Below are 57,671 nucleotides of genomic sequence, written 5' to 3'. Positions count from 1 at the left end.
CCGTCGGACGCGCCATGGTGCGCGAGCCCCGCGCCTTCCTGTTCGACGAGCCGCTCTCCAATCTCGACGCCAAGCTGCGCGTCCATATGCGCGCCGAGCTCGCCGAGCTGCATCGCCGTCTCAAGGCGACCTTCATCTATGTCACGCACGACCAGGCCGAGGCGATGACCATGTCGAGCCGGATCGCGGTCATGATGGGCGGCGAACTGATTCAGGCCGGCACGCCCGCGGAGATCTACAACGACCCCGGCGACATCCGTGTTGCCGAATTCATCGGCAGCCCCAAGATCAACATCCTTCCCGGCCGGATCCGGAGGGACGGCGGCATCGACGTGCTGGGAATCGCTCTGCGGCTTGCCTGCGGCGCCGCCGCGGGCGACTGCCGTGTCGGCGTGCGCCCGGAGCGGATCGAACTGGGCGCGGGGCCATTTTCCGGAAGCGTCGTTCACCTGGAAAACCTCGGCGCGGAGGCCTTCGTCCACCTTGCGATCGAAGGCGCCGGCTTGCGCCTGATCGCGCGGCTTGCCGACGTCAGGCACTTGCCTGCGATGGGCAGTCCCGTCGCGTTCGGTTTCGCTCCCGATGCGGTGCGGCTGTTCGATTCGGCCGGGAAGCGGATCGAGCCGAGAGCGGAGCAGGCCGAGCGCATCCGCGAGGTCGCCCATGTCTGACGGCTCCATGACCCTTGACGCGGCGATCGTCCCGGCCGCCGCCGCGAGGCGGGTGTTACCGGCGCATGGCAGCCGGCGCACATATTCCGCTTACGCCCTGGTGACGCCGGCCGCAGCGCTCATGCTGGTCATGCTGCTTGGTCCGCTCGCCGGCGTGATTGGCCTCTCCTTCACCGATTATCAGCTCGGCGCGCCACAATTCGCCTGGATCGGCCTCGCCAATTACCAGGACCTGTTCGCCGACAAGGTGTTCTGGACCGCGCTGCGCAACACGCTGGCTTACGTCGTGATCGTGGTGCCCGGCGCCGTGATCGCGGGCCTTGCGATCGCGCTGCTGATCCAAAGCGGGACCAGCCTGCGCAGCCTCTACCGGACGATCTATTTCCTGCCTGTCATGGCGACCCTGATCGCCATGGCGGTGGTGTGGGAGTTCATGCTGCATCCGCAATTCGGCCTGGTGAACGGGCTGCTCCGCGGCGCGGGCCTGCCGGCCTTCGCCTGGCTGCAGGACCGCAGCACCGCGCTCTATGCGCTGTGCGCAATCGGCATCTGGCAGGCCGTCGGCTTCAACATGGTGCTGTTCCTCGCCGGCCTCGTCTCCATTCCCAAGCAGCTCTACGAGGCGGCCGAAATCGACGGCGCCTCGAGCGGCTGGGCGCGCTTCCGCCTCGTGACCTGGCCGATGCTGGGGCCGGTGACGACCTTCGTCGTCGTGATCTCCGGCATCCGCTCGTTCCAGGTGTTCGACACCGTGCACGTCTTGACCAAGGGCGGCCCGTCGAAATCCACCGAGGTCCTGATCCACACCATGTACACGGAAGGCTTCGAATTCTTCCGCTCAGGCTACGCCGCGGCGATCACCGTCGTGTTCCTGGTGTTCGTTCTTCTGCTCACCCTGATCAAATCGCGGCTCACCGATCGCGGGGTGCACTACACATGAGCAACGCACATCCGATCCTGTTGCAGGCGATCCTGCGCCACGTGCTGCTGATCGCAGGCGCCGCGGTCATGCTGGCGCCCTTCATCTGGATGATCTCGACCGCGTCCAAGCCGCAGACCGAGATCTTCTCCAGCGAGCTGCACCTGATCCCGCACCAATTCGCGCTGGCGGAGAACCTGCGCGAGGCCTTCGCCAAGGCCAATCTGCTGCGCTTCCTGCTCAACGGCGTCATCGTCACGGTCTCGATCTTCGTGCTGCAGGTCATGGTGGCACTGCCGGCGGCCTACGCGCTGGCAAAGCTCCGCTTCCTCGGTCGCGAGACGCTGTTCGCGCTCGTGCTGTTCGGGATCCTGATCCCGCCGCAGGCGACCGCGGTCCCGGTCTTCCTGCTGCTGCACAAGGCTGGGCTGCTGGACAGCTATGCCGCGCTGGTTCTGCCCTTCACGATCTCGGTGTTCGGCATCTTCCTGATGCGTCAGTTCTTCAAGACGGTGCCGGACGATCTCGTCGATGCCGCGCGCATGGACGGCATCTCCGAATTCGGCATCGTCTGGCGGGTGATGCTGCCGGCCGCGATCCCGGCCGTCACCGCCTTCGGCATCTTCTCCGTGGTCGCGCATTGGAACGATTATTTCTGGCCGCTGATCGTGCTCAACAGCGAGCACTTGCGCACGCCGCCGCTCGCGGTCGCCCATTTCCGCAACAACGAGGCCGGCACCAGCTACGGCCCACTGATGGCCGCGGCGATGGTGATCATCGCGCCGCTCGTCATCGCTTTCCTTTTCGCCCAGCGCCGTTTCATCGAGGGCATCACCCTCACCGGCATCAAGTAACCGAACCACCCCAAACAGGAGTCTATCCATGCTGAAGTCCATCATCGCCGCGGCGGCTCTATCGCTTGCGGCCGGATCTGCGCTCGCGCAGACCCAGACCGAGATCGTGATGCAGTATCCCTATCCGGAGCTGTTCACCGAGACCCACAAGCGCATCGCCGAGGAGTTCGCCAAGGTGCATCCGGAGATCAAGGTCACGATGCGCGCGCCTTACGAGTCCTACGAGGACGCCACCCAGAAGGTGCTGCGCGAAGCCGTCACCAATCAGATGCCCGACGTGTCCTTCCAGGGACTGAACCGCATCCGCGTCCTGGTCGACAAGAACATCCCGGCCCCGCTCGACGGCTATATCGCGGCCGAAAAGGATTTCGACAAGCAGGGCTTCCACCAGGCGATGTACGACATCGGCACCGCCGGCGGCAAGGTCTATGCCCTTCCCTTCGCGATCTCGCTGCCCATCGTCTACGTCAATCTCGACCTCGTGAAGCAGGCCGGCGGCGACGTGAACAATCTGCCGAAGAGCTGGGACGAGCTGATCGCGCTCGCCAAGAAGATCAAGGCGCTCGGCAACGACACCAACGGCGTCACCTATGCCTGGGACATCACCGGCAACTGGCTGTGGCAGGCGCCGGTGTTCGCGCGCGGCGGCACCATGCTCAATGCCGACGAGACCAAGGTCGCGTTCGACGGAGCGGAAGGCAAGTTCGCCATCAACACGATCGCGCGGCTCGTCAACGAGGGCGGCATGCCCAATCTCGACCAGCCGTCGATGCGCGCCGCGTTCGCTTCCGGCAAGACCGGCTTCCACGTCACCTCGACCTCGGACCTCAACAAGGTCACGCAGATGACGGGCGGCAAGTTCGCGTTGAAGACAATTCCGTTCCCGGACGTCGTCTCTCCGAACGGCAGGCTGCCGGCCGGCGGCAACGTGGTGCTGATCCTCGCCAAGGACAAGGCCAAGCGCGACGCTGCCTGGGAAGCGGTGAAGTTCTGGACCGGCCCCAAGGGCGCGGCGATCATGGCGGAGACCACCGGCTACATGCCGCCGAACAAGGTCGCCAACGAGGTCTATCTGAAGGACTTCTACGTCAAGAACCCCAATAACTACACCGCGGTCAGCCAGCTCGCGCTGCTCACCAAGTGGTACGCCTTCCCCGGCGACAACGGCCTCAAGATCACGGACGTGATCAAGGATCATCTCAACGCGATCATCTCGGGCGCCCGCGCCAAGGAGCCGGAAGCCGTCCTCGCCGACATGACCGCGGACGTGCAGAAGCTGCTGCCGAAGACCACCGGCGCTGCGCGCTGAACGTCCCGACATCCGCCGGCACGGGACGCCATCGGCGCCCCGTGCCGCACCAATTACTGGAGATGGCGATGAAACTGCTGCATCTGAGCGACATTCACCTGACGGCGCCCGGTTCGACCATCGGCGGCCGCGATCCGCGCGCCAATTTCGAGCGGGCGCTGGCGCATGCCCTGAAGGATCATCACGACGCCGAGCTGATGGTCATCACCGGCGATCTCTCGGACTGGGGCGATCTCGCCGACTATCAATGGCTCAAGCAGCGCCTCGACGAATATCCGCTGCCGGTCCGGCTCTGCATCGGCAACCACGACCGGCGCGCCGCCTTCCTGAGCCTCTTCCCCGACCTCGCCGACGAGAACGGCTTCGTCCAGGGCGTTCATGATACCGCCGCCGGCCGCTGCCTGTTCCTCGACACAGCCCACCCGGAAACCCACGCCGGACGCTATTGCGAGGATCGTCTTGGCTGGCTCGAGGCCCGGCTTGCCGAGCATGACGGGCCGTTCCTGATCTTCATGCACCATAATCCCATGCCGGTGCATCTCGTCCCGTTCGACCAGATCGGCCTGCTCGACGAGGCTCCATTCCGGCATCTCGTCAGTCGCCATCGGGCCAAGATCCGCCACGTCTTCTTCGGGCATTGTCACCTGCCTCTTGCCGGCTCGATCGCAGGCATCCCGGCCTCGTCGCTGCGCGGCACCAACCATGCGAGCTATCCGCTCTTCTCCGAGAGGAAGCTGCTGAGCGCCTGCGACCTGCCGCAATCCTACGGCGTCGCATTCTTCGGGGAGGACTATGTGACCGTCCACATGGTGGAGTACGGCTATGACGGTCCGATCCGCACCCAGGGTTCGCCTCACTACAAGGCGTGGAATCGCGAGACCATGGTGCGCTGAACGGCGAGCGCCCGCGCCCCAAGCCTCTCCCAGTCTCAGGCCCGGAGACTGGGAAGAGAGTTGCTCGCAACATTCACAGCAAACTAGACTCTGGCCTCAAGGACCATATTGAACGGCCCTTCGGCGGCGCGCCGGATTTGCCGGAAACCACCCTCTTTCAACACCTCCGTGAGTTTCGCCTCTCCGGCCTGCGCGCCGAGAGCCTCGCCGACCTCCTGCGCAAGTGACGTCGGCACACAAATCATCGTCGAAGCGTTGTAGTAGAGACGGCTCACGGGGTTTCCGACGTTATCGGCCGGATGATCCGCGGCGATCGGCTCGACGATCATCCAGGAGCCCCCGGGCTTTAACAGATCCCGAACGTGTCTGGCACATCCCTTTGGGTCGCCCATGTCGTGCAGGCAGTCAAACATAGTGACAAGATCGAACTCCCGCTCAACGATATCCTTGGCCGGCGCCGCTACGAAGCGCACGCGCTCGGCTAACCCGTGGGCCTTGGCATGGGCATTGGCCTGTTCGATCGAAGGAACGTGGAAATCGTAGCCGACGAAAGAACTCTCCGGGAACGCTTTCGCCATCAACAGCGTCGAGAAGCCCACGCCGCAGCCGATGTCCGCAACCCTTATGCCGCTCTTCAGCTTGTCCGTCATGCCCTCCAGCGCAGGAAGCCAGGCCTGAACAATGCTGTTGACATAGCCCGGCCGGAAGAACGAGCCGACCGCACAAAACAGGCATCCAGAGCTTTCTCCCCAGGCGACTCCGTTTCCGGTCTTAAACGCCTCTTCGACCTTTGGCCGGCCTTCCACCATCGCCGCAGCCAAATCAAACGCTCCTTCAAGGTATACTGGACTGTCCTTGACCGCGAACACCATGGCCTGCTCCGGGGTCAAGCTGAACCGCTGGTCTTCTCTGTCGAAGGCGATATATCCATTTGCCGCCTGCGCAAGTGCCCATTCCTGCACGTATCGTTCGGCAAGTCCCGTTCGCTTGGCGAGATCGGATACAGTTGAGGCGCCGTCGCGATGCAGCGCGTCAAACAAGCCAAGCCGGAAACCGATACCGGCCGTTGGAACGCTGAACGCACCCCCGAGATCTCCCAGCATCTTCCCGACGAGCGCACCGAGCTTGTCGTTGTCGATAACGGTCATGACCTAACTCCACTATTTGCGGACCGGAGCCTAATTCGGTCGATCGACCAATTTCGGTCGGTCGGCCGAATTATTGACGTGGACCGAGTTGGAGTCAAGCCCGTTCGGTTCTTTCTGAATGCTGTCGGGTTATGCTAGACTTCGGTCGACCGACCGAATTTATGCATCACGAAACGATCTCGCAGAGGGGTAATGGCGCGGACATTGGCAAAAGTAGATACCAGCACGGTGGTTTTGGAGGCCGCCAAGAAGGTGCTTCGGCAGAAAGGTTACGCCAAGCTATCTACCCGCGATGTGGCCGCTGCCGCGGGCGTTCCGCTTAGCCAGATCCACTATCACTTTGGTTCGAAGCAGGGGATGCTGCTTGCGCTATTCGAGTATTTGAATTCGCAACTCCTCGATCGCCAGAGCGTGCTATTCCACGACAAAACGCTCAAATTATCGGAACAGTGGGACAAGGCCTGCGACTACCTCGATGAAGACATTGGATCGGGATATGTTCGTGTGCTGCAGGAGCTTATCGCGGCGAGCTGGGCCGATGGCGCGGTGGCAAAAGTTATTCAAACCGGCATCATGGGATGGATTACGCTCATTGGCGAACTGGCGCGGCGCGCCGAGCGCGAGTTTGGCGGATTGGGCCCGTTCACCGCGGATGAAGTCGCGATTCTAGTCGGCAACGCCTTCATTGGTGCCGAGAGCCACTATCTTCTCGGCCTGGAGAAGAAAGGCGCCCCCGTTCGGCAAGCGCTTCGCCGCTTCGGCGATCTGATCCGCATTAGGGAATCACTGAAGTGAGGTGACGTCATGCGCGCCAAACTGCCGGTCCAGGAAGGAACCGTCGAGCGCGACGGCGTCAAGCTCCACTACGAGATCTACGGCAATGGCACCGAAACCATCGTTTTCGTGCCCCCATGGAGCATCGTTCACTCCCGCGTGTACAAGGGGCAAGTTCCCTATTTCGCCGAACGGTTTCGCTGTGTGACCTATGACCCTCGCGGGAATGGCAAATCCGATCGGCCAGACGACGTCGCGGCATACTCTCTCAACAACCTTGTTGCGGATTTACTCGCCATCATGGATGCGACAGCAACAGGAGCTGCAGTTTTGGTTGGCCTTTCATTAGGCGGCATGATCATCAGCATAATTGCTGCACACCACGCTGACCGCGTCAGGGCTGCTGTGCTGGTCGGCACGTCGGCCGTCATCGGGCCCAGCCATCCCTATATGACAACGAGCCATTTTCAGCTCAAGCGTACGAATTTTGACGAGTGGGGCAAGTACAACGAGGATTATTGGCTCTCGGATTATCCGGATTTTGCCGCACACTTTGTCGGCAGCATTTTCTGCGAGCCGCACTCAACGAAACAGATTGAAGACGCAGTTGGCTGGGCCAACGAGACGACAGGGCCTATCCTGGCTAAAACGGTCCATGCGAGGTCGATTCCACCAGCCTTCGATGTGAGCGAGGCGATGTACCGGAAGATCAAATGTCCGGTGATGATGATCCATGGAGATGACGATCGCATTCAGCCCTACGCTCGCGGACGACTCGTCGCGGAACTGACGGGTGCCGAGTTCACGACGATCGAGGGTGGAGGCCACAATCCACTCGGGCGTGCTCCGGCAAAGTGCAACAGATTGATCTCCGAGTTTCTTGAGCGCAAGCTCAGCCTGCCGGTCAGAGCGAGGCCGAATCTATCGCGCTCCAAACCGCGGCGAGCGCTCTACTTGTCGTCGCCGATTGGGCTCGGGCATGCCCGCCGCGACATCGCCGTCAGTCGTGAACTGCGCAAGCTCGTTCCGGGTTTACAGATCGACTGGCTGGCGCAGGATCCCGTCACGCGGCTACTGGCCTCCAGCGGCGAGACAATACATCCCTTGAGCGGCCGTCTCGCCAGCGAAACACGTCACATCGAACAAGAATCCGGCGAACACGAGCTTCACGCTTTTCAAGCCATCCGCCGCATGGACGAAATCCTGGTTGCCAATTTCATGACGTTTCAAGACGCTGTCGAAGAAGAGCAATACGACCTCGTGATCGCCGACGAGGCATGGGATATCGACCATTACTGGCACGAGCACCCCGAACTCAAGCGAGCTCCCTTAGTCTGGTTTACGGATTTCGTAGGCTTTATCCCCATGCCCTCAGGTGGCCAGCATGAAGCGTTCCTGACCACCGATTATAACGCCGAGATGATCGAGCATATCGAACGACACCCTGCCGTGCGCGATCTCGCGATATTCGTCGGGGAAACAGCGGACATTGCCCCCATGTCATTTGGAAAGGATCTCCCGTCCATGCGCGAATGGGTGCCGAAGCACTTCGGTTTCGCGGGCTACGTCATGGGCGAGCACCCGCAGAACTTCGGCGGCCGGTCAGAATTGAGAGAGACGCTCGGATACGCTGCGGACGAGAAGGTCTGCATCGTGACGGTCGGCGGATCCGGCGTGGGCGCTCACTTGATCAAGCGAATTCTGCAAGCCTGGCCAACCGCCAAAGCGAAAATCCCAGAACTCCGGATGATTGTCGTTGCAGGCCCCCGCATCGATCCGGTCTCATTGGGAGCGCCAGTCGATGTTGAGGTTGTTGCGTTTGTGCCCGATCTTGATCGCCATCTCGCTGCGTGTGACCTTGCGCTGGTCCAGGGCGGCCTGACGACTTGTATGGAGCTAACGGCGGCTGGTACGCCATTCATCTATTTTCCGCTGCGCAATCACTTCGAACAGAACTTCCACGTTGCCCATCGTCTGGATCGATACCAGGCCGGACATCGCCTGGAATTTGCCAACGTCAGCCCCGAAGAGATCTCGGAAGCAATGGTCACGGCTCTCCGTGAACCAGTTCGATCCAAATCTGTGGAAGCCAACGGCGCCGAACGCGCAGCGCGCATGATTGCACAGCTGCTTCAGGCCTCCTGACTGGCAACAAACGTTTACGTAGCTGCCAGAAGCCTATCAGAGCTACCTGTCCTTGTCTGAACTCGACCGAAACAGCCCCGCACGTCCGATTGGGCCACGAACTGCCGATGAAATTCGGGATTGCAGACTTCCGCTTTGCGTGAGTCAGCCGACGCTTGTTCGCACACGCCCTACTCCACCGGCAGCACGTCGACGGCGACGCCGAGCTTCTGCTTCTGCGAGCCGACGATGATGCCGTCGATCGGCGAGACGTCGGAAAAGTCGCGCCCGACTGCGAGCACGATATGGTCGTTGCCGATCAGGAGATCGTTGGTCGGGTCGAAATCCACCCAGCCGAGCTCGGCCCCGCACCACAGCGAGACCCAGGCATGGGTGGCATCGGCGCCCTGCAGGCGCGGCTGGCCCGGTGCTGGAATGGTGCGCAAATAGCCGCTGACATAGGCCGCCGGCAGACCGAGCCCGCGCAGCCCCGCGATCATCACATGGGCAAAATCCTGACAGACGCCGTGGCGCTTGTCGAAGACCTCGCCGAGCGGGGTCGAGATCACCGTGGCCTTGGGATCGTAGCGGAAGTCGGCGCGGATACGGTGCATGAGGTCGACCGCGCCTTGGAGGATGCCCGCGCCGGGCGCAAAGCTCGCACTCGCATAGGCGCTGACCGGGCGCAGCACCGGCACCAGCGGGCTGGCAAAGACATAACCGATCGGCGAGGACGGCCCGAGGCTGGTCGCTTCGAAGGCGAGGTCACGGATGCTTTCCCAGGGCGGACTGACGGCGTCGCGCGGCGGCGGCTGACGTGATACGGCGACGCGCGAACGCGAGTCGATCCGCAGATTGCGATGCGCGGCCTGGATCACGATGCTCTCGGTCAGCGTGCCGAAGAAATCGTGCCGCGCATTGCGCTCGGCAGGGCGCGGACGGATCTCGACATTGTGCGAGATCAGCTCCTGGCCGCCACCGCCTCTCGGCTCCAGCCGCAGCGTGCAGCGGGCGAAGCTGACGGGACTCTCGTATTCGTAAGTGGTGACGTGACGGATGTCGTAGATCACGCCAGCCCCGTCAGCTTTTCCGGCCGGGCAGCATTGGGGCCATGCGGGAAGTAGTGCTGCCCGATCGCATCCGCGAGGCCGAGCAGGTCCTGCTCCAGCGCAAACAGCATCTTGACCTCGAGCTTCTCGGCCTCCGCCGTTGCCAGCATCGCCTGCATCGCCACCGCGAGCCGCTGCGGCTTCTCGATCAGGCCGTGCTCCTTCAGGCTCGGCAGCGCTTCAATATGCTCGTTCAGCGTCGCCACCTGGAACGCCACCGAGCGCGGATTGTAGGGATCGAGCACGGCGAGGTCGCGCACCGGCGCCAGCAGCGGCGCCAGCAGATAGCGCGAGCGGTAGGTGATCTGGCAATCCACCAGCGTCAGCAGGATGTCGAGGTCTTCGTCGCCGGCCTCGTCATAAGCGAATTGCCGCGTGAAGCGCGTGGTGTTGATGGCGCGCTCGATGCGGCGGCCGATGTCGAGGAAGCGCCAGCCGGCGGCGCGGTTCATGTTCTCTTGCGCGAGGCCAGCGAAGCTCGCCAGCTCCTGCAAGGTCAGCTCGGCCGCGCTCAGCACGCTGTCGTCGTCCTCGACCTCATAGGCAAGGCGCTCGGCCATCTCGGTGATGACCTGCCAGGCATCCGGCGACAGCCGCTCGCGCAAGGAGGTCGCCGTGCGCTGTGCCGCGCGCACCAGCGACAGCGCCGAACCGAAACGCGCCTCGCTCTGCAGCGCTTCGGCGACGATGCGCCCCGCGGCCGTGCGCGCGGATTGCGAGACCGCGCCCCAGGCCACCAACAGGCGCTGGATGCGTTCGGCCGATTGCACCGAGGCCGCCGTGCCCTTGTTGGGCCCGCTCGGCGAGCCCAAAGCGCGCACGAGGCGCAGCGTCGCCTCGGCGCGTTCGAGATAGCGGCCGAGCCAGAACAGATTGTCGGCGGCGCGGCTCGGCAGCACGCCGGCGATGCGGCGGATGCGGACCTTGTCGGTCGCCGGCAGCAGCGTCGCGGTCGGGACCTGCTTGTCGGAGACGACCCAGACGTCGGCGGCACGGGCACCGTCGCCCATCGACACCGCGCGCGCGTCCGGCTGCTCGGCGATGCGGCAGAAGCCGCCGGGCATGATGGCCCAGCCGTCCGGCGTCGCCGCCGCGAACACGCGCAGCACGAAGGGACGCGGCGTGATCTGGCCCTGCTCCCACACCGGCATGGTCGAGAGCCGCACCACCTCCTGGCCGACATAATCCATACCGCGCGCGGCGATGGCTTCGACCAGGCGCTGGCGGTCGGTCGCATCGAGCTCGCTCGCGAGCACCGGACCGCTCTGGTCGAAGCCGGGCACGCCGCGCCCATAGGCGCCTTCGATCGCGACCTCGTCGAGCCGCGCCAGCACCTCCTCGCGCGCGACGCGCTGGCCGCACCACCAGGTCGCGATATGCGGCATTTTCAGCTCCTCGCCGAGCAGGCGGCGGCTGAGCGCCGGCAGGAAGCCGAGCAGCGCCCGCGCCTCCAGGACGCCGGAGCCCGGCATGTTGGCGACGACGACGCCGTCCTTGCGCAGCACGTCGATCAGGCCGGGCACGCCCAGATGCGAGGACGCATCGAGCTCGAGCGGATCGAGCGAATTGGAATCCACGCGCCGCAAGAGCACATCGAGCCGCTTGAGGCCGGCGACGGTGCGGATGTGGATGCGGTTGTCGCTGACGGCGAGATCGTCGCCCTCGACCAGCAGGAAGCCGAGATAGCGCGCCAGCGTCGCATGCTCGAAATAGGTCTCGCTGAAGCTGCCCGGCGTCAGCACGCCGATGCGCGGCTCGTCACGGTCGGCGCGCGCGCGAAGACTGTCGCGAAAGGCTTCGAAGAACGGTGCGACGCGCGGCACGTTCATCGACTTGTAGAGATCGGAGAAGGCGCGCGAGAGCACCAGGCGGTTCTCCAGCGCGTAGCCCGCGCCCGACGGCGCCTGGGTGCGGTCGCCGAGCACCCACCAGCGGCCGTCGGGCCCGCGGCCGACATCGGCGGCATAGAGCGACAGATAGCGCCCGCCCGGCGGCGGCACTCCGCAGACGGGACGGAGATATTCGGGGCTGCCGGCGATCGCGGCCGCGGGCAGCGCGCCCTCGGCGACCAGACGTCCCTCGCCATAGAGGTCGCGCAGCACGCGCTCCAGCAGCTCGGCGCGCTGGGTGATGCCGGCGCAGAGCTGCTGCCAGTCGGCCTCGTCGATCAAAAGCGGCAGATGACTGATCGACCAGGGCCGGTCGGCGCTGTCGCCGGGAGCCCGGTAGGTGACGCCGGCCTCGCGGAGGTGGCGGTCGGCCATGCCGAATCGCCGCTCGATCTCGTCGGGCGCGAGCGCGCCGAAGGCCTCGAAGAAGCGGCTCCAGACCGCGCGCGGGGCGCCGTCGGGCCCTAAGAACTCGTCCGGAATGCCGGGCAGGCGGCGATAATCGCGGACCCATTGCGCGAAGCGGCGCTGGCCGTCACGCTGGCTCTCACGTTGTGCTGGCGCCCTACCCGCCTTGTCGTCCTGTTCGGCTGCGCCCTCGGCCATGCGCCTCTCCCTGCCCCACCATCATACTCATTGCAGGAGCGGGGTCCGCAAGTCGAGGGTCAGGGGGAACTCATTTGTGCGTTCCTCCGGCGGAGGCTGGATGGGCCCCGGCGTATGGCCGTGGTCCTGAAAACGCGCCAGACGCCGCGCCTCGGCTTCATAGGTGTTGACCGGCTTGGTGTCGTAGCTGCGCCCGCCCGGATGGGCGACATGATAGACGCAGCCGCCGAGCGAGCGGCCGTTCCAGCTGTCGATCAGGTCGAAGGTCAGCGGCGCGTGGACCGGGATGGTCGGATGCAGGCCGGAAGCCGGCTGCCAGGCCTTGAAGCGGACGCCGGCCACGGCCTCGGCCGAGCGGCCGGTCGAGGTCATCGGCAGGCGGCGGCCGTTGCAGGTGACGATGTGGCGGCCCTCGACGAACCCTTCCGCCTTGACCTGGAGCCGCTCGACCGAGCTATCGACATAGCGCACGGTGCCGCCAGCCGAGCCCTCCTCGCCCAGCACGTGCCAGGGCTCCAGCGCCTGGCGTAGCTCCAGCGTCACGCCGCCATGATGGACGCGTCCGAAGGCGGGAAAGCGGAATTCGAGCTGCGCCAGATACCATTCCGGCTCGAAGGGGTAGCCGAACTGCTTGAGCTCGGAGAGCACGTCCAGAAAATCGTCCCAGATGAAATGCGGCAGCATGAAGCGGTCATGCAGCGCGGTGCCCCAGCGCACGAACTTCCCGTGTTGCGGCTCGCGCCAGAATTTTGCGATCAGCGCGCGGATCAACAGCTGCTGCGCCAGCGACATGCGCGGATCCGGCGGCATTTCGAGCGCGCGGAACTCGACGAGGCCGAGCCGGCCGGTCGGTCCCTCCGGCGAATAGAGCTTGTCGATGCAGATCTCGGCGCGGTGGGTATTGCCGGTGATGTCGACGAGCAGATGTCGAAACAGGCGGTCGACCAGCCACAGCGGCGCCTGAGTGCCCGGCGGCGGCACGTGCGAGAGCGCAACCTCGAGCTCGTAGATGCTGTCGTGCCGGGCTTCGTCGATGCGCGGCGCCTGGCTGGTCGGGCCGATGAACAGGCCGGAGAAGAAGTAGGACAGCGACGGATGCCGCTGCCAATACAGCACGAGGCTCCTGAGCAGATCCGGCCGGCGCAGGAATGGCGAGTCCTGCGGGCTGGAGCCGCCGACCACGACGTGATTGCCGCCGCCGGTGCCGGTGTGGCGGCCGTCGACCAGGAAGCGGTTGGCGCCGAGACGCACTTTGCCGGCATCCTCATAGAGGCCGGTGGTGATCTCGACCGCCTCGCGCCAGTTCTTCGCCGGCTGGATGTTGATCTCGATGACACCGGGATCGGGCGTCACCTTGATCACCTCGATGCGCGGATCAAACGGCGGCGGATAGCCTTCGACGTGGACGGGGAGCTGCATCTCCTCGGCGGTGGCTTCGAGCACGGCGACCAGCTCGAGATAATCCTCGATGCGCTCGACCGGCGGCATGAAGGCGCAGATGACGCCGTCGCGGACTTCCACCGACAGCGCGGTGCGCACCGGAACGGAGGTGTTGAGATTTTCAGGGGCGGCCCGCGGCGGGGTTTCCGGGCGCGCGGGATGCGTGAACACCGGCAGCTTGTCCCGCGCTTCCATCGGGTCCTGTTCGACGATGTAGGGATATTGGTTGGGCGGCACGTATCCGAGCGAGCCGAGCGGCAAGCGCAGGCCGAGCGGCGAATCGCCGGGCATCAGGAACAGATGGTTGCGCCGGAGAGCCCAGCGCTCGCTGCGCCAGCGCGGCGGCGCGTTCCAGCGCTGCACCGGCAGCACGAAGCCGCGCGGCGTATTCAGCCCCTCGTCGAACACGCGCGCCATGCGCGCGCGCGCCTCCGGATCGGACAGTCTGGAGTCGGTGGGATCGACGTTGACGGGAAGCTCGGCTTCCTTCTGGAGCCAGTAGGCCGTGTCCTCGTAAGCCGGGATGATGTAGCCGGGATCGAGCCCGAGCCGTGCTGCGGTGGCCTCCATGAAGGTCTCGGCTTGCCTCACTTCGGCGCGCCGCGGATTTTCGATGCTGGCGATCAGGTCGGCGTTGTTCCAGATCGGCACGCCGTCCTTGCGCCAGTACAAGCCAAAGGCCCAGCGCGGCAGGCTCTCGCCCGGATACCATTTGCCCTGGCCGTAATGCAAAAGACCGCCCGAGCCGAAGCGCGCGCGCAGGCGGCGGATCAGATCGTCGCCAAGCGCGCGCTTGGTCGGGCCGACGGCTTCCGTGTTCCACTCCGCCGCTTCGAGATCGTCGACCGAGACGAAGGTCGGCTCGCCGCCCATGGTGAGCCGTACGTCCGCGCTCGCAAGATCGCCGTCGACCTGCTCGCCGAGATCGTCGAGCCGCGCCCAGGATTCGTCGGAGAAAGGCTTCGTGATGCGCGGCGCCTCGCGGATGCGCTTCACGCTCATGTCGAAGGCGAACTCGACCTCGGCAAAGCCGGCGCCCCCGGAGATCGGCGCGGCCGAGCGATAATGCGGCGTGGCGGCGACCGGGATGTGGCCCTCGCCTGCGAGCATGCCGGAGGTCGCGTCGAAGCCGATCCAGCCGGCGCCGGGCAGATAGACCTCGGCCCAGGCGTGCAGGTCGGTGAAGTCGTTCTCCACTTCCGGCGGCCCTTCGATCGGATCGATGTCGGGGCGGATCTGGACGAGATAGCCGGAGACGAAGCGCGCGGCGAGCCCGAGATGACGAAAGGTCTGGATCAGCAGCCAGGCGGAATCGCGGCATGACCCGGCGGACGAGGCGAGCGTCTCCTCCGGCGTCTGCACGCCCGGCTCCATCCGGATGATGTAGCGGATCTTCTTCTGCAGCTCGCGATTGAGCTCGACCAGGAAGTTGACGGTGTTCGGTGCCTCCTGCGGGATCGAGTCCAGATATTTCGCAAACAGGCGATCGGGCTTGACCGTCTCGAGATACGGCGCGAGCTCGGTCTTGAGATCCTTCGGGTACTCGAACGGAAAGCTGTCGGCGTACGGCTCGACGAAGAAGTCGAACGGATTGACCACCGTCATCTGCGCGGTGAAGTCGACCTCGATCTTCAATTCTGTGGTCTTCTCGGGGAAGACGTAGCGGGCGAGCCAGTTGCCTTGCGGATCCTGCTGCCAGTTCACGAAATGATTGGAAGGCGTGACCTTGAGCGAATAGCTCAGGACCGGCGTGCGCGTATGCGGCGCCGGGCGCAGGCGGATGGTCTGCGGACCGAGGTCGATCGGACGGTCGTATTTGTAGTGCGTGACGTGATGCAATGCGACGTAGATCGACACGGGGTGCGGTGCTCCAGCAGCTTTTTTGAGCAGAACACCTGATGTGGGTGCGATCAAGCACTAACAACGGGCAGCGCGTGCCTAGGAAGTATCCGCCGGACCGTTCGCTTAAGACATGAGAGTTTGGCGCGCTAAAGCATCCACAGCGTCATGGCCGGGCTCGTCCCGGCCATCCACGGCCTTCGATTGCCGCACCAAAGAACGTGGATGCCCGGGACAAGCCCGGGCATGACGACCTTCTTTGGGAAATGCTACGCTGCCGAGGTCAGCCGCTGCAGGAACTGCGTCACCTCGCGGCGGAGCGTCTCGACTTCGCCGTGGACGCGATCGGAGGCACTGTTGACGCGGGCAGCGACGCGGCCCGTATCGGCGGCGGCTTCGCTGATGCCCGACACGTTGGAGGAGACCTGCGAGGTGCCGGCGGAGGCCTCGTGGACGCTGCGGGCGATCTCGCGGGTCGCGGAGCCCTGCTGCTGGATGGAGGCCGCAATGCTCGCGGTGATGCCGTCGATCTCGGCGATGGTCTGGGCGATCGCCTCGACGGCCGCGACCGAATTGGTCGTCGATTGCTGCATCTCGCCGACCTTGGCGCTGATCTCCTCGGTCGCCTTCGCGGTCTGGTTGGCGAGACTCTTGACCTCGGAGGCGACGACCGCGAAGCCACGGCCGGCCTCGCCTGCCCGCGCCGCCTCGATCGTGGCGTTGAGCGCCAGAAGGTTGGTCTGCGAGGCGATCTCGCTGATCAGCTTGACGACGTCGCCGATCCGCAGCGCGGCCTCCGCGAGGGAGCGAATTTCGTTGCCGGCACGATTGGCTTCCTCGACGGCGCGACCGGTGCTTGCAGTCGAGCCGGCCACCTGGCGGCTGATCTCGGCGATCGAAGATGCGAGCTGTTCCGCGGCGCTCGCCACCGTCGCAACGTTACTCGAGGCCTGCTCGGAAGCGCTGCGCATGCCGGAGGTCTGGCGGTTGGTCACCTCCGCCGCGGCCGCCATCTGGCCGGCGTCGGATTCCAGATCGGTCGCGGCGCTCATGAGGCTGCCGGCAACCTCGTCGAGATGCGTGCCGAACTGATTGGCGAGGCGGGCGATCTCGACGACCCGGCGGCCCAGGCTGTCGGTGCCGGCATTGATCACGGTGGCCGAGCGGCGGAACGAGCCGGGCAATCCGCGCGCGAGGATCTTGCGGAAATACTTGCCGCGGCTGGCATAGTCCATCGATGCCGAAGCCTCGCGGACAAAGGCGTCGGTGATGTCGAGCATGTCGTTGACCGACTTCTGGATGGCGCCGATCCGCCCGGCCTGCCGCTCGCTCAGGATCCGCGCTTCGAGATCGCCGCGCGCCGCCTTGCGGCAAACGTCTGCGACCTCATCGACGGCCACCGCGGCGCGTTGCTGGCACCAGGCGGAATAGCCGAGCAGCAGGATCGCCGCGCCCAGCGGCGCGGCACCGATGGCTCCCCTCCAGCCGAGCAGCAAGCCGACGAAAGCGACGCCGGCGAGAAGGCACGCGACCGCAGTCGCGCCCTGCGCCTTAGAGAGAGAGCACAAATTCATCGTAGGCGACACCGTTTTGCTTGAGCAGACCGACCATCATGTCGAAGCTCGCACGCATGCCGTCCTTGGCATTGGCGTGGCGAGCCTCTTCCGCGCAGAGCGCCTTGTAGATCGGTTTGATTTTCTCGACCGGCGCCGGATCGGGCCTGCGTCGGTTGGAATGGTATCCGATGATGTCACCGCGATCATCGAACGTCGGGGTGACATGCGCGAACACCCAATAATGGCTGCCGTCCCCGGCGAGATTGACAACGTAGGCGAAGATTTCCTGCTTGGCCTGGAGCGTGTCCCACAGCAGCTTGAAGACGCAGCGCGGCATGTCCGGATGGCGGATCAGACTGTGGGGCGCGCCCATCAGCTCCTTCCAGGGGTATTTCGCCATGCGGAGAAAGACGTCATTGGCGTAGGTGATGCGGCCTTTGAGATCGGTCTTCGATACGATCAGCTCCTCCTCACCGAGGAGATGTTCCACCCCAGTAGGACGTATCGCCTGCATCACTTCGATCCTCGACAAACGGCGGGTCCCACCACGTTGTGGAACCGCATCGTCTCCTGTCTAGGCCAACAATGTTAATCAGATGTAAGCCGGGAAAGTCCTGAATGAGGCGCCTGCCTCCGTATCATTACTTAGCGTCATTACGTTACCGACAACCACACGCGTTGCTGAAGCCGTCGCGAACGTCCGCTTGCGTCTTGTGATTGCGTCGGCGCGACACCGCGCGCCCGGCGCGACTACATCGTCGCGCCAAGCACCCAGGGCGCGAACTCGGCGCCGCCGAAATCGAAGCTCTCGCTCTTGGTCCGCCGTCCCGAAGCCGTCTCGAGGATGAGATCGAAGATGCGCTGACCGCATTGCTCGACGCTCTCCTCGCCTTCGAGGATGGTGCCGCAATTGACGTCCATGTCCTCTTCCATGCGCTTGTACATGGGCGTGTTGGTGGCGAGCTTGATTGAGGGCGCCGGCTTGCAGCCGAACACGCTGCCGCGGCCAGTAGTGAAGCAGACCAGATTTGCGCCGCCTGCGACCTGGCCGGTGGCGGCGACCGGATCGTAGCCAGGCGTGTCCATGAACACGAAGCCCTTCTTGGTAATGGGCTCGGCGTAGCGCAGCACCTCGACGAGGTTGGTGGTGCCGGCCTTGGCCATCGCGCCGAGCGACTTCTCCAGAATGGTGGTGAGGCCACCGGCCTTGTTGCCAGGGCTCGGATTGGCGTTCATCTCGGCGCCTTCGCGCGTCGTGTATTCGTCCCACCAGCGCATGAGGTCTACCAGCTTCTCGCCGACCTCGCGGCTGACGGCGCGGCGCGTCAAGAGATGCTCGGCGCCGTAGGTCTCCGGCGTCTCCGACAGGATCACGGTGCCGCCATGGCGGACGATGAGATCGCTGGCGGCGCCGAGCGCCGGATTGGCCGACACGCCGGAATAGCCGTCCGAGCCGCCGCATTGCAGGGCCACGGTGAGCTCGCTCGCCGGCACGGTTTCGCGCTTGACCTTGTTGGCGTCGGCCAGCGCCTCGCGCACGAAGGCGATGCCGGCTTCGACAGTCTTGCGGGTGCCGCCGACCTCCTGGATGTCCATCGCGCGCAGGCGGCCGGCGAGCTTCTGCTCCTCCATCAGGCCGCCGATCTGGTTCACCTCGCAGCCGAGGCCGAGCACGATGACGTGAGAGAAATTGACGTGCCGCGCATAGCCGCCGAGCGTGCGGCGGAGCAGCGCCAGCGGCTCGTTCTGCGTCATGCCGCAACCGGTCTTGTGGGTCAGCGCGACCACGCCGTCGACATTGAGGAAATCGGCGAGCGGGTTGTCGCCGGTGAAGGGATTCTTCTTGAAGACGTCGGCGACGAGGCTTGCGACATGCGCGCTGCAATTCACCGAGGTGAGGATACCAATGTAATTGCGCGTGGCGACACGGCCATCCGGGCGGCGGATGCCTTCGAACGTCGCCGGCAGATCGAAATTCGGCGTCGGCTTGACGTCGACGCAATAGGCGTAGTCCTTGGAGAAATCGCCCATGCCGCAATTCTGCACGTGCACGTGCTGGCCCGGCGCGATGGCCTGCGTGGCAAAGCCGATGATCTGACCGTAGCGCTTGACCGGCTCGCCCGTTGCGATCGGCTTGATCGCGACCTTGTGGCCGGAGGGAATGCGCTCGACCGTGGTCACGCCGTCGGCCACCATCGTTCCCGGCGGCAGGCTGGCGCGCGCGATCACCACGCCATCATCGGGATGCAGGCGGATGACGGGGCTGATGGTCATGGCGGGTCTCCTTCGGAGGCGAGTAGCGAATGGTGAGTGGAGAATGGAAAATGGGGAGCAGCCATTCGCCACTCCCCATTCGCTATTCGCGGGCTTTTACGCCTTGCCGCCCGCATCCTTGCGGGTCGCGTTGACCTGCATCTTGGCGTAGGTCGTCATCAGGCCGACCTCGTTCGAGAGCGTCACCAGCTTGAAGCCCATGTTGATGGCGCGCGCTGCGCCTTCGGCGCCGCTGCAATGGATGCCGGGGTTGAGGCCGCGCTTGCCGCATTCCTTGATGATCTTCTCGTAGATCGCGAGGATCTCGGGCTCGCTGCGGTCGAGCTTGGGCTCGAGGCCATAGGAGAAGCCGAGATCGGACGGGCCGATATAGACGCCGTCAATGCCCTCGACATCGAGGATCGCTTCCATGTTCTCGACCGCGGTCCGCGTCTCCATCATCGGCAGCAGCACGATCTCGTCGTTGGCCGTCTTCTGGTAGGAGCCCGCGGTGCCGTACATGCCGGCGCGGATCGGACCGTTGGAGCGCACGCCCTTCGGCGGATATTTGGCATAGGAAACGAGGTTTCTGGCTTCCTGCGGCGTATTGACCATCGGGCAGATCACGCCATAGGCGCCGCCGTCGAGCACCTTGCCGATGATGCCGGGCTCGTTCCAGGGCACGCGGACCATCGGCGTGATCGGATGCTTGTCCATCGCCTGGAAGCACTGCACCATCGACAGATAATCCTGCACGCCATGCTGCATGTCGACGGTGACGCTGTCGAAGCCGCATTGCGCGATCATCTCGGCGGAGAAGCCGGAGGGAATCGCAAGCCATGCGTTGACCACGGCCTTGCCCGACTTCCAGATCTCTTTGACTTTGTTCGCCACGTTGCCTTTCCTTCCCTGTTGCGCCCGATCGGGTTGGGCCGCACTTTGAGCGAAAAAAAGCGTGAATGTCCATGGCTCTCGCCGCGCACGCACGCATATCTGGGGTCATCCCTCCGCGAGGGTATCATCCGCGCTTCCGAGCCCGGCAAGACTGTGTTCGAGCTCGCCCAGCATGTCCTGCAATTCGGCGAGCTTGTGCGCGCCAAAGCGACGCGTGATCTCGGCGTAGATCGCCTCCGAATTCGGCGCCACCGCGGCCATCAGCTTCACCCCCTCTTTCGAGATCGAGACCATGCTGCGGCGCTGGTCCGCTTTCGCCGTCTTGCGCTCGATCAGATTACGCGCTTCGAGATCGCGCAGGATGCGCGACAGGCTCGGTCCGAGCAGGAACGCCGTACGCGCGAGTTCCGTGACCTCCACCGCTTCGATCGCCGCCAGCGCGCGCAGGATACGCCATTGCTGCTCGGTCAAGCCGTGCTGGCGCAGCGAGGGGCGAAACTGTCGCATCACCGCCTCGCGGGCCCGCAGCAGCGACATCGGCAGCGAGCGCGAGAAATCGCGCATCGGCACCTGGCGGGCGGCGGGCGCGCTTCCGCTCGCTGGATCAACCGGCTTTTTCACCATGGTGCCCTTTCAAACCGCGGCAAGTTTGCGGTGCAGCAAACCGGAACGGGGTTTGACGCATTCATTTAACATGTTAAGCATCTCCCCGCACCTCAATTCGTAAGATGGCAAATGGCACTTTCCCACGACGATATCCAAGCTTGCGCGAGGCGTCTGCACCAGGCGGAGAGCACCCGCACGCAGATCCGGCAGCTCTCACAGGATTTCCCTGATATCACCATCTCCGACGCCTACGCGATTCAGAAGGCCTGGGTCGACGTCAAGATCGCGGAGGGACGGATCGTCAGGGGCCACAAGATCGGCCTGACCTCGAAGGCGATGCAGAGCGCGCTCAACATCGACGAACCGGATTCCGGCGTGCTGCTCGACGACATGTTCTTTGCCGACGGCGGGATCATTCCGACCGGGCGCTTCATCGCGACGCGGGTCGAAGCCGAGCTGGCCTTCGTCATGAGCAAGCGCCTTTCAGGCCCGGACTGCACGCTGTTCGACGTGCTCAACGCCACCGACTTCGTCGTGCCGGCACTGGAAATCCTGGACACGCGGATCGAGCGCGTCGATCCCAAGACGAAAGCGACGCGGAAGATTTTCGACACCATTGCCGACAACGCGGCGAATGCCGGCATCGTGCTCGGGGGCCGACCGATCCGCCCGCTCGACGCAGACCTGCGCTGGATCGGCGCGCTGTGTTTCAAGAACGGTCAGCTCGAGGAAACCGGCCTCGCCGCCGGCGTGCTCAATCATCCCGCGACCGCGGTCGCCTGGCTCGCCAACAAGATCGCGCCGCTCGGGCTGGCGCTCGAACCAGGTCAGATCGTGCTTGCGGGCTCCTTCATCCGTCCGATCGAGACCCGCAAGGGCGACACAATTCAGGCCGATTATGGCGCCTACGGCTCGGTCAGCTGCTACTTCGCTTAAGAGGCATAACGAGGAAACCGCGATGCCGCATTTCACGATCGAATATTCGGCCAATCTCGACGGCCGTCTCGATATGAAGCTGGTGTGTGAGGTGGTGCGCAAGGCAGCCAGCGAGACCGGCATCTTCCCGCTCGGCGGCATCCGCGTGCGCGCGATCCGCTGCGAGCATTATGCGGTCGCCGACGGCAGGCAGGACTACGCCTTTCTCGACATGGTGCTGCGCATCGGCGAGGGCCGCGACCTCAAGACGCGGCAACAGGCCGGCGAGCACGTTTTCCAGGCGCTCTCCCGCCATCTCGATCCGGTCTTTGCCGCCGGCAAGTTCGCCCTGTCGTTCGACATGCAGATCAACGACAAGGATACCAGCTGGAAGCGGAACAACATCCACGACGCCCTGAAGGCGGAAGCCCAGGCGGGCTGATGTTGCTCGAAGCCGCGGGCGAGTTCTGCCAAACTGGCGGCGGCGAGGATTCCTGAACCTCAATTGAAGTGGATGAGCGCAATGACCACCCTCACCGGCGGCGAAGCAATCGTAAGCGGCCTGGTCGCCCACGGCGTCGATACCGTGTTCGGCCTGCCCGGCGCGCAGGTCTACGGCCTGTTCGACGCCTTCCACCAGGCCCAGCTCAAGGTGATCGGTGCACGGCACGAGCAGGCCTGCGGCTACATGGCGTTCGGCTATGCGCGCTCCAGCGGCAGGCCCGGCGTGTTCAGCGTGGTGCCCGGCCCCGGCGTGCTCAACGCCAGCGCGGCGCTGCTGACCGCGTTCGGCTGCAACGAGCCGGTGCTATGCGTCACCGGCCAGGTGCCGACGCAGTTTCTGGGCAAGGGCCGCGGCCATCTGCACGAGATGCCGGATCAGCTCGCGACCTTGCGCACCTATGTGAAATGGGCCGACCGGATCGAATATCCCGGCAACGCGCCGACAATCGTGGCGCGCGCGTTCCAGGAGATGATGTCCGGGCGGCGCGGCCCCGCCTCGGTCGAGATGCCCTGGGACGTCTTCACCCAGCGCGCGGACACCGGCGCTGCGCAGGTGCTCGAGCCGCTGCCCGCCCCGCAGCCCGATCCCGATCTGGTGAAGCAGGCGGCCGCGCTGATCAAGGCCAGCAAGGCGCCGATGATCTTCGTCGGCAGCGGCGCGATCGAGGCCGGCGAGGAGATCCTCGAGCTCGCCGAGATGATCGATGCGCCCGTCGTCGCCTTCCGCAGCGGGCGCGGCATCGTCTCCAACGCGCACGAGCTCGGCCTGACCATGGCCGCGGCCTACAAGCTCTGGCCGGCAACCGACTTGATGATCGCAATCGGCACCCGCGCCGAGCTGCCGGCATCCGGCTTCCGCTGGCCCTACCAGCCGAGTGGGCTGAAATCCATTCGCATCGATATCGACCCGGTCGAGATGCGCCGGGTCGTGGTCGATGCCGCCATCGTCGCTGATGCCAAGGCCGGAACGGCCGATCTCGTCACGGCGGTAAAGAAGGCCGGCTATGCGCGGACCCGGGGCCGGCGTGACGACATCCGCGAGGCCACCGCGGCCGCGCAAGCGGAGATTCAGCGCATCCAGCCGCAGATGGCCTATCTCGACATCCTGCGCGAGGTGCTGCCGGCGAATGCGATCGTGACTGACGAATTGTCTCAGGTCGGCTTCGCCTCCTGGTACGGTTTTCCGGTCTACCAGCCGCGCACCTTCATCACCTCGGGCTACCAGGGCACGCTTGGCTCGGGCTTTCCGACCGCGCTTGGTGCCAAGGTCGCCAATCCCGACAAGCCGGTGGTCGCCATCACGGGCGACGGCGGCTTCATGTTCGGCGTTCAGGAGCTTGCCACGGCCGTGCAGTTCAACATCGGCGTGGTGACGCTGGTGTTCAACAACAACGCCTACGGCAACGTCCGCCGCGACCAGCGCGAACGTTTCGACGGCCGTGTGGTGGCGTCCGACCTCGTCAATCCGGATTTCGTCAAGCTCGCGGAATCGTTCGGGGTTGCGGCTGCGCGCGTCACCGCGCCGGATCAGTTCAAGGCCGTGCTGGAGAAGGCGCTCAGCCACAGCGGACCGTATCTGATCTCGGTGGAAGTGCCGCGGGATTCGGAAGTCAGTCCCTGGGCGTTCATCCACCCGCCGAAGCCTTGAGACCGGACCGGCCCTGCAGTCGCGCCGCTGCGATCACCAGGAGGCCGGCGCCCGCGACCGACCAGCAAGCGACCGGCGTCCAGTGCAGCAACGGGGCATATTCGGGCATCTTCTGCAGACCGCCGGCGACGGCCGCCATGCGCGCAAACGTGCCGAGCGCGAGCGCGGAGAAGACCAGCCCGGTGACCTTGCCTTCCGCGCCGGTCGAGCCGATCGCGAGCGCCGCCGAGACCGCGCTCATGAGCATGCAGCCCCAGGCGGCACCGGCGAGAAACTGCGCCGCGATCAGCGTGTTGAGGCTGCCGGCAAGCTCCGCCGCCGCGACCGCGACCGCGCCGAGCAATCCGGCGGCGCCCATCACGATCAGGCCGCCGCGATGCCTGACGACGAGGCTCGCCGGAAACATCGCAATGTTGAAGCCGATCCAGAACACCGGCATCAGCCATTGCAATTCACCGGGGGCGGCGAACCGCAAGTAAGACGGCGCGCTGTTCATGGCGAAGTGCAGCTGGTAGCCGAGGGCGAGCGCGACCATGGCGACGATGAAGGCGACCGGGACGAGGCCGAGCGGCTTTGCCGCCTCGTCCCGGCTGGGCGGCGCGGTATCGCGCGCCACGTCATGCTCGATGCGGGACAGGCCGAGCGCCGTCAACAGCAGCACCACGCTCGAGATCACGAACGGCAGCCGCGCATCGTGCTCGCGCAGCACGACGCCGAGATATGGCGAGACCGCGCCCGCGATGCCATAGCCCAGCATGGCCAATGCCGCGAGGAACGGCACCTGCGGCTTGGCGCGGTATTTGCCGAGCAAGGTCAGCGGCGGCGCGCGCAGCGCCGACGAGGCGATTGACCAGACCACGATCAGCACAATGAACCAGACCTGTGCGCCGGCACCGATGCCGGCGACGAAGGGCAGCGCGACGAAGGCGGCACAAGAGATCGCCGCCAGCACACCGACGAACAGGCCGAGCCTGCCGACGACGGGTGCGAGCCTGTCGGCTGCGATTCCCATCGCGGTATCGGCGATGGTGAAGATCGCCTGGTCCAGCATCAGGATGAGGATCACGGCTGATGGCGCGATGCCGACCTCGGCGGCGAGCTTCGGCAGATAGACGACATAGGTCGTCCAGCCCAGCGTGAACACGAGTTGCAGCACGGCCAGATAGACCCCGGTGCGCGATGCGCTCGTGCTCGCCCCGCTCGAGACCTGTGCAGTCGTCATGTCGCCGCCCCCCTCGCGGAAGCTTAGACGACAGCGATGCCTCTTGGGAATGCCTCAGAGCACCTTGCGGAAGGTCAGATTGATCCGCCGCCGCCCGAGCAGCGCGTGCTCGCCATCGGCTAGCGGCGCCACGCCGTGATAGGCGAGCCTGCTCGGCCCGCCCCAGACCACGACGTCGCCGTGGACAAGCCGGAAACGCCGCGGCTTGTCGCTGCGCGCCATTCCGCCGAACAGGAAGGTCGCGGGCAGGCCGAGCGAGACCGAGACGATCGGCGCCGAATAGTCCAGCTCGTCCTTGTCCTGATGCAGCGACAGCCGGGTGCCGGGCTCATAGCGGTTGACGAGGCAGGCGTCGGGCGCGAAGTCGTGGAAGCCGCCCTGCTCCGCCGCACGGCGGGCGAGATCCCGGAAGACAGGCGGCATCGCCGGCCAGCGCGCGCCGGTGCGCGGATCGACGGGATCATAGCGGTAGCCGGTGTGATCGGTGATCCAGCCGCGCTCGCCGCAATTGGTCATCGCCACCGACATCAGGTGGCCACCGGGCGTGGTCATCCGGCGGAACGGGGATTGCGCCACGATGGCGCGCACGGCGTCGATTAGCTCGCGCTCGATCGGTTTGACGAAGCCGCGCAGCAGCACGGCGCCGTCCGCGATCGCCTCGCGCGACGGCTGCGCCTCGGCGACGCTGTCGAACAGATCAGACGTCAAGGCCTGCGCTCATTTCGCATCATGAAAGATCACACCCAGCGTGTGGCGTTGGCCGGATCTGACACGGCTGACACCATGGCGGAGATTGACACGATAGATGCCGCGCGTCCCCTGCACCGGGCGATGGTGCACGGCGAAGGCGACCGCATCGCCCTGCGCCAGCGGGACGACCTCGGCGCGCGACTGCATGCGCGGGCGCTGCTCGGTCAGCACGAACTCGCCGCCGGTGAAATCGCGGCCCGGCTCGGACAAGAGGATCGCGACCTGGAGCGGGAATACGTGCTCGCCATAGAGGTCCTGGTGCAGGCAATTGTAGTCGCCGGCCTCATATTGCAGCAGCAGGGGCGTCGGCCGCGCCTGCCCGGCGTCGTGGCAGCGCTTCAGGAACGCCTCGTGTGCGGCGGGATAGCGGATGTCGATCCCCATCGCCTCGTTCCAGCGGTTGGCGACGGCTTGAAGATGTGCGTACAGCGCCGGCCGCAATTGCGCGATCAGATCGGGCAGCGGATAGGCGAAATATTTGTACTCGCCGCGGCCGAAGCCGTGACGGCCCATGACGATGCGGCTGCGGAAGTGCGCGTCATCGGGATAGAGCGCGGCGATGCCGCGGCATTGCTCGGGCGTGAGCAGGCCCTTCAGGACGGCACAGCCCTGGGAATCGAGCTCGGCGGTGATCTGCGGCCAGTCGAGGGTGTCGACGTGGGCGGCGAGGTCGACCGCGTCATAGACGGGAGCACGTTTCGCGATTGCCATGGCGATATCCTATCCATCCGTCATTCCGGGGCGCCCTCTTGGCGCGAGCCCGGAATCCATACTCCCGATCGTGGTTATGGATTCCGGGCTCGCGACTTCGTCGCGCCCCGGAATGACGGGAGTGGGTATGGCAGATCGCACTCGCGACAACCACCCGATTTCCGGGCGCGACCTAGCCCCGCACCGGCAGCGTCGCCACCTCATAGCCGTGCCTGATCGTGCGCTTCAGCACGGGATCTTCAAGCTCGAAGTCGAACCGCTCCGCCGGGCGGATGCCGCCCTTGGCGGCGAAGGTGCCGCCGAACATCGCGCAGCCGTCGGGGAACTTGCCGCCATCAAAGCCGCGCGCGATGAGCTCAGTGACCGGCAGCATCGCGTCAAGCGTGCCTTCCTGGTAGAGCACGCGCTCGCCCTTGATGGTGGCGTAGGAGCGCAGGATCATCTTGTCCCAGTGCCCGATCACATCCTCCAGCTCCCACAGCGTGGAGGCGATCGGCTTGTCGCACATCTGCTTGGACACCGTGACGTTATAGGCCTCGACCTTGCGGTCGGTGTGGTCGGAGCCGCAACCGACGAAGATGCGGCCCTGCCAGCCGATCAGCACGAACTCGACCTCGCCGCTGGAATCGCCGCCGGTGCATTCGATGCTGTCGTCCTGGGTCAGCCGCCGCGCCGAGGCGCGGTAGTAGATCGGGGTCGAGGCCGGCGGGGCGATGCCCATCTCCTGCAGCTCTTTGATGTGCTTGTCGCGCGCGACGGGATCGCGGCCGGTCCAGCCGGCGATGACCATCTGGTCAATCGGCAGCGTCAACGGTGTGGTGGTGCCCCGGGCGTCGACGGTGAAAGTGAGGTCAAACACGAATGACGGCCTCCATGCCGGCGGCAAGTTCGAAGATACGGCGGTCCGACCCGCCCGCGCCCGCCAGCATCAGGCCGACCGGAACGTCGCCCTGGCGATGCGCAGGAATCGAGATGGCGCAGCCGTCGATCATGTTGATCAGGGTGCAGTTGCGCAGCGCGCGCAGGTTCTGCGTGGTGAAGGCCTTGTCGTCGGCGAGATCGGCGATCTTCGGCGGCGTGTTCGCGGTGGTCGGCAGCACCAGCGCGTCATAGGGCGCGATGCGCGCATTGACGCGGGCAATCAGCGAGCGACGCTCGTTGAGGAGATCGATGTAGTCGGCCGCGCTCTGGGCCTCGCCGCGCATGATGCGGACGGAGACGCGGGGGTCGTAGACGTCGCCCTTGGCGGTGATCAGATGGCGATGCCAGGCGTAGCTCTCGGACGCGGCAAAGCCGCCCTTGGCGTTCATCGGGCCGATCTCGTGAAATTCGGCCATCTCGATGCGCTCGATGATGGCGCCGTGATCGGCCAGCGACTTCAGCGCGCGCTCGAAGGTCTCGGCGACCGCTGCGTCGAGATCGTCGAGCGCGATCGTGGTCGGCACCGCCAGCCGCATGCCCTTCACGGGACGCGGCTTCAGCGCGGCGATCGGCTCGTTCGCGAGCACCGCATCGAGAATGGCACAGCAGCTGACCGATCGCGCCAGCGGCCCGATGCTGTCGAGCGAGAACGACAGCGGCACCGAGCCGTCGAGCGGCACGCGGCGCTGCGTCGGCTTGTAGCCGACGATGCCGTTATAGGCCGCCGGAATCCGACAGGAGCCGCCGGTGTCGGTGCCGAGCGCGCCATGCGCCATGCCGTCGAGCACGGACACTGCCGCGCCCGAGGAGGAGCCGCCGGGCACGTGGCCCTCGGCCCGGTTCCAGGCCCCCTTCGGCGTGCCGTAGTGTGGATTGATGCCGATGCCGGAATAGGCGAACTCGGTCATGTTGGTGCGGCCGATCACAACGAAGCCGGCCCTGCGCAGCCGCGCCACCGTCGCCGCGTCCTGCTCGGCCGGCGGGGAATCGTCGAGGGCGCGGGAGCCGGCGCGCGTCACCTGGCCCTTGATGTCGAAGAGATCCTTGATCGAGACCGGGATGCCGGCATAGCGCGACGGCGCGGCCTTCACCTTGCGCAGGCCGTCCATCGCGTCCGCAGCCGCGAGCGCGGCGTCCTTGTCGACATGGAGAAAGGTGCGCTGGCCTTCGCCTGCGGGATCGGCGATCCTGGCGATACACGCCTCGACCAGCTTGCGAGCGGTGGTGCGGCCGCTTTCGAGGTCCTCGGCGAGCTTCGCCAGTGTCGGAAAATCGGGCATGTCTGTCTCACGGAATATTGGGCGCGCGCAATCTATAGCGCTGGCTCAGTTCGACACAAGCATTGTGCGCATGATGGCATGCATGCGTATTGCTGGACCGTTGACGCACCATGGTCGATTGTCGCATCAAGATCGAAACAGGCGGGCGCCAAGCCCGTCTTGGAGGAGCCGCCGAGATGGCCGAACCGCAGCGCGCGCGACCGAAACCGACGCCGGAAACCCAGCATTTCTGGGACGGCACCAAAGCCGGCGAATTGCGCCTGCAGCGCTGCGACGCCTGCGCGCATGTCTACTTCCCGCCGCGCCCGTTCTGCCCGTCCTGCGCCTCGCGCAAGGTCTCGGTCTTCAAGGCGAGCGGCAAGGGCTTCCTCTACAGCTACGTGATCAACCACCGTCCCGCTGCGCCCGGCTTCACGCCGCCTTACGCGATCGCCGTGGTCGAGCTCGACGAGGGCCCGCGGATGATGAGCAACATCATCGACTGCCCGCAGACCCCCGAAGCGCTCGAGCTCGACATGAAGCTCGAGGTCGCCTTCCAGGCGCTCGACGACAAGATCACGCTTCCCGTCTTCCGTCCGGCGAAGGGGTAGGCCATGCGCAGGAACCAGGTTGCCGTCGTCGGCGCGGCCGAGACCACCGAGCTCGGGGTAATCCCGAACGCCTCGCAGCTGCAGCTGCACGCCGATGCCGCGCTCAACGCCATCGCCGATGCCGGGCTGAAGCTGTCCGACATCGACGGCTTTGCCACCGCGGTCGAGACGCCGCAGCAGGTCTGCCATTATCTCGGCATCAAGCCGACCTGGGTTGACGGCACCTCCGTCGGCGGCTGCTCCTTCATGCTGCACGTCCGCCATGCCGCTGCCGCGATCGAGGCCGGCCTGTGCAAGACCGTACTGATCACCCATGCCGAGAGCGGCAAGTCGATGATCGGCAAATTGCCGCGCTCGACGCCGGCCGACAGCCTCAACGGCCAGTTCGAGGCGCCCTACGGCGTCTATGGGCCGCCCAGCATGTTCCCGATTCCCGTGCTGCGCTTCATGAAGACCTGGGGCATCACGCACGAGCAGCTTGCCTCGGTGGCGGTGGTGCAGCGGGAATGGGCGGCGAAGAATCCGCGGTCGATGATGAAGGACCCGATCACGGTCGCCGACGTCCTGAATTCGCGCATGATCGCCTATCCGTTCCGCCTGCTGCAATGCTGCCTCGTCACCGACGGCGGCGGCGCGCTGATCCTGACGTCGGCCGACCGCGCCAGGGATTTTCCGCGGAAACCGGTCTACATCATGGGCACCGGCGAGAGCGTGGAGACGCCGATGGTCAGCCAGATGGAGACCTTCAACTCCTCGCGCGCGTTCAAGACCGCGGGGCCGCTGGCCTTCAAGGAGGCCGGCATCGCGCATGAGGACGTTGACCATCTCATGATCTATGATGCGTTCGCGCACCTGCCGCTGTTCGGCCTCGGGGACCTCGGCTTCATGCCCTATGAGGAGACCGGAAAGTTCATCGCGGACGGTAATACCCGGCCCGGCGGCAAGCTGCCGCTGAACACCAATGGCGGCGGATTGAGCTACATGCATTCGGGCATGTACGGCATGTACGCGCTGCAGGAGAGCGTGCGGCAGATGCGCGGTATTGCGCCGGCGCAGGTAGCCAACGCGAAGATATCGGTGTGCCACGGCGTCGGCGGCATGTTCGCGGCAAGTGGCACGATCGTGTTTACGAACGAGAGGTAGTTGCTGTCATTCCGGGGCGGCGCGAAGCGCGAACCCGGAATCCATCTGACCGCAATGACGGTGGTGCGATGGATTCCGGGCTCGCGCCAAGAGGCGCGCCCCGGAATGACGGCGGAATTTGGAACGCATAGCGGAGACACCACATGAGCAAATCACTGCAGGACAAGGTCATCATCGTCACCGGCGCAGGCCGCGGCATCGGGCGCGAGATCGCGCTGCTGTGCGCCGGCGAAGGCGCCAAGGTCGTGGTTAACGACCCCGGCGGAGCGTCCGACGGCGCCGGCTCGAACGCGGCGCCCGCCGAGGAGGTGGTCGAGGAGATCAAGAAGCGCGGCGGCACGGCCGTTGCGAACTTCGAGAGCGTCGCGGAAGCAATTCCGGCCAGCAAGATCGTGAAGACCGCGACCGATCATTTCGGCCGGCTCGACGGCGTCGTCAACAATGCCGGCATCCTGCGCGACATGATCTTCCACAAGATGAGCGTGGAGGCGTTCGAGGCCGTCATCAAGGTGCATCTGATGGGCTCGTTCTATGTCAGCCACGCCGCGGCGCGGATCTTCCGCGAGCAGGAGTCGGGCTCCTTCGTGCACTTCACCTCGACCTCGGGACTGATCGGCAACTTTGGACAAGCCAATTACGCGGCCGCCAAGCTCGGCATCGTCGGTCTTTCGAAGTCGATCGCACTCGACATGGGACGCTTCAACGTCCGCTCCAACTGCGTCTCGCCGTTCGCCTGGACCCGCATGATCGGAACCATCCCCACCGAAACCGAGGCCGAGAAGGCGCGGGTCGAGAAGATCAAGCAGATGGGCCCGGAGAAGATCGCCCCGCTCTGCGGCTATCTGCTCGGCGATTCCGCCAAGGACGTCACCGGGCAGATCTTCGGCGTGCGCATGAACGAGATCTTCCTGTTCAGCCAGAACCGTCCGATCCGCTCGGTGCAGCGGAGCGAAGGCTGGACGCCGCAATCGATCGCCGAGCACGGCATGCCGGCGCTGAAGGGCTCGTTCTACAAGCTCGACCGCTCCGCCGACATCTTCACCTGGGATCCGGTGTAAGGGGTTTCGTCGAGCCGCATTTCCGGCATCCCTGCCCTGCGATCTCTGGTTGTCTTAACCAGAGATCGCCCCGGTTTACGCCCGAATACGGGCGGATGATGGCCTTCCAACGAACTTTGGGAGGAAACCATGACAAGAATCCTGACCAACTCCGACGACACGACTGTCGGCGGCGGCCTTGGCCGCCGCACGCTCCTCAAGGGCGCGGCGGCACTCGCCACCTCGACCGTCCTGGCATCACAGGCCGATGCCCGCGACTTCGGCGCCAGTGCCGAGCCGCAGCGCTATCCCGACCCCGACATCGTCGTGATCGACCCCAAGCGCTTCAAGGCCAAGGTCGGCAACACCGCGATCAAGCGGCTCTACACCGGCTGCCTGTGGGCGGAGGGGCCGGCATGGAACGCACAGGGACAATATCTGGTCTGGAGCGACATCCCCGCCAACCGGCAACTCCGTTATCTCGATGACGACGGCCACATCTCCGAGCAGTTCCGCAAGCCCTCGAACGAGTCGAACGGCAACTCGTTCGATACCGAGGGGCGTCAGCTCACCGCCGAGCGCACCCGCCTCGTCCGCTTTGAGCATGACGGCTCGTTGACGACGCTGGCGGAGCAGGCCAATGGCAAGCCGCTCAATGGGCCGAACGACATGGTCGTGCATCCCAACGACAAGGCGATCTGGTTCACCGATCCCGGCTATGGCGCGATCAGCATCTATGAAGGCAAGCTTGCCAAGACAGGCTCGCCGCAGCCGCATCAGAAGGAAGCCGTGTATCGGCTGGACACCCAGACCGGGCAGGTCGCGAAGGTCGCAGACGAGCCGTTCAAGCCGAACGGCATCGCCTTCAGCCACGATTACAAGAAGCTCTATGTCTGCGACACCGGCGTCACCCATTACCCCGAAGCCAAGAACGTGGTGTGGTCCTACGACATCGACGGGGCGAAGCTATCGAACCCGAAGAAGCTGATCGACATGACGCTCGACGGCAAGTCCGGCTTCCCCGACGGCCTGCGCGTCGACACCGAGGGCAACATCTGGGTCGGCGCCGGCTGGGTCGGTCCCGGCTACGACGGCGTGCAGGTGTTCGCACCGAGCGACGGGGCGCGGATCGGACAGATCCTGTTGCCGGAGACCTGTGCCAACGTCTGCTTCGGCGGCAAGAAGCGCAACCGCCTGTTCATGACCGCGAGCCAATCGCTCTATGCGGTCTATGTGGAGACGCAGGGCGCGCATTTCTGTTGACGTCATGCGCAGTTCCTCGTCATGCCCGGGCTTGTCCCGGGCATCCACGTTCTTGGTGCTGCGGGGTAAGACGTGGATGGCCGGGACAAGCCCGGCCATGACGACTGAGGATGTGGCGACGGCGTCGCCTACCCCGTATTTCGCAACCCCGCCGAAATCCCGTTGATCGTCAGCTGAATCCCGCGCAGCACCTGCTCGTCCGGGTTCTGCGCGCGGTGCTCTTTCAAGAGCTCGACCTGCACGTGGTTGAGAGGGTCGAGATAGGGGAAGCGGTGGCGCACGGAGCGCTCCAAGAGCGGATTGCCCTGCAGCAGCCGGTCCTGACCCATGATATCGAGCAGGCCCTCGATCGAGGCGTGCCATTCGCGGCGGATGCGGCCGAAGATCTTTTCCCGCAGCGCTTCGTCGGGCACGAGCTCGGCATAGCGCGAGGCGATCGCGATCGAGCTCTTCGCCAGCACCATGTCCATGTTCGACAGCAGCATCCGAAAGAACGGCCATTCCCGGTAGAGCTCTTTCAGGAACGGCATGCCCTTGTCGGGGTGCTCGGCGATCCACTGCTCGACCGCGCTGCCAAAGCCGTACCAGCCCGGCAGCATCAGCCGGCATTGCGCCCAGGAGAACACCCAGGGAATGGCGCGCAGATCCTCGATCGCCCGGGTCTTCTTGCGCGAGGCCGGGCGGCTGCCGATGTTCAGCGTCGCGATCTCGTTGATGACCGTCGATGACCAGAAGTAATCGACGAAGCCCTCGGTCTCGTAGACGAGGCCGCGATAGGCCTTGAAGGCGAGGTTCGACAACTCGTCCATCGCAGTCAGGTATTCGCGGCGCGGCGCGCTCCGGCGCGGATGCAGCAGGCTCGCTTCCAGCGTCGCCGCGGCGAGGATCTCCAGGTTGTTGCGGCCTACTTCCGCGTTGGAATATTTCGACGAGATGATCTCGCCCTGCTCGGTGATGCGGATCTGGCCGTTCACCGCGCCGCCGGGCTGCGCGATGATGGCGTCGTAGCTCGGCCCGCCGCCGCGCCCCACAGAGCCGCCGCGGCCGTGAAACAGGCGTAAGCGCACGTGATGGCGCTCGAACACTTCGACGAGATTGATCTCGGCCTTGTAGAGCTCCCAGCCCGAGGTGACGAAGCCGCCGTCCTTGTTCGAGTCCGAATAGCCGAGCATGACCTCCTGTACGCTGCCGCGGCTGTCGACGAGACGCCGGTAATCGTGCAGCGACAGCATGCGGTCCATGATGCCGGACGAGGCCTGCAGGTCCTCGATGGTCTCGAACAGCGGCACGATGTTGATGGCGCTGCGGCCGGAGGGATGGACGAGGCCGACCTCCTTCAAGAGCACCGCCACCTCCAGCATGTCCGACATGCCCTTGCACATCGAGATGATGCATTGCGGAATCGCGTCCGAGCCGAACTTCGCGTGCGCCTCCGCGGCGGCATGGAACACGTTGAGCTCGCCCATGGTCTCGTCGCTGTACTTGACGAACGGCGAGACCAGCGCGCGCGTCGAGCGCAACTCGTTCGTCAGCAGCGAGATGCGCGCATCCTCGCCGAGCGCGAGATAGGACATGCCGGGGTTGGCGGCGTCCATCAGCTCGGCGATGGTGCGCTCGTGCACCGCCGAGTTCTGGCGGATGTCGAGCCGGGCGAGGTGGAAGCCGAAGCAATCCACCGCACGCCGGAGCAGCCGCAGCCGGCCGCGGGCGATGACACGGGCGTTGTTGGAGATCAGCGAGCGGTGCAGCACGTCGAGATCGGCCTGCAGCTCCTTGACGCTGGTGTAAGGCGCACCCTTGCCGACCGGCCGGCGGGTGATCTCGACCTCGAGCTTCTCGGCCGTCGCGGTCAGGCGCGCATAGATGCCCGAGACTGCCAGGCGATAAGGCTCGCCGCTCCGGTGCGGCGAGGTGTCCGGCGAGCGCTCGGCGAGGTTACGCAGCTCCTCCGAGACGTCGGCCAGATGCGCCGCGATCGACAATTCCGAGCCGAGCACATGCAGCTCTTCCAGGTAGAACTGCATCACCCGGCTCGACTGCAGCCGCAGCGTGCCGCGCATCACGTCGGCGGTGACGAAGGGATTGCCGTCGCGGTCGCCCCCGATCCAGCTGCCCATGCGCAGGAACGAGGCGAGCTCGCCGGCGGCCTGCTCGCCGCCCTGCTCCAGCCGGTCTTCCAGCGCGTTGATCAGCCGCGGCACCTCGCGCAGGAAGGTGTAGTCGTAGAACGATAGGCCGTTGGCGACCTCATCGAGCACGGTGAGCTTGGTCCGGCGCAAGAGATTGGTCTGCCACAGCGTCAGCACCTCGCGGCGAAGCTGCTCGTCGCTGGCTTCCGCCTCCTCCGCGGTCAGCGCCACGCGCTCGCGGCGGTCGAGCAGGTGCGCGACCTCCATCTCGCGGTCCATGGTGCTCTTGCGGCGTACCTCGGTCGGATGCGCGGTCAACACTGGGCTGACCAGGGCGGTCTTGAAAAAGTCGCGCAAGCCGTCGGCGCTGATACCCGCCGCCTTGGCGTGGGCGAGCGTTTCCGCCAGCACGCCGGAGCCGCCGCCATTGGCGCTGCGGGCACGCATCTGGCGGATGTTATTCTGGTCCTCGGCGATATTGGCGAGGTGGGAGAAATAGCTGAAGGCGCGGACGATGCGCACCGTTTCCGACGTCGACATGCTGTCGAGGATCTGCTCGAGCTCGCGGCGGGCGAGCCGGTCCTCGTCGCGGTGAAACCGGATCGAGGTCTGGCGGATGCGCTCGACCAGATCGAACAAGTCGGCGCCCTCCTGGTCGCGCACGGTGTCGCCGAGGATGCGCCCGAGCAGGCGGATGTCGTCCCGCAGCCGCGCCTCGGCTTCCGTGACCTGGACGTCGTCAGGGCGGTTGGCGCGATCGGTGCCGTCGGATGATACGGTCTGGAGGGACATGGCTCGCTCCTTGGTTCGAGCTCGCGTGGATGCCCGGCACAGCCGAGTGTGCGATATTTTTCTACCGCAGCGCAAGATGAAGTTGGTGGCGGTGCACACGGTCGCGTCGCGCGTCCCGGACGCGCTGCAGCGTGCAACGCTGCTGCGCAGAGCCGGACCCAGGAGCCACAAGCGCATTGCTGCAATATGGGCCCCGGCTCTGCAGCGCATCGCTGAAGAAGCGCTGCACTGCGTCCGGGGCACAAGGATTGGTCTCGGCGGCGAAGGGAGTTACGCCGCTCGCGCGCGCCTCAGGCCGGCACGATCACCTTGCCGATTGGCCACAGCGCGATGCCGGCGAGCTTGAGGTGCGCCCAGGCGAAGGGGATGCCGATGATGGTGATTGCGAGCACCAAGGCCGTCAGGACGTGGCCGAGAGCCAGCCACCAGCCGGCGAGGACGAACCAGATGATATTGCCGATCACCCCGAGCGGACCGGTGCCGATATCCTCGACGCCGGTGACGTCGTAGCGGTTGACTGCCCGCGAGCCGAACGGTAGCAGCGTGTAGACGGCGATGTTGAACGCCGCCCGCGCCCAGGGCAGCCCGACGATGGTGATGGCCATGATGACCGCGGCCACCACCCAGCCGAACGCCATCCAGGCGCCGCCGATCAGGATCCAGAGGATGTTGAGGAGCATGGAAACGGGGGTCATGGCATGATCCAGGGTCAGTGGTCCCGCTTATATAGGATCGAAATCTGTCTCTGCTATGATGCCCCCGTGGCACAACCGGCTACCGTCCTTCGAATTTCGGCTCGCGCTTCTCCATGAACGCCTTCATGCCTTCGGCCATGTCCTGCGTTTTGAACAGCGGCAGGAGCTGGAGATAGACGTGGTGGACGTGGTCGGAGAAGTTCTCGTTCAGGCCCATCCGCATCATGCGCTTCGAGGCTTGCACCGCGAGCGGCGCGTTGGCGGCGATCTCGCGCGCGACAGCCATGGCGCGATTCATCAGCTCGGCATCCGGCACGACCTCGTTGGCAAGCCCCCATTCCAGGCACTCGCGGGCGCTTAGCGTACGGCCGGTGAAGATCAGCTCGGAGGCCTTGGCCCAGCCGAGCATGCGTGGCAGCAGCCAGGTGCCGCCGGATTCCGGCACCACGCCGCGCTTGACGAAGGCGGCTGCGAGCTTCGACGATTCCGCCATGATGCGGATATCGCAGCCGAGCGCGGTGTCCATGCCGTAGCCGGCCGCGCCGCCGTTGACGGCGCAGATGGTCGGCTTGTCCATCGCTTGTAACACCGTCGGCGGGGTGTTGCGGAGGTTGATCGTGGTCGGCGAGGACGCGGCGCTGAGGCCGTTGCCGTCCCGCTCCTTGCGGAGGTCAAGCCCGGCGCAGAACGCCCTACCCTTGCCGGTGAGGATCACGACCCGGACGTTCTTGTCCTCGTTGGCTTCGGTCAGCAGCCGCGCCAGATCGTTCAGCATCGGGCCGGAGATGGTGTTCATGCGCTCCGGCGCGTTGAGCGTGATGGTCGCGATGTGGTCGGCGATTGTGTAGAGGACTTCGTTGGCGGCGTCGGTCATGGCAAATGTTTCCCCATTCGTTGTCCCGTAGGGTGGGCAAAGGCCGCGTTTGCGCCGTGCCCACGATCTGTCTCCGTAGGCGAATTTGGTGGGCACGCCTCCGCCTTCGCTCTTCGAGCTGCGGCGGACGCTTTGCCCACCCTACGGCACCGCCTCAGATCTTCCGGCCCGCCTGCTCCCAATAGGGATCGCGCAGGCGGCGCTTGAAGATCTTGCCGGAATCTTCACGCGGCAGGCCGGTGCGGATCTCGATGTGCTTGGGCACCTTGTAGTCGGCCAGATGCGCCTTCAGCGCGGCGCGGACATCGGCGGCCTCGAGCGTGACGCCGGCTTGCGGCTCGACCACGGCCATCAGCGCCTCGCCGAACTCGGCATCGGGGATGCCGAACACGGCGCAATCGTGCACGCCCGGAACGGCATGCAGCACGGATTCGATCTCGGCCGGATAGATGTTGACGCCGCCCGAGATCACCATGTCGCGCTTGCGGTCACAGATGAAGACGTAGCCGTCCTCGTCGATATAGCCGACATCGCCCGAGGTGATGAAGCCGTCGCGGTCGATCTCGGCGCGCTTCTCCGGCTTGTTGTGGTAGGTGAAATCGGCCAGCTCGGCCATGCGGGAGTAGATCTCGCCGATCTCGCCCGTGCCGAGCACGCGGCCGTCCTCACCGAGGAAGCGCAGCTCGGCGCCCGGCGAGATCCTGCCGACGGTGCCGGGCTTCTTCAGCGCATCCTCCGAGGTCGCAAAGGTGACGGCGCTGGATTCGGTCGAGCCGTAGAACTCGTAGATCACCGGCCCCCACCATTCGATCATGGCGCGCTTGACGTCGGCCGGGCATGGCGCGGCGGCGTGGATGACGTGGCGCAGCGAGGAGACGTCGTACCTTCTGCGCACCGTTTCCGGCAGCTTCATCAGGCGGATGAACATGGTCGGCACCATGAAGATGGTGTCGACCTCAAAGCGTTCGATCTGCGCGAGGAATTCCTCAGGATCGAAGCGCGGCATCAGCACGAGCACGCCGCCGAGCTTGCCGGCGCGGATGCCGAACGAGTTCGGCGCGGAATGATAAAGCGGGCCCGGCAGCAGCGCACGGGCGCCGGGCTTGAGCCCGTAGATCATCGCCCGCATGCGCTCGCCGGCCGCCTGCTGCTCCGGCGTCGGCGCGTTGCGGCGGACACCCTTGGGATGGCCTGTGGTGCCTGACGTGTAGATCATGTTCATCGGCTGCGGCACGATCGGGCCGTCATAGGGCTGGTGCTGCGCGAGCCAGGATTCGAAATCGATCGCGAAGTCCGGCGTCCTCAGATGATCGGGATCGATCTTGTAGCTGGACAGGACCTCCGGCGGGGTCGGCACGCTGAGCACGGTGACGCCCGCAGGAATCGCATCGCGCAGGGCATGCAGCATGTCGGCATGTCCGATCAGGACGGACGTGCCGGTGTCGTTCAGGATGTAGTTGATCTCCTCCGGCTTGAAGTGCCAGTTGATCGGCACGCCATAGGCACCGAGGCGCATCGCGGCGTAGGCAGCCTCCAGGAACGCGATGTCGTTGCGCATCAGCATGCAGACGCAATCGCCCGGACGGACGCCGAGCTTGGCGAGGCCGGAGGCGATGCGATCGGCGCGGGCGGCAATCTCCGTGTGGGTGCGTCGGCGGTCGCCGGAGACGATGCCGAGGAAGTCAGACGTTTCGCTCATTGTTGTTTTGCTTTGTTGGTTTGCGACGGAGTTAGTGAGTCGTCATCACCGGGCTTGTCCCGGTGATCCACGTTCTCTCTTTGGCGCCCTGGACAAGAACGTGGATGGCCGGGACACGCCCGGCCACGACGGAGATATTGTCAATCCGCAAATTTCGGCGCGCGCTTCTCGATGTTGGCGCGGACCGCTTCGGTCTGGTTCGGGCTGCCGATCAGCTTCTGCTGCTCGACAGACTCGGCGAGCAGCGCCGGACCCGGATCGACCGACAGATTGTTCAGCATCCGCTTGGCGGCGCGGATCGCGTCGGGGCTTTTTCCCGCGATCTCGCGCGCGGCCTCGAGCGCTGTCGCGCGCGGATCATCGCAGATGCGCGTGGCGAGGCCGTATGTCATCGCCTCCTGCGCGGAGAAGATGCGGCCGGTATAGGTGAGATCGCGCAGGATGTCGTCGCGCACGAGGCTCGCCAGGATCGGCGTGCCCGCCATGTCGGGCACCAGGCCCCATTTGATCTCCATGATCGACATCCGTGCATCCGCCGACAGAAAGCGCATGTCGGCGCCAAGCGAGAGCTGGAAGCCGCCGCCGAAGGCAACGCCGTGCACGGCCGCGATCACAGGCACGGGAAGCTGGCGCCAGCCCCACACCGCCTGTTGCGCAAAGTTCGCCTGGCCGTGCGTGCGCTTGGTGAGATCGCGATTTTCGCCACCCGGAATTCCGTTGCCGCCCTTCTCCTTCATGGCGGCAAAACGCCCCATGTCGAGCCCGGCGCAGAAGGCGCGGCCCTCGCCGGAGAGCACGACGGCGCGCAGGCCTTTCTCCTTCGAAAGCCGCTCGGTTGCGGCGACGAGCGCCTCGAACATGGCCTGATCCAGCGCGTTCATCTTGTCGGCGCGCACCAGGCGCACGTCGGCGACGCCTTCCGAGATCGAGATCGAGACGCGCTCTTCCATGGACGAATTCTCCCCTGTTCTTGACCGGTTGCCGCTTTACAGGACGCTGGCAGCCGGATTTAGTCAATCGACCAATTAACTGACAATCCCTACGGGGGAAACAGCCATGTTCAAGGAAAATCTTCTCGCCGGCCGGCGCATTCTCGTGACCGGTGGCGGCACCGGTCTCGGCAAGTCGATGGCGGCGCGCTTCCTCCAGCTCGGCGCCGAGGTGCACATCTGCGGCCGGCGCAAGATCGTGTGCGACGAGACCGCGACCGAGCTGATGGCCGAGTACGGCGGCCGCGTCACCAGCCACGGCGTCGATATCCGCAACGCGCTCGCGGTCGACGAGATGGTGGAGAACATCTTTCGCGACGGTGGTCTCACCGACCTCATCAACAACGCCGCCGGCAATTTCATCTCGCGCACCGAGGAGCTGTCGCCGCGCGGCTTCGACGCGATCGCCAACATCGTCATGCACGGCACGTTCTACGTGACCCACGCGGTCGGCAAGCGCTGGATCGCGGACAAGCAACCCGGCAACGTCGTCTCGATCACCGTGACCTGGGTGCGCAACGGCTCGCCTTACGTGGTGCCGTCGGCAATGAGCAAATCGGCGATCCACGCCATGACGATGTCGCTCGCCACCGAATGGGGCCGCTACGGCATCCGCCTCAACACCATCGCACCAGGCGAGATCCCGACCGAGGGCATGAGCAAGCGCATCAAGCCCGGCGACGAGGCCGGCGCGCGCACCAAGGCGTTGAACCCGATGGGCCGCGTCGGCACCATGGAGGAATTGCAGAACCTTGCCGTATTCCTGATCTCCGGCGGCTGCGACTGGATCAACGGCGAGACCATCGCGATGGACGGCGCCCAGGCGCTCGCGATGGGCGGTAATTTCTACCAGCTCCGCGACTGGAGCGACGACGACTGGAAGACCGCCCGCGAGAGCATCATGGCGCAGAACGAGAAGGACCGCGCCAAGCGGGGGTGATGCTCTTGTGCCCGGGACGCAGCGCAGCGCGCCGCACTTGCGGCGTGGTGCGCTGCAGAGCCAGGGCCCATCTCGCTGCATGCTGGGTCCCGGCTCAGCGGCGCATCACTTTCGTGCTGCGCCGCGTCCGGGACACGAAGCCACAACTGCGCTCCGCCCATCTTGTCTTCACCCGCGGATGACTTCACACTCCCCGCATAAGAACAAGACATCACGGGAGAAACATGTCCACTCAGCCATTGGCGAACCTCGCCGACATGGTGCGCGAGCGCGGCAGGAGCCGCGGCAACGCGATCGCCTACGAATTCGAAGGCCGCCTCACCAGCTTTGCCGAATTCGATATCAAGACCAACAAGGTCGCCAACGCCCTGATTGCGATGGGCGTGAGACGCGGCGACCGCATCGCCTATCTCGGCAAGAACAGCGACCTCTATTTCGAGCTGCTGATGGGCGCGATGAAGGCCGGCGTCGTGATGGCGCCGGTGAACTGGCGGCTCGCCGGGCCCGAGGTCGCCTTCATCGTCGAAGATTGCAAGGCGCCGGTGCTGTTCGTGGGACCGGAGTTCATCACGCTCGTCCGCCAGATCAGGGACCAGATTCCCGGCGTGCGCACCATCATCACCACCGAGGGCGGCGCACCGGAATGGCAGGACTTCACTCCTTGGCGCGATGCGCAGAGCGGCGACGATCCGAAGCTGCCGATCGACCCAAAAGACATCGCGATCCAGCTCTACACGTCGGGCACGACAGGCAAGCCGAAGGGCGCGATGCTGAGCCACGCCAACTTCCTCAATCTGGTGCAATCCGGCAACGCCGAGGACAAGCCGGAGTGGAACCGGTGGTCGCACGATGACGTCTCGCTGGTGGCGATGCCGGTGTTCCACATCGGCGGCTCCGGCTGGGGCGTGATGGGGCTCTATCACGGCGCCCGCGGCGTGATCGCACGCGAGTTCGATCCGACCAAGGTTTTGGACTTCTTCGAGCACAGCGGCATCACGAAACTGTTCATGGTGCCGGCGGCGATGCAGTTCGTGGTGCGGCAGCCTCGCGCCAGGACGGTTGATTTCTCCAGGCTGAAATACATGCTGTATGGAGCTTCGCCGATTCCCGCGGCGCTGCTGAAGGAATGCATCGAGGTCTTCAAATGCGGCTTCGTGCAGCTGTACGGGATGACGGAGACGACGGGCACCATCGTCGCGCTGCCGCCGGAGGATCACGTCGAGGGACTGGAGCGGATGCGCTCGGCCGGCAAAGCGCTGCCGGGCGTCGAGATCGCGATCCTGGACGTGGACGGCAAGCCCCTGCCGCCGCGCCAGGTCGGCGAGATCGCGACGCGCTCAGGCTCCAACATGGCCGGCTACTGGAACCTGCCGGAGGCCACCGCCGCGACGCTGCGCAGCGACGGCTGGCTGCGCACGGGGGACGCCGGCTACATGGACGAGAACGGCTATCTCTACATCCATGATCGCATCAAGGACATGATCATCTCCGGCGGCGAGAACATCTACCCGGCCGAGGTCGAGAGCGCGCTGTGCGATCACCCTGATGTCGCCGAAGCCGCCGTGATCGGCGTGCCCGACGACAAATGGGGCGAGGCGGTGAAGGCGGTCGTGGTGATGAAGCCCGGCAAGCAAGCGACCGCCACCGACATCATCAACTTCACCCGGACGCGCATCGCCGGCTACAAGACTCCGAAGAGCGTCGAGTTCCTGCCGGCGCTGCCGAGGAATCCCTCAGGCAAGATTCTGCGGCGGCAATTGCGCGAGCCGTACTGGGCGGGCAAGGACCGGCGGGTGAATTAGCCTCGGTGCCGTAGGGTGGGCAAAGGCGCGTTTGCGCCGTGCCCACGATCTGTTTCCGTATCCAGGGGATCGTGGGCACGCTTCGCTTTGCCCACCCTACGAGAGCGGCGCAAGCCGTCAATGCTTCCCCGGCCCCATATAGCCGAACAGGAATCCCGCCACTTTGCGCATCTGGATTTCCTCGCTGCCCTCGGTGATGCGATAGCGGCGGTGGTGGCGGTAGATGTGCTCGAACGGCTTGTGGCGTGAATAGCCCATGCCGCCGTGGACCTGCATGGCGCGGTCGGCGGATTCGCAGCAGAGGCGGTTTGCCCAGTAGTTGCACATCGAGACGCGGTCCGAGAGCGTGCGCTCGATCTGCTCTTCGGTGAGCTGGTCCATCTCCCAGGCGGTCTTGCGGATCAGAAGACGCAGCATCTCGGCTTGCGTTGCGAGCTCGACCAGCGGGAACTGGATCGCCTGGTTCTCGGCGAGCGCCCTGCCGAACGGCTTGCGCTCGCGCGCGTATTTGACGCTCTCGTTGATGCAGTAGACGGCGGCGCCGAGCGAGCTCGCCGCCTGCCGGATGCGGTTCTGGTGCACGAAGCATTGCGCCAGCGAGAGGCCGCGGCCGACCTCGCCGAACAGCGCATCTTCGGGCACGAACACGTCGGTGAAGCTGACGCGCGGATGATCGGTCGGCATGTTGAAGGTCCACATGTACTCCTCGACCTTCACGCCCGGGCTCTTGGCCGGCACCAGGAAGCAGGTGATGCCGCGGGCATCGCCGTCATTGCCGGACGTGCGCGCGAACAGCGCGCAGTGCGTCGCGACATGCATGCCGGTTGTCCACATCTTCTCGCCGTTGATGATCCAGCCCTTGACGTTGTCGCGCGTGGCGGGCACTGCGCGCGTCTCCATGTGCGTCGCATCCGAGCCGTGATGCGGCTCGGTGAGGCCGAAGGTGATGCGGTACTTGCCCTTGATCGAGCCGTCGATCATCGCCTTCTGGTCGTCGCGGCCATAACGGTCGAGCATGGTGACGACGGGGAAGTTGCCGACGATGGAGTGCTCGTTCTGGAGATCATTGTGCAGGCCGAGGCCCTTTGCAGCAAAATGCTCGCGGATCACGGCCATCCAGAGGTTGGAGCCGTCCTTGCCGCCATATTGCCTCGGCACCGGAAAGCGCAGATGGCCGGCGGCATCCGCAAGGTCCTTGGCCTTGCGCAGCAGCGTTTCCCATTCGTGCCGCGGCAGGCCACCATTCTCGAAATCGGTGCGCGCCCATTCGCGGCGATGATCGAAGAAGCGGATGTTGTCGTCGGCTTCCTCCAGCGGCTTGATCTCGCGCGCGATGAAACGGTCGAGCTCTGCGAGATAGGCGACGAGATCGGCAGGCAATGAGAAATCCACAGGTTCTCTCCCGGATTGATTTTATCGTTTTGCGTTAAGGCGCTGGGCGCACTTTTGCTTCGCACGAATAAGGTGAGAAGAGCGCGTGCAAGTCAAGCAAGGCGAGGCGTGACGGCTACGCAAGGCGCACCAGCGCAATTCGATGGTGCCCGGGCACTGAGGCGCGGTAGGATGACGCCAATTTTCCTTTACGAGAAAATGCAGGGAGCACAGGATGGAGCTGAAATTTTCCAAGGTGGAACGCAAGGGACCGATCACGATCGTGACGCTGTCGCGGCCCGAGGTCTACAACGCACTGCACACCGATGCGCATTTCGAACTGCAAAAGGTTTTCGACGATTTCTCCGCGGATCCCGAGCAGTGGATCGCGATCGTCACCGGCAGCGGCGACAAGGCGTTCTGCGCCGGCAACGATCTGAAATGGCAGGCAGCCGGCGGCAAACGTGGCTGGGACAAGGGCGGCTTTGCCGGCCTCACCTCGCGCTTCGACTGCGACAAGCCTGTTATCGCGGCGGTGAACGGCGTTGCCATGGGCGGCGGCTTCGAGATCGCGCTGGCCTGCGACCTGATCATTGCCTCGGAAAACGCCACCTTCGCCCTGCCCGAGCCGCGCGTCGGTCTTGCCGCGCTCGCCGGCGGCCTGCATCGGTTGCCGCGGCAGATCGGCCTCAAGCGCGCCATGGGCATGATCCTCACCGCGCGCCATGTCAGCGCCAGGGAAGGTTTCGAGCTCGGCTTCGTCAACGAGGTGGTGCCGCAGGGCGAGGCGCTCGCGGCCGCGCTGCGCTGGGCGGAGATGATCGGCAAGAACTCGCCGATGTCGATCCGGGCGTCCAAGCAGGCGATCCAGAAGGGGCTCAGCGTCTCGCTGGAGCAGGCGATCGCCGAGCAGCGGGACTATCCGGCGGTGCAGGCGATGGTGGCCTCGCAGGACTACATCGAAGGCCCGAAGGCCTTCTCGGAGAAGCGTCCGCCGAAATGGCTGGGGAAGTAGGGCTCTGGTCATTCCGGGGCGCGCCGACAGGCGCGAGCCCGGAATCCATTGAGCGTCAGAGACGGTGGATGAATGGATTCCGGGCTCGTCGCTTCGCGACGCCCGGAATGAAGGGGAGAGAGCTATCCGCCTCGTAATAGCTCCCGCTTGTAGGACGCGTAGTTCGGCTGATCGACCGCCAGCTTGTCCAGCGTGGTCGCCCAGAGATGTTCGGCGAGACCGGGCGTCGCCAAATCGACTTCGCCCTTGGCGATGCGCTCGGCGAGCGCGCGGTTCAGCTCCATGACCGAACCGTCCTCGCCGAGCAGCGCGCGCAGCCGTTCAACTTCCGCAGCATCGGTGCCCTCCTCCCGCGTCAGCTGCCGCGTCACGAGATCGAGGATGTTGATGGCGACGCGCAGCTTGAAGGCCTGGTGGCCGGAGATCAGCGGCATGATGTCGTTGCGGAGGAAATCGGCGACCGACTTGGTCAGCTCGATCGGGGTCGGCTCGTCCTGCATGTGTCAGCTCCCGCGCGGCGCCAAGAGCCGCAACAGATCGATCTCGGTCTCGCTGGCGCGGCGGCCGATCATGGCGCGCTCCATGGAATGATCGGGGCCCTCGCGGAACCGCTGCATCATGCCGCCGCACATGATGCCCCAGCGTAGCGTGCCCATCACCTCCCAGAACTTCACACGCGACGGATCGACCTTGCGGCCCGCAGCCTCGTAACCAGCGAACAGCTCCTCGCGCGAACCAAAACCGCCGACGGGCTTGTCGATCTCGCCGAAGCGCCAGGAGTTGACACAGACCCAGCCGAGATCCTCCATGGGATCGCCGAGATGGGCGAGCTCCCAGTCCAGCACGGCACGCACGCCGTCGGCGCCGATGATGAGATTGCCGTTGCGGAAATCGCCGTGCACCAGCGTGATCTCGCCGGACGGGCCGGGATCGTGGTCGCGCAGCCAGCGCAGCGCCAGCTCGAACACGGGCTTAGGCCAGTTCAGGCTGCGATAGTCGCGCTCGAACTCGGCGATCTCCTGCGTCGCGCCGCGGGTGCGCAGCTCCGGCAGCTTGTCCTTTGGCAATCGATGCAGGGCAGCGAGAATGCCGCCAATCTGACGCGCCAGCTGCGGCCGCGCGGCGGCGAACTCGTCATCGCGAAGAATCTTGCGCGCGATGGTCTCGCCCTCGATCCTTTGCATGATGAAGCCGGTGCCGAGGTCGTCCTCCGCCACGAGCACGTGCAGCACGCGCGGCGACGGCACGCCGGCCTCGAAGGCGAGCTGCATCAGCTGCGCCTCTGCGGCAAGGCCCGCCGCGCGGGTCGGCGCCGCGCCATAGCCCTTCGGCGAACGGCGCAGGATCGCGCCGATCACGCCATCGGGATGCGTGATGTCGAAACGCCAGGTTTCCTGGCTGGCGCCGCCGGACAACTTTGCCGCGCCCGTGACGCCGGTCGCGCCCGGGCACCAGCGCTTGACGCTGCGCGAAAGCTCCGCCTCGATCATTTGCCTTTGAACTGCGCGGGCCGCTTCTCCAGGAACGCGCCGACGCCCTCGCGGAAATCCTGGGTGTCGCCGGCGCGCAGCTGGCACTGGAACTCGAGATTGAGCTGGTCCTCGAAGGAATTTTCGGGGCTGTCCCAATAGAGCTTGCGGATCAGCGACAGCGCCACGGTCGGTCCGCTGGCGAGCTCGCGCGCGAGCTTCATCGCCTCCTCCATCAGCACGCCGTCGTCGTAGACGCGGTTGACGAGACCCCATTCCAGCGCCTTCTCGGCCAGCAGCCGCTCGCCCATCAGCGACAATTCGATCGAACGCGCCCGGCCGATCAGGCGCGGCAACAGCCAGGTCGAGCCGCAATCCGGCACGAGGCCGATGCGCCGGAACGCCTGGAGAAAGTAGGAGGAACGCGCGCACAAAATCATGTCGCCGAGCAGCGCAAAACTCATGCCGGCGCCGGCCGCGGGGCCGTTGACCGCGGTGACGATCGGGCAGTGCAGATTGCGGATGCGCCGCAGGAAGGGATGGAAGCCGGTCTCCAGCGTCAGGCCGGCCTTGGTCTTCTTCGACTGGTTGTTGCGCCCTTGCAGATTGGCGCCGGTGCAGAAAGCCCGCCCCGCGCCGGTCAGCACCACGCAGCGCACCTCGTCCTTCTTCTCCTCGATCGTATCGAGCGCTTCGGCAAGGCCGCCCAGCATGTCCACGGAGACCGCGTTCATCACCTCCTGATGGTCGAGCTTGAGGACCGCGACCGAGCCATCGAAATCGAGCGTGACGTGTTTGAACTGCATGGTGTCCTCGCCAGTTGCGGCCTGCGCCAGTTTCGCAGACCGGAATTTGTTTTGCCGGGGCGCATATTTGATTTTTGGCGCGGTCTTGTCCATGGTGATCAGAGCATGTCAAGCAATCTTGCGCGCAGCGGCTGATCGTCCGCATGTTGAGAAGCCTTGTCAAAAAAAGGAAACGCGCCATGAACATTTTCGACCTCACCGGCCGCGTCGCCGTGATCACCGGCGGCAATGGCGGGATCGGCCTCGGCATCGCGCAGGCGCTCGCCGGCCAGGGCTGCAACGTCTCGATCTGGGGCCGCAATCCCGACAAGAACAAGGCCGCTGCCGCCAGCATGGCCGGGCTCTCCGGTAAGGTCGACACCCGCGTCTGCGACGTCACCGATCCAGCCTCGGTCAATGCGGCGATGAAGGCGACGCTCGACACGTTCGGCCGGGTCGACGGCTGCTTCGCCAATGCCGGCATCGGCGGCGGCGGCCGGCGCTCCTTTATCGAGCGCACCGAGGAGGAATGGCGCACGATGTTCGCGACCAATCTGGACGGCGTGTTCCACGCGTTTCAGGCCGCCGCAAAGCACATGACCGAGCGCGCCAATTCCGGCGACGCCTTCGGCCGGCTGGTTGCGACCTCGAGCCTCGCCTCGATCTTCGGCACCGCGCGCAACGAGCATTACGCCGCGACCAAGGCCGCGATCAACGCGCTGGTGCGCGCCCTCGGCGTCGAGCTCGCCCGCCACGGCGTCACCGCCAACGCGATCCTGCCCGGCTGGATCAAGAGCGACATGACATCAGGTCTCATGGCCAACGAGAAGTTCGTCGCCAACGTGATGCCACGCATTCCGATGCGGCGGTTCGGTGAGGCATCCGATTTCGGCGGCATCGCGGTCTATCTGATGAGCAAGGCCTCGTCCTATCACACCGCCGATACGTTCGTGATCGACGGCGGCTATACGGCGTTCTGATTTCGTAGCCCGGATGGAGCGAAGCGCAATCCGGGACTGCAAAAACAACAAAGACCCGGATTTCGCTTCGCTCCATCCGGGCTACAAACACTGAGGGAATGGGCAAATGTTCTCGCACATCATGGTCGGCACCAACGATCTCGACAAGGCCAAGACGTTCTACGACAATTTGCTGAGCACGCTCGAGGTGCGGCCGGCGAGGGTCGACGGCCATCGCATCTTCTACATCACCAAGACCGGCGTGTTCTCGGTGTCGAAGCCGATCAACGGCGAGCCGGCGACATGCGCGAATGGCGGCACCATCGGCTTTGCCGCCAATTCGCCGGAGCAGGTCGACAAATGGCACGCGGCAGGCGTCGCAGCCGGCGGGACCTCGATCGAGGATCCGCCCGGCGTGCGCCAGGGCCCCGGCGGCAAGCTGTATCTGGCTTACTTGCGCGACCTCGACGGCAACAAGATTTGCGCGATGCATCGGATGCCGGCGTGAGGCCACACGCTCGATGTCGTCCCCGCGAAGGCGGGGACCCATAGCCACAGGCAGCGACTAGGGCGCGAGCTGACAACTACGGATTTTCGTCAAACGCCCCCCTGTGGTTATGGGTCCCGGATCTGCGCTCCGTTCTAGACAACGCTATGCGTTGTCTAGAACTGCGCTTGTCCGGGACGACAATCGGAGGGGGTTCTCCCTCCACCCCATTCAAACAACATTTCAAACGCCCTAGCGATATTCCATCGCGTGGCAGGGCTCGGCGCGAAAAAATGCGCGCTCGCACTTTGACCGCGCTGGCACTATTCTGCCGCCAGAACGATCTCAGCGTCCCCGGGAGGAACAATGACAAAACACACCTACATTCCCCGCACCACCAACTACACCCTCAATCCCGGCGACGAGCTCAACGACCTCAGGATGTCGGAGCAGGTCCGGCCGCTCTACGATCACGTCAAGAAATTCATCCGCGACACCGTCGAGCCGATGTCGATCGAGTTCGCCAAGGCCGGCGAAGGCAAGGAAGATCGCTGGAGCTTCACGCCGAAGCAGCTCGAGGTGCTGGAGAAGGCCAAGAACAAGGCCAAGCAGGAAGGCCTCTGGAACTTCTTCCTGCCCGACGACGAGACCGGCCAGGGCCTGAAGAACCTCGACTACGCCTATATCGCGGCCGAGCTCGGCAAGAGCCCGCTGGCGTCCGAAACCATGAACTGCTCGGCGCCGGACACCGGCAACATGGAGGTGCTGGAGCGCGTCGGCACCAAGGAGCAGAAGGAGAAGTGGCTGAAGCCGCTGCTCAACGGCGAGATCCGCTCGGCCTATGTCATGACCGAACCGAACGTCGCCTCCTCCGACGCCAAGAACATCTCGACGACCGCGAAGCTCGTCGGCGACGAATGGGTCATCAACGGCGAGAAATACTACATCTCGGGTGTCGGCGATCCCCGCTGCAAGATCCTCATCGTCATGGTGAAGACCAATCCGGATGCGGCGCCGAGCAAGCAGCAGTCGCAGATCCTGGTGCCGCGCGACACGCCCGGCGTCGAGGTGCTCGGCCCGATGTACGTGTTCGGCCAGGACCACGCGCCGCGCGGCCACATGCACATGCGCTTCAACAATGTGCGCGTGCCGAAGGAGAACATGCTGCTCGGCGAAGGCCGCGGCTTCGAGATCTCGCAGCTGCGCCTCGGACCGGGGCGTATCCATCACTGCATGCGCACCATCGGCAAGGCCGAGAAGGCGCTCGATCTGATGGTACAGCGGGGCCTCACGCGCGAGGCTTTCGGCAAGAAGATCGCCCATCTCGGCGGCAACATGCAGATCATCGCCCAGGCGCGCTGCGAGATCGAGGCGATGCGGCTGATGGTGCTGAAAGCCGCCAAGGCGATGGACGTGCTCGGCAACAAGGAGGCCCGCGTCTGGGTCTCGATGGTCAAGGCCATGGTGCCCGAGCGCGCCTGCAGGATCATCGACCAGGCAATCCAGATGCATGGCGCCACCGGCATCTCGCACTGGACCCCGCTCGCCGAGATGTATCAGGACGTGCGGCATTTGCGCTTTGCGGACGGCCCGGACGAGGTGCATTGGATGGTGGTGGGACGCCACGAGCTGAGCATGGCGTGATCGACGAGATGCCGTAGTCGTAGGGTGGGCAAAGGCGCGCACTTCGCGCGCCGTGCCCGCCATCAGGAGGTGGTGGGCACGCTGTCGCTTTGCCCACCCTACGAGAGTCTTTTCCAGCAGGAGCCACCATGGACTACGCCGCCAGCGAGCTGACGCCACGCGAGCGCTACAAGGTGCTGACCTCCTTCATCCTGCCGCGTCCGATCGCGTGGGTGACCACGCTCGGTCCCACCGGCATCGTCAACGCCGCGCCGTTCAGCTTCTTCAACGCCTTCTGCGAGGATCCGCCGCTCTGCATGTTCGCGGCCAACCGCAAGCCTGATGGAGAGGACAAGGACACCTTCCTCAACATCCAGCGCACCGGCGAATTCGTCGTCAACCTCGCCGACGAACCGCTGGCGCGGGCGATGCACGAGAGCAGCGGCGACTTCCCCCCTGATATCGGCGAGCCCGATTATCTCGGCCTCAAGCTCGCGCCATCCACCAGCATCGCCGTGCCGCGGCTGGCCGACACGCCCTGGGCGATGGAGTGCAGGCTCTGGAAGCTGATCGACGTCAACGACGATCGCAAACTGATCATGGGCGAAGGCCTCCACTTCCACATTCGCGACGAGCTGTGGGATCCCGAGGCGATGCGGGTGCACATGGACCGCTATCATCCGATCGGCCGCATGTTCGCCGACCGCTACTGCCGCACCGACGACCGCGTGGTGTTTCCGGCGGCGGAAGGCGCAAAAACCAAATCGTCGAACCCGGGAGCAAGATGATGCCGGAATCCTTTCGCGACAACGAGGAACGCGAGCGGTTCGAGCTCGACGTCGACGGGGCGATCGCCTTCGTCACCTACCGCAAGACCGACGGCGCGATCACGCTGGTGCACACCGAGGTGCCGCCGGAGCTCGGCGGCCGCGGCATTGGCTCGAAGCTCGGCCGCGCCACGCTGGACGCGGTGCGGTCGCAGGGGCGCAAGCTCTCGGTCGAGTGCGATTTCATCCGCAATTTCATGCGCAAGGACCCCGGCTATAACGACCTCCTGGCGGATGGCGGAGATGCGCAGGCCGAGCCTGAGACGCGCTATCGCGCCGGTTGCTTCTGCGGAGCGGTCGAGGTCGAGGTGACAGGCAAGCCGATGTTTGCGGGCTATTGCCATTGCGCCGACTGCCAGGCCTGGTCAGCGGCGCCGATCAATGCGTTCAGCCTGTGGAAGTCCGGCAGCGTGCGCATCACCAAGGGCGAGGCCGAGCTCGGGACGTTCAACAAGACCGAGCATTCCTACCGAAAATTCTGCAAGCGCTGCGGCGGCCACGTCATGACCGAGCATCCGCGGATGCGGCTGATCGACGTCTACGCCAATCTGCTGAAAGGATACCGGCACCAGCCGACCCTGCATGCGAACTACGCGAGCAAGATGGTGTCGATCCGGGATGGCCTGCCGAAATATGTCGACCTGCCGGCCGATCTTGGCGGCTCCGGCGAGATGCTGCCGGATTAATCGTAGGGCGGATTAGCGAAGCGTAATCCGCCAACAATCGCCAAGGGATGGCGGATTACGCCTTCGGCTAATCCGCCCTTCGCACTTACGTCGCCGGCGCGACCTTGTCCTGGGTCTTGGTCTCGAAATCGCTCGCGTCGTGCCGCTCGTGGAGCTGGCTCGCGGGATCGCCCGAGACGCGGTTGACCATGCGGCCGCGCTTCACGGCCGGACGCTTGGCGATCTGATCGGTCCAGCGCTGGACGTTCTTGTAGTCCTGCACCGACAGGAATTCGCCGGCGCCATAGACCAGCCCCTTGGCGAGCGCCCCGTACCAGGGCCACACCGCCATGTCGGCGATCGTGTACTCCTTGCCCGCGAGATACTCGTTGTCGGCAAGGCGCCTGTCGAGCACGTCGAGCTGGCGCTTGGTCTCCATGGCGAAACGGTCGATGGCGTATTCGATCTTGGTCGGCGCGTAGGCGTAGAAATGGCCGAAGCCGCCGCCGAGATAGGGCGCGCTGCCCATCTGCCAGAACAGCCAGGACATCGCCTCGGTGCGGGTCTTGACGTCCTTGGGCAGGAAGGCGCCGAATTTCTCGGCGAGATAGAACAGGATCGAACCGGATTCGAACACCCGGATCGGCTCGGGACCGGAGCGGTCCATCAGCGCCGGGATTTTCGAGTTCGGATTGATGTCGACGAACCCACTGCCGAACTGGTCGCCGTTGCCGATCTTGATCAGCCAGGCATCGTATTCGGCGCCCTTGTGGCCGAGCGCCAACAGCTCCTCCAGCATCACCGTGACCTTCACCCCGTTCGGGGTGGCCAGCGAATAGAGCTGAAGCGGATGCTTGCCGACCGGCAGCTCCTTGTCGTGGGTGGGACCGGCAATCGGGCGGTTGATGCTGGCGAACTGCCCGCCATTCTCCTTGTTCCAGGTCCAGACTTTGGGCGGCACGTAGGCGGGGGCGTCGGTCATGCGGGGGCTCCGGCGGAAAGATGCGCCTGCATTAATTAGACCGCGCATGCCGAATGGCAAGGGCATCGCAACGCATTGCCGGGTCGGACAACGTCACGTTTTGTCATGGCAGGCCCCTTCCCGGTCATTCCGGGGCGCCCATAGGGCGAACCCGGAATCCATCGCTCCGCCCAGAATGCTCTGAAAAATGGATTCCCGCTTCTCGCTAGGCGAGCGCCGGAATGACGGTGGCGCCTGAGGGCAAAACGCAACGCCTACACACAAGATGCCTAGTCGAATCCGGCATGTCATCGACCGGCTGGCGCTTCTTTGCAAAGAACGAAAACGCCGGGGCCGCCGGGAGAGAGCCATGAAATCGCCGATCTGCGACATGCTGGGAATCGAGTTCCCGCTGCTGGCCTTCAGCCATTGCCGCGACGTCGTCGCCGCCGTCAGCCGCGCCGGCGGCTTCGGCGTGCTGGGTGCCACCGTGCACACACCCGATACGCTCGAACGAGAGCTGAAATGGATCGACGACCACGTCGACGGCAAGCCCTACGGCATCGACGTGCTGATCCCAGAGAACATCTCGACATCAGGCGAAAAGGATGTCACCTGGAAGAGCCTGGAAGCGCGCGTGCCGCAGCAGCACCGCGCCTACACACGCGATCTCCTGAAGAAATACGATATCGAGCTGACGAGCACGGAGGTCGCGGCCGATCAGCCGCAGCCGTTCGACGCAAAGACCGCGCTGCAGCTGCTCGAGGTCTCCTTCAATCATCCGATCCGCCTGATCGCCAATGCGCTGGGCGTGCCGCCCAAGGCGATGATCGAGATGGGCAAGGCACACGGCGTGCCGGTCGCAGCGCTCGTGGGGGCCAAGGAGCACGCGCTGCGCCAGGTCGCGGCCGGCGTCGACATTCTCGTGGTGCAGGGCACCGAGGCCGGCGGCCATTGCGGCGAGGTCTCGACCATGGTGCTGGTGCCGGAGGTGATCAAGGCGATCAAGCCCATTCGCGACGTGCCGGTGCTGGCGGCCGGCGGCATCATGACGGGCCGGCAGATGGCGGCCTGCATGGCGATGGGCGCGGCCGGCGTCTGGACCGGCTCGGTGTGGCTGGCCACCGTCGAGTCCGAGACCAGCGAGATTTTTCGCGAGAAGATGATCGCCGCGTCCTCGCGCGATGCGGTGCGCTCCAAGGGCCGCACCGGCAAGCCGGCCCGGCAGCTCCGCTCGGTCTGGACCGACGCCTGGGACCGCGCGCCGGACAGCCCGGGCGCGCTGCCGATGCCGCTGCAAAGCATCATCAGCCGCGACGCATTCAACTCGATCGACCGCGCGGCGGCAGGCGGCAACGCCAAGGCGCGCGATCTCGTCAGCTATTTCGTCGGCCAGGGCGTCGGCTTGATCGACAGCGTGAAGTCCGCCGGCGCCGTGGTGCAGGAGTTCAAGGAAGAGTTCGCCGAAGCCGTCGAGCACATGAATGCGCTGGTGGCGGAGTGATGGTGTAGACCCTCATGGTGAGGAGGCGCGCAAGCGCCGTCTCGAACCATGGGAGCCCGCGGCCCATCCTTCAAGACGCCTGCTTCGCAGGCTCCTCAGGATGAGGTCGAAGATGTCTGAGAGAGAGTGAAGAAGCAAGAACAATGACGAGTGTTCCCCCTGACCGCATCCCCGTCATCGTCGGCATCGGCGAGATCGTTGACCGTCCGAAGGAGATCAGCGCTGGCCTCGAGCCGCTCGATCTGCTCGAGCAGGCGCTGCGGCGCGCCGAGCAAGATGCCGGTGCGAAGCTGCTCGGCGAGGTGCAATCGCTCGACGTCGTCAACTTTCTGAGCTGGCGCTATCGCGATCCCGAGCAGCTGTTGGCGCAGCGCCTCGGTATCACACCTGCGCATTGCTATTACGGCCCGGTCGGCGGCGAGAGCCCGATCCGCTACATCCACGAAGCGGCCAAGCGCATCGCCCGCGGTGAATGCACTGTGGCGGCGATCTGCGGTGCCGAGGCGCAGTCGACCGCGACCAAGGCTGAGCGTGCCGGCGTCAAGCTGCCGTGGACGCCGTTCGCCCATGACGTCGAGGAGCCCAAGCGCGGCGCGGCGTTCCAGAAGCCGTTGGCGGTCAAGCTCGGCGTGTTTCGGCCCGTTACGGTCTATCCTTTCTACGAAGCTGCCTCTTCCGCGCATTGGGGCCAGACGCCGCGCGAGGCGATGGCGGAATCCGGTACGCTATGGTCGCGCTATTCGGAGGCCGCCGCGCAAAATCCCAATGCATGGCTGAAGCGGCGCTATACACCCGAGGAGATCACGACGCCGACCGCGGACAATCGCCTGATCGCGTGGCCCTACAACAAGCTCATGGTCGCCAATCCCAGCGTCAACATGGGCGGCGCGCTGCTGCTCACCAGCCTTGCCAAGGCCCGTGCGGCCGGGATTTCCGAGGACAGGCTGGTCTATCCACTCGGCGGCGCCTCGGCGGAGGAGCCGCGCGATTATCTGCTGCGCGACCAGTTCTACGAGAGCCATCCGCAGAACGCGGTGCTGAAAGCGGTGATGGAGCTCGCCGGCGGCGACGGCAAAAGGTTCGACGCGATCGAGCTCTACAGCTGCTTTCCCTGCGTGCCCAAGATGGCGCGGCGGACGCTAGGGCTTTCCGCCGACGTGCAGCCGACTGTGACCGGCGGCCTCACCTTCTTCGGCGCGCCACTCAACACGTACATGACGCATGCGGCCTGCGCGATGGTGCGGCGGCTGCGCGACGGCGCCAGGCTCGGCCTGCTCTATGGCCAGGGCGGCTTCGTCACCAAGCATCACGCGCTGGTGGTCTCGAAGGCGCCGCTGCGCGCGGCGCTGGCGCAGGAGACCAGCGTGCAGGACGAGGCCGACCGCAACAAGGGCGCGGTGCCGGAGTTCGTCACCGAAGCCAGCGGCAAAGGCAAGGTGGAGAGTTTTACGGTGCTCTATGGCCGTAGCGGCGAGGTCGAGCACGGCGTCGTGATGCTGCAGACGGAAGGCGACCGGCGTACGCTGGCACGGATTCCGGCGAGCGACAGCGCGACGCTGGCCCATCTGCTCAACATGGATCGCACGCCGGTGGGCTCGCTCGGCGAGATCGCTATGGCTGCCGACGGGGTGCCGGAGTGGCGGGTGGCGTAGCCGAGGGGCACCTCAGGCGGCGCGGACCGTATCCAGGAACTTGCCGACCTCGAGCTTGAGGCGATTGGAGTCGCGCGACAGCATCTGCGCCGCCGACAACACCTGGGACGAGGCCGAACCGGTCTCGGTGGCGCCGTGCTCGACGTTGCCGACATTGGCCGACACTTGCTGCGTTCCCTGGGCCGCTTTCTGCACGTTGCGTGCGATCTCCTGCGTCGCTGCGCCCTGCTCTTCGACGGCCGCGGCGATGGCCGAGGCGATCTCCGACAGGCGCCCGATCGAGCCGCCGATGTCCCGGATTGCACTGACGGAATCCTGGGTGGCCGCCTGAATACCGGTGATCTGCTGGGAGATTTCGCCGGTGGCTTTCGCCGTCTGTTCGGCCAGGGCCTTCACCTCGGACGCGACCACCGCAAAGCCACGGCCGGCCTCGCCGGCTCGCGCGGCCTCGATCGTGGCGTTGAGGGCCAGGAGATTGGTCTGTCCCGCGATCTGGTCGATCAGCGCGATGACGTCGCCAATTCTGGAGGCCGCTCGCGACAATTCGCCGATCCTGTCGTTGGTTCTTCCGGCCTGGCCAACCGCCTCGTTGGCCATCCGGGCCTGATCCTGGACCCGTCGGCTGATCTCGTTGACTGACGACGAGAGCTGCTCGGTCGCCGACGCGACCGATTGAACGTTGGAGGAAGCTTCATCCGACGCCGCCGCGACCACGACCGCCAATTGCTGGGCGCGCTCGGCGGTCGTATTCAGCGTCCCGGCCGAGGCTTCGAGCTCGGTCGATGCGGAGGACACCGTGTCGATGATCTCGCCGATGGCCGTCTCGAATGCGCCGGCGAGCCGGTGCATGTCGGCCTTGCGTTGCTCGGCGGCAATCCGATCCTGCACGATCTTGGCCTCGGCCTCCATGCGAGCCTTCTCCTCGGCCTTGACCTTGAAGACCTCGACCGCGTGCGCCATGTCGCCGATCTCGTCCTTACGGCCGAGGCCCGGCAGGACGACGGAGAAATTGCCGCCGGCAAGTTCGCCCATGGCGCTCGTCAGGGCGGACAGCGGACGCAAGATCCGCGAGAACGCGACCCAGAAGCTGAGCAGCGCGAGCGCGACGCTCGCAAGGAGAATGCCGCCGCTGACGGCCAGATTTGACGTGCTCCTTGCCGCCAGTCCCGCCGCCTCCCGATCCGCATCCGCAGCGATGGCCTGACCAAGCTGCAGGATCGCGTTGATGGCGTTCGTCGCCCGCGCCATATAGTCGGTGCCTGAGATCCTGTATTCGCCCGTTTTGCCGTCCCCGATGACATCTGCGCGCAGCGAACCGTAAGTGCGGAAGTATTTCTGCTCCACGTCCTTGATCGCCTGGCCAAGATCCGCCGAGACATCGGCGCGCTGGGCCACAGGTGAGATGGTCTCCCAGGCCAGTTCGACATGACCGCGGAATCCGGACACCAAGCCGATGCCGTCCGCGGTGAGTTTCGCATGGGCGCTGATCAAGCCCGCGAGGAAGGCCCGCTCGCGGCCGGCATTCTCGGCCATCTCTGCGGTGAGATGGCGAAGCCCGACAAGCC

The 57,671-nt window shown here is 65.2% G+C and carries 49 protein-coding genes and 1 pseudogene (2 of these 50 cut by a window edge); 25 read left to right on the top strand and 25 right to left on the bottom strand.

Annotation, left to right across the window (positions count from 1 at the left end):
• The 5 genes from WI560_RS09505 to WI560_RS09485 form a co-directional block, all read left to right on the top strand.
• Nucleotides 1-671: the 3' portion of an ABC transporter ATP-binding protein gene (locus WI560_RS09505; protein ID WP_375307787.1), read on the top strand. The gene continues 481 nt to the left of window position 1, outside the view; 671 of the gene's 1,152 nt are visible here — the last part of the coding sequence; the start codon falls outside the window, past its left edge; the stop codon is at nucleotides 669-671.
• Complete coding sequence (locus WI560_RS09500; RefSeq protein ID WP_375307786.1) at nucleotides 664-1,611, top strand: carbohydrate ABC transporter permease; 948 nt, start codon at nucleotides 664-666, stop codon at nucleotides 1,609-1,611. Before WI560_RS09505 ends, WI560_RS09500 begins: the two co-directional genes overlap by 8 nt.
• On the top strand, nucleotides 1,608-2,444 hold the full coding sequence (locus WI560_RS09495; protein ID WP_375307785.1) for a carbohydrate ABC transporter permease: 837 nt from the start codon (nucleotides 1,608-1,610) through the stop codon (nucleotides 2,442-2,444). The genes WI560_RS09500 and WI560_RS09495 overlap by 4 nt, the downstream gene beginning before the upstream one ends.
• A 28-nt stretch (nucleotides 2,445-2,472) precedes the next feature.
• A complete protein-coding gene (locus WI560_RS09490; protein ID WP_375307784.1) occupies nucleotides 2,473-3,753 on the top strand; it encodes an ABC transporter substrate-binding protein in 1,281 nt (426 codons plus the stop codon).
• A 68-nt stretch (nucleotides 3,754-3,821) separates the two neighbouring features.
• Nucleotides 3,822-4,646, top strand: a complete 825-nt coding sequence (locus tag WI560_RS09485) for a phosphodiesterase (protein ID WP_375307783.1) — start codon at nucleotides 3,822-3,824, stop codon at nucleotides 4,644-4,646.
• 83 nt (nucleotides 4,647-4,729) lie between these two features.
• Here the strand turns inward: WI560_RS09485 and WI560_RS09480 are convergent, their stop codons facing one another.
• Nucleotides 4,730-5,794, bottom strand: coding sequence for a methyltransferase domain-containing protein (locus WI560_RS09480; RefSeq protein WP_375307782.1), 1,065 nt, complete (start codon nucleotides 5,792-5,794; stop codon nucleotides 4,730-4,732).
• Nucleotides 5,795-5,986: 192 nt separating this feature from the next.
• Here WI560_RS09480 and WI560_RS09475 point away from each other — a divergent pair, with 192 nt between their 5' ends.
• Both WI560_RS09475 and WI560_RS09470 read left to right on the top strand, forming a co-directional pair.
• Nucleotides 5,987-6,589, top strand: coding sequence for a TetR/AcrR family transcriptional regulator (locus WI560_RS09475; RefSeq protein ID WP_375307781.1), 603 nt, complete (start codon nucleotides 5,987-5,989; stop codon nucleotides 6,587-6,589).
• Nucleotides 6,590-6,598: 9 nt separating this feature from the next.
• The gene (locus tag WI560_RS09470; protein WP_375307780.1) at nucleotides 6,599-8,713 is read left to right on the top strand and encodes an alpha/beta fold hydrolase; all 2,115 of its coding nucleotides are present in this window, start codon (nucleotides 6,599-6,601) and stop codon (nucleotides 8,711-8,713) included.
• Nucleotides 8,714-8,883: 170 nt separating this feature from the next.
• On the opposite strand, the gene WI560_RS09465 is transcribed toward WI560_RS09470, so the two are convergent.
• From WI560_RS09465 to hpaR, 8 genes are all read right to left on the bottom strand, one after another.
• Complete coding sequence (locus WI560_RS09465; protein ID WP_375307779.1) at nucleotides 8,884-9,762, bottom strand: transglutaminase N-terminal domain-containing protein; 879 nt, start codon at nucleotides 9,760-9,762, stop codon at nucleotides 8,884-8,886.
• On the bottom strand, nucleotides 9,759-12,296 hold the full coding sequence (locus WI560_RS09460) for a circularly permuted type 2 ATP-grasp protein (protein ID WP_375307778.1): 2,538 nt from the start codon (nucleotides 12,294-12,296) through the stop codon (nucleotides 9,759-9,761). The genes WI560_RS09465 and WI560_RS09460 overlap by 4 nt, the downstream gene beginning before the upstream one ends.
• A 27-nt stretch (nucleotides 12,297-12,323) precedes the next feature.
• Nucleotides 12,324-15,593 (bottom strand): DUF2126 domain-containing protein, encoded by a 3,270-nt coding sequence (locus WI560_RS09455; protein WP_375307777.1) that lies wholly within the window; start codon nucleotides 15,591-15,593, stop codon nucleotides 12,324-12,326.
• Between the two features lie 251 nt (nucleotides 15,594-15,844).
• On the bottom strand, nucleotides 15,845-17,149 hold the full coding sequence (locus tag WI560_RS09450; RefSeq protein WP_375307776.1) for a methyl-accepting chemotaxis protein: 1,305 nt from the start codon (nucleotides 17,147-17,149) through the stop codon (nucleotides 15,845-15,847).
• On the bottom strand, nucleotides 17,127-17,648 hold the full coding sequence (locus WI560_RS09445) for a PAS domain-containing protein (protein ID WP_375307775.1): 522 nt from the start codon (nucleotides 17,646-17,648) through the stop codon (nucleotides 17,127-17,129). The genes WI560_RS09450 and WI560_RS09445 overlap by 23 nt, the downstream gene beginning before the upstream one ends.
• Nucleotides 17,649-17,881: 233 nt before the next feature.
• The gene (locus WI560_RS09440) at nucleotides 17,882-19,405 is read right to left on the bottom strand and encodes a UxaA family hydrolase (protein WP_375307774.1); all 1,524 of its coding nucleotides are present in this window, start codon (nucleotides 19,403-19,405) and stop codon (nucleotides 17,882-17,884) included.
• Between the two features lie 96 nt (nucleotides 19,406-19,501).
• Nucleotides 19,502-20,278, bottom strand: coding sequence for an HpcH/HpaI aldolase/citrate lyase family protein (locus WI560_RS09435; RefSeq protein WP_257177434.1), 777 nt, complete (start codon nucleotides 20,276-20,278; stop codon nucleotides 19,502-19,504).
• A gap of 105 nt (nucleotides 20,279-20,383) precedes the next feature.
• Complete coding sequence (hpaR, locus tag WI560_RS09430) at nucleotides 20,384-20,902, bottom strand: homoprotocatechuate degradation operon regulator HpaR (RefSeq protein ID WP_375307773.1); 519 nt, start codon at nucleotides 20,900-20,902, stop codon at nucleotides 20,384-20,386.
• Between the two features lie 111 nt (nucleotides 20,903-21,013).
• On the opposite strand from hpaR, the gene hpaH reads away from it, so the two are divergent.
• The 3 genes from hpaH (at nucleotide 21,014) to WI560_RS09415 (ending at nucleotide 23,951) form a co-directional block, all read left to right on the top strand.
• On the top strand, nucleotides 21,014-21,820 hold the full coding sequence (gene hpaH, locus WI560_RS09425; RefSeq protein ID WP_375307772.1) for a 2-oxo-hept-4-ene-1,7-dioate hydratase: 807 nt from the start codon (nucleotides 21,014-21,016) through the stop codon (nucleotides 21,818-21,820).
• Nucleotides 21,821-21,842: 22 nt separating this feature from the next.
• A complete protein-coding gene (locus WI560_RS09420) occupies nucleotides 21,843-22,241 on the top strand; it encodes a 5-carboxymethyl-2-hydroxymuconate Delta-isomerase (protein ID WP_257177431.1) in 399 nt (132 codons plus the stop codon).
• Nucleotides 22,242-22,322: 81 nt separating this feature from the next.
• On the top strand, nucleotides 22,323-23,951 hold the full coding sequence (locus WI560_RS09415) for a thiamine pyrophosphate-dependent enzyme (protein WP_375307771.1): 1,629 nt from the start codon (nucleotides 22,323-22,325) through the stop codon (nucleotides 23,949-23,951).
• On the opposite strand, the gene WI560_RS09410 is transcribed toward WI560_RS09415, so the two are convergent.
• The 5 genes from WI560_RS09410 to WI560_RS09390 form a co-directional block, all read right to left on the bottom strand.
• The gene (locus tag WI560_RS09410) at nucleotides 23,929-25,173 is read right to left on the bottom strand and encodes an MFS transporter (protein WP_375307770.1); all 1,245 of its coding nucleotides are present in this window, start codon (nucleotides 25,171-25,173) and stop codon (nucleotides 23,929-23,931) included. The genes WI560_RS09415 and WI560_RS09410 overlap by 23 nt on opposite strands.
• A 54-nt stretch (nucleotides 25,174-25,227) precedes the next feature.
• Entirely contained in the window at nucleotides 25,228-25,881 is a 654-nt protein-coding gene (gene alkB / locus WI560_RS09405) for a DNA oxidative demethylase AlkB (protein ID WP_375307769.1), read from the bottom strand.
• Nucleotides 25,882-25,890: 9 nt separating this feature from the next.
• Nucleotides 25,891-26,634: a 2OG-Fe(II) oxygenase gene (locus WI560_RS09400; protein WP_375307768.1), complete on the bottom strand. Its 744-nt coding sequence runs from the start codon at nucleotides 26,632-26,634 to the stop codon at nucleotides 25,891-25,893.
• 172 nt (nucleotides 26,635-26,806) lie between these two features.
• The gene (locus tag WI560_RS09395; protein ID WP_375307767.1) at nucleotides 26,807-27,493 is read right to left on the bottom strand and encodes a DUF2848 domain-containing protein; all 687 of its coding nucleotides are present in this window, start codon (nucleotides 27,491-27,493) and stop codon (nucleotides 26,807-26,809) included.
• On the bottom strand, nucleotides 27,486-28,835 hold the full coding sequence (locus WI560_RS09390; protein ID WP_375307766.1) for an amidase: 1,350 nt from the start codon (nucleotides 28,833-28,835) through the stop codon (nucleotides 27,486-27,488). Before WI560_RS09390 ends, WI560_RS09395 begins: the two co-directional genes overlap by 8 nt.
• A gap of 176 nt (nucleotides 28,836-29,011) precedes the next feature.
• On the opposite strand from WI560_RS09390, the gene WI560_RS09385 reads away from it, so the two are divergent.
• The 4 genes from WI560_RS09385 to WI560_RS09370 all read left to right on the top strand — a co-directional run bounded on the left by WI560_RS09385 (nucleotide 29,012) and on the right by WI560_RS09370 (nucleotide 32,868).
• On the top strand, nucleotides 29,012-29,425 hold the full coding sequence (locus tag WI560_RS09385) for a Zn-ribbon domain-containing OB-fold protein (protein WP_375307765.1): 414 nt from the start codon (nucleotides 29,012-29,014) through the stop codon (nucleotides 29,423-29,425).
• A 3-nt stretch (nucleotides 29,426-29,428) separates the two neighbouring features.
• The gene (locus WI560_RS09380) at nucleotides 29,429-30,568 is read left to right on the top strand and encodes a thiolase (protein WP_375307764.1); all 1,140 of its coding nucleotides are present in this window, start codon (nucleotides 29,429-29,431) and stop codon (nucleotides 30,566-30,568) included.
• A gap of 143 nt (nucleotides 30,569-30,711) precedes the next feature.
• Nucleotides 30,712-31,626 (top strand): SDR family NAD(P)-dependent oxidoreductase, encoded by a 915-nt coding sequence (locus tag WI560_RS09375; protein WP_194407049.1) that lies wholly within the window; start codon nucleotides 30,712-30,714, stop codon nucleotides 31,624-31,626.
• 129 nt (nucleotides 31,627-31,755) lie between these two features.
• Complete coding sequence (locus tag WI560_RS09370) at nucleotides 31,756-32,868, top strand: SMP-30/gluconolactonase/LRE family protein (protein WP_375307763.1); 1,113 nt, start codon at nucleotides 31,756-31,758, stop codon at nucleotides 32,866-32,868.
• A 128-nt stretch (nucleotides 32,869-32,996) separates the two neighbouring features.
• Here WI560_RS09370 and ppc read toward each other — a convergent pair whose 3' ends face one another.
• The 5 genes from ppc to WI560_RS09345 all read right to left on the bottom strand — a co-directional run bounded on the left by ppc (nucleotide 32,997) and on the right by WI560_RS09345 (nucleotide 40,007).
• Nucleotides 32,997-35,789 carry a phosphoenolpyruvate carboxylase gene (ppc, locus tag WI560_RS09365; protein WP_375307762.1) on the bottom strand — a complete coding sequence of 931 codons (2,793 nt, stop codon included), beginning with the start codon at nucleotides 35,787-35,789 and terminating at the stop codon, nucleotides 32,997-32,999.
• Between the two features lie 290 nt (nucleotides 35,790-36,079).
• Nucleotides 36,080-36,484, bottom strand: coding sequence for a YccF domain-containing protein (locus WI560_RS09360; RefSeq protein ID WP_375307761.1), 405 nt, complete (start codon nucleotides 36,482-36,484; stop codon nucleotides 36,080-36,082).
• A gap of 79 nt (nucleotides 36,485-36,563) precedes the next feature.
• Entirely contained in the window at nucleotides 36,564-37,358 is a 795-nt protein-coding gene (locus WI560_RS09355; RefSeq protein WP_375307760.1) for an enoyl-CoA hydratase/isomerase family protein, read from the bottom strand.
• A gap of 154 nt (nucleotides 37,359-37,512) precedes the next feature.
• Entirely contained in the window at nucleotides 37,513-39,057 is a 1,545-nt protein-coding gene (locus WI560_RS09350) for an acyl-CoA synthetase (RefSeq protein WP_375307759.1), read from the bottom strand.
• A gap of 140 nt (nucleotides 39,058-39,197) precedes the next feature.
• Entirely contained in the window at nucleotides 39,198-40,007 is an 810-nt protein-coding gene (locus tag WI560_RS09345; RefSeq protein WP_375307758.1) for a crotonase/enoyl-CoA hydratase family protein, read from the bottom strand.
• Between the two features lie 106 nt (nucleotides 40,008-40,113).
• Here WI560_RS09345 and WI560_RS09340 point away from each other — a divergent pair, with 106 nt between their 5' ends.
• Both WI560_RS09340 and WI560_RS09335 read left to right on the top strand, forming a co-directional pair.
• A complete protein-coding gene (locus tag WI560_RS09340; RefSeq protein ID WP_375307757.1) occupies nucleotides 40,114-40,986 on the top strand; it encodes an SDR family oxidoreductase in 873 nt (290 codons plus the stop codon).
• A gap of 224 nt (nucleotides 40,987-41,210) precedes the next feature.
• Nucleotides 41,211-42,788, top strand: a complete 1,578-nt coding sequence (locus tag WI560_RS09335) for a fatty acid--CoA ligase (protein ID WP_375307756.1) — start codon at nucleotides 41,211-41,213, stop codon at nucleotides 42,786-42,788.
• A gap of 117 nt (nucleotides 42,789-42,905) precedes the next feature.
• On the opposite strand, the gene WI560_RS09330 is transcribed toward WI560_RS09335, so the two are convergent.
• On the bottom strand, nucleotides 42,906-44,180 hold the full coding sequence (locus WI560_RS09330; RefSeq protein WP_375307755.1) for an acyl-CoA dehydrogenase family protein: 1,275 nt from the start codon (nucleotides 44,178-44,180) through the stop codon (nucleotides 42,906-42,908).
• A gap of 214 nt (nucleotides 44,181-44,394) precedes the next feature.
• Between WI560_RS09330 and WI560_RS09325 the strand changes: the two genes are divergently transcribed.
• Entirely contained in the window at nucleotides 44,395-45,174 is a 780-nt protein-coding gene (locus WI560_RS09325; RefSeq protein WP_375307754.1) for an enoyl-CoA hydratase-related protein, read from the top strand.
• A 122-nt stretch (nucleotides 45,175-45,296) separates the two neighbouring features.
• Here the strand turns inward: WI560_RS09325 and WI560_RS09320 are convergent, their stop codons facing one another.
• From WI560_RS09320 to WI560_RS09310, 3 genes are read right to left on the bottom strand one after another with little or no spacing between them, the layout of a single operon-like run.
• Entirely contained in the window at nucleotides 45,297-45,674 is a 378-nt protein-coding gene (locus WI560_RS09320) for a DUF6285 domain-containing protein (protein ID WP_375307753.1), read from the bottom strand.
• Nucleotides 45,675-45,677: 3 nt separating this feature from the next.
• Nucleotides 45,678-46,664 (bottom strand): phosphotransferase family protein, encoded by a 987-nt coding sequence (locus WI560_RS09315; protein WP_375307752.1) that lies wholly within the window; start codon nucleotides 46,662-46,664, stop codon nucleotides 45,678-45,680.
• The gene (locus WI560_RS09310) at nucleotides 46,661-47,449 is read right to left on the bottom strand and encodes an enoyl-CoA hydratase/isomerase (RefSeq protein ID WP_375307751.1); all 789 of its coding nucleotides are present in this window, start codon (nucleotides 47,447-47,449) and stop codon (nucleotides 46,661-46,663) included. The genes WI560_RS09315 and WI560_RS09310 overlap by 4 nt, the downstream gene beginning before the upstream one ends.
• 179 nt (nucleotides 47,450-47,628) lie before the next feature.
• Here WI560_RS09310 and WI560_RS09305 point away from each other — a divergent pair, with 179 nt between their 5' ends.
• From WI560_RS09305 to WI560_RS09280, 6 genes and pseudogenes are all read left to right on the top strand, one after another.
• Nucleotides 47,629-48,408 (top strand): SDR family NAD(P)-dependent oxidoreductase, encoded by a 780-nt coding sequence (locus WI560_RS09305; protein WP_375307750.1) that lies wholly within the window; start codon nucleotides 47,629-47,631, stop codon nucleotides 48,406-48,408.
• 106 nt (nucleotides 48,409-48,514) lie between these two features.
• Nucleotides 48,515-48,895 (top strand): VOC family protein, encoded by a 381-nt coding sequence (locus WI560_RS09300; protein ID WP_375307749.1) that lies wholly within the window; start codon nucleotides 48,515-48,517, stop codon nucleotides 48,893-48,895.
• A gap of 345 nt (nucleotides 48,896-49,240) precedes the next feature.
• Nucleotides 49,241-50,518, top strand: coding sequence for an acyl-CoA dehydrogenase family protein (locus WI560_RS09295; protein ID WP_028135267.1), 1,278 nt, complete (start codon nucleotides 49,241-49,243; stop codon nucleotides 50,516-50,518).
• 128 nt (nucleotides 50,519-50,646) lie between these two features.
• A complete protein-coding gene (locus WI560_RS09290; RefSeq protein WP_375307748.1) occupies nucleotides 50,647-51,285 on the top strand; it encodes a flavin reductase family protein in 639 nt (212 codons plus the stop codon).
• A pseudogene (locus tag WI560_RS09285) lies at nucleotides 51,282-51,491 on the top strand (GNAT family N-acetyltransferase); the annotation flags it as partial. The gene WI560_RS09290 and the pseudogene WI560_RS09285, both read left to right, overlap by 4 nt.
• 156 nt (nucleotides 51,492-51,647) lie before the next feature.
• Nucleotides 51,648-52,010, top strand: coding sequence for a GFA family protein (locus WI560_RS09280; RefSeq protein ID WP_375161898.1), 363 nt, complete (start codon nucleotides 51,648-51,650; stop codon nucleotides 52,008-52,010).
• Between the two features lie 85 nt (nucleotides 52,011-52,095).
• On the opposite strand, the gene yghU is transcribed toward WI560_RS09280, so the two are convergent.
• Nucleotides 52,096-52,971, bottom strand: coding sequence for a glutathione-dependent disulfide-bond oxidoreductase (gene yghU, locus WI560_RS09275; RefSeq protein ID WP_257177406.1), 876 nt, complete (start codon nucleotides 52,969-52,971; stop codon nucleotides 52,096-52,098).
• 349 nt (nucleotides 52,972-53,320) lie between these two features.
• On the opposite strand from yghU, the gene WI560_RS09270 reads away from it, so the two are divergent.
• Entirely contained in the window at nucleotides 53,321-54,454 is a 1,134-nt protein-coding gene (locus tag WI560_RS09270) for a nitronate monooxygenase (protein WP_375307747.1), read from the top strand.
• 143 nt (nucleotides 54,455-54,597) lie between these two features.
• On the top strand, nucleotides 54,598-56,106 hold the full coding sequence (locus WI560_RS09265) for an acetyl-CoA acetyltransferase (protein WP_375307746.1): 1,509 nt from the start codon (nucleotides 54,598-54,600) through the stop codon (nucleotides 56,104-56,106).
• Nucleotides 56,107-56,118: 12 nt separating this feature from the next.
• Here WI560_RS09265 and WI560_RS09260 read toward each other — a convergent pair whose 3' ends face one another.
• Nucleotides 56,119-57,671: the 3' portion of a methyl-accepting chemotaxis protein gene (locus tag WI560_RS09260; protein ID WP_375307745.1), read on the bottom strand. The gene runs 544 nt beyond the window's last position; 1,553 of the gene's 2,097 nt are visible here — the last part of the coding sequence; its start codon lies off the right edge, out of view; it ends in the stop codon at nucleotides 56,119-56,121.

Origin of the sequence: Bradyrhizobium sp. A11 (assembly GCF_042077125.1) — a bacterium.
Classification (GTDB): domain Bacteria; phylum Pseudomonadota; class Alphaproteobacteria; order Rhizobiales; family Xanthobacteraceae; genus Bradyrhizobium; species Bradyrhizobium japonicum_B.
Note: the sequence above shows the minus strand (reverse complement) of the source record. Positions and strands in the feature narration are given on the sequence as shown.

Bases quoted from the DNA above. Each gene is read 5' to 3' on its own strand.
- WI560_RS09500 (WP_375307786.1), top strand. From the start codon at position 664: ATGTCTGACGGCTCCATGACCCTTGACGCGGCGATCGTCCCGGCCGCC.
- WI560_RS09495 (WP_375307785.1), top strand. From the start codon at position 1,608: ATGAGCAACGCACATCCGATCCTGTTGCAGGCGATCCTGCGCCACGTG.
- WI560_RS09490 (WP_375307784.1), top strand. From the start codon at position 2,473: ATGCTGAAGTCCATCATCGCCGCGGCGGCTCTATCGCTTGCGGCCGGA.
- WI560_RS09485 (WP_375307783.1), top strand. From the start codon at position 3,822: ATGAAACTGCTGCATCTGAGCGACATTCACCTGACGGCGCCCGGTTCG.
- WI560_RS09480 (WP_375307782.1), bottom strand. From the start codon at position 5,794: ATGACCGTTATCGACAACGACAAGCTCGGTGCGCTCGTCGGGAAGATG.
- WI560_RS09475 (WP_375307781.1), top strand. From the start codon at position 5,987: ATGGCGCGGACATTGGCAAAAGTAGATACCAGCACGGTGGTTTTGGAG.
- WI560_RS09470 (WP_375307780.1), top strand. From the start codon at position 6,599: ATGCGCGCCAAACTGCCGGTCCAGGAAGGAACCGTCGAGCGCGACGGC.
- WI560_RS09460 (WP_375307778.1), bottom strand. From the start codon at position 12,296: ATGGCCGAGGGCGCAGCCGAACAGGACGACAAGGCGGGTAGGGCGCCA.
- WI560_RS09450 (WP_375307776.1), bottom strand. From the start codon at position 17,149: ATGAATTTGTGCTCTCTCTCTAAGGCGCAGGGCGCGACTGCGGTCGCG.
- WI560_RS09440 (WP_375307774.1), bottom strand. From the start codon at position 19,405: ATGACCATCAGCCCCGTCATCCGCCTGCATCCCGATGATGGCGTGGTG.
- hpaR (WP_375307773.1), bottom strand. From the start codon at position 20,902: ATGGTGAAAAAGCCGGTTGATCCAGCGAGCGGAAGCGCGCCCGCCGCC.
- hpaH (WP_375307772.1), top strand. From the start codon at position 21,014: ATGGCACTTTCCCACGACGATATCCAAGCTTGCGCGAGGCGTCTGCAC.
- WI560_RS09420 (WP_257177431.1), top strand. From the start codon at position 21,843: ATGCCGCATTTCACGATCGAATATTCGGCCAATCTCGACGGCCGTCTC.
- WI560_RS09415 (WP_375307771.1), top strand. From the start codon at position 22,323: ATGACCACCCTCACCGGCGGCGAAGCAATCGTAAGCGGCCTGGTCGCC.
- WI560_RS09410 (WP_375307770.1), bottom strand. From the start codon at position 25,173: ATGACGACTGCACAGGTCTCGAGCGGGGCGAGCACGAGCGCATCGCGC.
- WI560_RS09400 (WP_375307768.1), bottom strand. From the start codon at position 26,634: ATGGCAATCGCGAAACGTGCTCCCGTCTATGACGCGGTCGACCTCGCC.
- WI560_RS09390 (WP_375307766.1), bottom strand. From the start codon at position 28,835: ATGCCCGATTTTCCGACACTGGCGAAGCTCGCCGAGGACCTCGAAAGC.
- WI560_RS09385 (WP_375307765.1), top strand. From the start codon at position 29,012: ATGGCCGAACCGCAGCGCGCGCGACCGAAACCGACGCCGGAAACCCAG.
- WI560_RS09380 (WP_375307764.1), top strand. From the start codon at position 29,429: ATGCGCAGGAACCAGGTTGCCGTCGTCGGCGCGGCCGAGACCACCGAG.
- WI560_RS09375 (WP_194407049.1), top strand. From the start codon at position 30,712: ATGAGCAAATCACTGCAGGACAAGGTCATCATCGTCACCGGCGCAGGC.
- WI560_RS09370 (WP_375307763.1), top strand. From the start codon at position 31,756: ATGACAAGAATCCTGACCAACTCCGACGACACGACTGTCGGCGGCGGC.
- ppc (WP_375307762.1), bottom strand. From the start codon at position 35,789: ATGTCCCTCCAGACCGTATCATCCGACGGCACCGATCGCGCCAACCGC.
- WI560_RS09360 (WP_375307761.1), bottom strand. From the start codon at position 36,484: ATGACCCCCGTTTCCATGCTCCTCAACATCCTCTGGATCCTGATCGGC.
- WI560_RS09355 (WP_375307760.1), bottom strand. From the start codon at position 37,358: ATGACCGACGCCGCCAACGAAGTCCTCTACACAATCGCCGACCACATC.
- WI560_RS09350 (WP_375307759.1), bottom strand. From the start codon at position 39,057: ATGAGCGAAACGTCTGACTTCCTCGGCATCGTCTCCGGCGACCGCCGA.
- WI560_RS09345 (WP_375307758.1), bottom strand. From the start codon at position 40,007: ATGGAAGAGCGCGTCTCGATCTCGATCTCGGAAGGCGTCGCCGACGTG.
- WI560_RS09340 (WP_375307757.1), top strand. From the start codon at position 40,114: ATGTTCAAGGAAAATCTTCTCGCCGGCCGGCGCATTCTCGTGACCGGT.
- WI560_RS09335 (WP_375307756.1), top strand. From the start codon at position 41,211: ATGTCCACTCAGCCATTGGCGAACCTCGCCGACATGGTGCGCGAGCGC.
- WI560_RS09325 (WP_375307754.1), top strand. From the start codon at position 44,395: ATGGAGCTGAAATTTTCCAAGGTGGAACGCAAGGGACCGATCACGATC.
- WI560_RS09320 (WP_375307753.1), bottom strand. From the start codon at position 45,674: ATGCAGGACGAGCCGACCCCGATCGAGCTGACCAAGTCGGTCGCCGAT.
- WI560_RS09315 (WP_375307752.1), bottom strand. From the start codon at position 46,664: ATGATCGAGGCGGAGCTTTCGCGCAGCGTCAAGCGCTGGTGCCCGGGC.
- WI560_RS09310 (WP_375307751.1), bottom strand. From the start codon at position 47,449: ATGCAGTTCAAACACGTCACGCTCGATTTCGATGGCTCGGTCGCGGTC.
- WI560_RS09305 (WP_375307750.1), top strand. From the start codon at position 47,629: ATGAACATTTTCGACCTCACCGGCCGCGTCGCCGTGATCACCGGCGGC.
- WI560_RS09300 (WP_375307749.1), top strand. From the start codon at position 48,515: ATGTTCTCGCACATCATGGTCGGCACCAACGATCTCGACAAGGCCAAG.
- WI560_RS09295 (WP_028135267.1), top strand. From the start codon at position 49,241: ATGACAAAACACACCTACATTCCCCGCACCACCAACTACACCCTCAAT.
- WI560_RS09290 (WP_375307748.1), top strand. From the start codon at position 50,647: ATGGACTACGCCGCCAGCGAGCTGACGCCACGCGAGCGCTACAAGGTG.
- WI560_RS09280 (WP_375161898.1), top strand. From the start codon at position 51,648: ATGTTTGCGGGCTATTGCCATTGCGCCGACTGCCAGGCCTGGTCAGCG.
- yghU (WP_257177406.1), bottom strand. From the start codon at position 52,971: ATGACCGACGCCCCCGCCTACGTGCCGCCCAAAGTCTGGACCTGGAAC.
- WI560_RS09270 (WP_375307747.1), top strand. From the start codon at position 53,321: ATGAAATCGCCGATCTGCGACATGCTGGGAATCGAGTTCCCGCTGCTG.
- WI560_RS09265 (WP_375307746.1), top strand. From the start codon at position 54,598: ATGACGAGTGTTCCCCCTGACCGCATCCCCGTCATCGTCGGCATCGGC.